Annotated in this window: 55 protein-coding genes (2 of these 55 only partly in view); 28 read left to right on the top strand and 27 right to left on the bottom strand. The window is 71.9% G+C overall.

Annotation, left to right across the window (positions count from 1 at the left end):
- Nucleotides 1–401, bottom strand: partial view of a beta-propeller domain-containing protein gene (locus KZQ38_RS22155; protein WP_219444113.1) — the beginning only. Its footprint begins 1,474 nt before the window's first position; 401 of the gene's 1,875 nt are visible here — the first part of the coding sequence; its start codon is at nucleotides 399–401; its stop codon lies off the left edge, out of view.
- A 116-nt stretch (nucleotides 402–517) separates the two neighbouring features.
- Here KZQ38_RS22155 and KZQ38_RS22160 point away from each other — a divergent pair, with 116 nt between their 5' ends.
- The 6 genes from KZQ38_RS22160 (at nucleotide 518) to KZQ38_RS22185 (ending at nucleotide 6,891) form a co-directional block, all read left to right on the top strand.
- Nucleotides 518–886: an FKBP-type peptidyl-prolyl cis-trans isomerase gene (locus tag KZQ38_RS22160; protein ID WP_219444115.1), complete on the top strand. Its 369-nt coding sequence runs from the start codon at nucleotides 518–520 to the stop codon at nucleotides 884–886.
- A gap of 104 nt (nucleotides 887–990) precedes the next feature.
- On the top strand, nucleotides 991–1,548 hold the full coding sequence (locus KZQ38_RS22165; protein WP_308258525.1) for a YbaB/EbfC family nucleoid-associated protein: 558 nt from the start codon (nucleotides 991–993) through the stop codon (nucleotides 1,546–1,548).
- A 19-nt stretch (nucleotides 1,549–1,567) separates the two neighbouring features.
- Entirely contained in the window at nucleotides 1,568–1,870 is a 303-nt protein-coding gene (locus tag KZQ38_RS22170; protein ID WP_219444117.1) for a type VII secretion target, read from the top strand.
- Entirely contained in the window at nucleotides 1,870–5,604 is a 3,735-nt protein-coding gene (locus KZQ38_RS22175; RefSeq protein WP_219444118.1) for a WXG100 family type VII secretion target, read from the top strand. The genes KZQ38_RS22170 and KZQ38_RS22175 overlap by 1 nt, the downstream gene beginning before the upstream one ends.
- A 3-nt stretch (nucleotides 5,605–5,607) precedes the next feature.
- Nucleotides 5,608–5,961, top strand: coding sequence for a toxin-antitoxin system YwqK family antitoxin (locus tag KZQ38_RS22180; RefSeq protein ID WP_219444120.1), 354 nt, complete (start codon nucleotides 5,608–5,610; stop codon nucleotides 5,959–5,961).
- Nucleotides 5,962–6,072: 111 nt separating this feature from the next.
- Entirely contained in the window at nucleotides 6,073–6,891 is an 819-nt protein-coding gene (locus KZQ38_RS22185) for a hypothetical protein (RefSeq protein WP_219444122.1), read from the top strand.
- On the opposite strand, the gene KZQ38_RS22190 is transcribed toward KZQ38_RS22185, so the two are convergent.
- Nucleotides 6,878–8,047 (bottom strand): glycosyltransferase 87 family protein, encoded by a 1,170-nt coding sequence (locus tag KZQ38_RS22190; RefSeq protein WP_219444123.1) that lies wholly within the window; start codon nucleotides 8,045–8,047, stop codon nucleotides 6,878–6,880. The genes KZQ38_RS22185 and KZQ38_RS22190 overlap by 14 nt on opposite strands.
- A 192-nt stretch (nucleotides 8,048–8,239) precedes the next feature.
- On the opposite strand from KZQ38_RS22190, the gene KZQ38_RS22195 reads away from it, so the two are divergent.
- Together KZQ38_RS22195 and KZQ38_RS22200 are read left to right on the top strand one after the other, a co-directional pair.
- Nucleotides 8,240–8,824 (top strand): DNA-binding protein, encoded by a 585-nt coding sequence (locus tag KZQ38_RS22195; RefSeq protein WP_219444125.1) that lies wholly within the window; start codon nucleotides 8,240–8,242, stop codon nucleotides 8,822–8,824.
- Nucleotides 8,825–8,842: 18 nt separating this feature from the next.
- Complete coding sequence (locus KZQ38_RS22200; protein WP_219444127.1) at nucleotides 8,843–9,499, top strand: RES family NAD+ phosphorylase; 657 nt, start codon at nucleotides 8,843–8,845, stop codon at nucleotides 9,497–9,499.
- Nucleotides 9,500–9,503: 4 nt separating this feature from the next.
- Here KZQ38_RS22200 and KZQ38_RS22205 read toward each other — a convergent pair whose 3' ends face one another.
- The 5 genes from KZQ38_RS22205 to KZQ38_RS22225 all read right to left on the bottom strand — a co-directional run bounded on the left by KZQ38_RS22205 (nucleotide 9,504) and on the right by KZQ38_RS22225 (nucleotide 14,645).
- Nucleotides 9,504–10,046: a GNAT family N-acetyltransferase gene (locus KZQ38_RS22205; protein WP_219444129.1), complete on the bottom strand. Its 543-nt coding sequence runs from the start codon at nucleotides 10,044–10,046 to the stop codon at nucleotides 9,504–9,506.
- A 74-nt stretch (nucleotides 10,047–10,120) separates the two neighbouring features.
- The gene (locus KZQ38_RS22210; RefSeq protein ID WP_308258526.1) at nucleotides 10,121–10,765 is read right to left on the bottom strand and encodes a hypothetical protein; all 645 of its coding nucleotides are present in this window, start codon (nucleotides 10,763–10,765) and stop codon (nucleotides 10,121–10,123) included.
- A 41-nt stretch (nucleotides 10,766–10,806) separates the two neighbouring features.
- Nucleotides 10,807–11,520 (bottom strand): Crp/Fnr family transcriptional regulator, encoded by a 714-nt coding sequence (locus KZQ38_RS22215; RefSeq protein WP_219444133.1) that lies wholly within the window; start codon nucleotides 11,518–11,520, stop codon nucleotides 10,807–10,809.
- Between the two features lie 99 nt (nucleotides 11,521–11,619).
- Nucleotides 11,620–13,518, bottom strand: coding sequence for a S9 family peptidase (locus KZQ38_RS22220; protein WP_219444135.1), 1,899 nt, complete (start codon nucleotides 13,516–13,518; stop codon nucleotides 11,620–11,622).
- A gap of 131 nt (nucleotides 13,519–13,649) precedes the next feature.
- Nucleotides 13,650–14,645: a TerC family protein gene (locus tag KZQ38_RS22225; RefSeq protein WP_219444137.1), complete on the bottom strand. Its 996-nt coding sequence runs from the start codon at nucleotides 14,643–14,645 to the stop codon at nucleotides 13,650–13,652.
- 302 nt (nucleotides 14,646–14,947) lie between these two features.
- On the opposite strand from KZQ38_RS22225, the gene KZQ38_RS22230 reads away from it, so the two are divergent.
- Together KZQ38_RS22230 and KZQ38_RS22235 are read left to right on the top strand one after the other, a co-directional pair.
- Complete coding sequence (locus tag KZQ38_RS22230) at nucleotides 14,948–17,764, top strand: alpha/beta fold hydrolase (protein ID WP_219444139.1); 2,817 nt, start codon at nucleotides 14,948–14,950, stop codon at nucleotides 17,762–17,764.
- A complete protein-coding gene (locus KZQ38_RS22235; RefSeq protein WP_219444141.1) occupies nucleotides 17,761–18,699 on the top strand; it encodes an ABC transporter permease in 939 nt (312 codons plus the stop codon). Before KZQ38_RS22230 ends, KZQ38_RS22235 begins: the two co-directional genes overlap by 4 nt.
- Before the next feature lie 48 nt (nucleotides 18,700–18,747).
- Here KZQ38_RS22235 and uvrB read toward each other — a convergent pair whose 3' ends face one another.
- Together uvrB and KZQ38_RS22245 are read right to left on the bottom strand one after the other, a co-directional pair.
- On the bottom strand, nucleotides 18,748–20,934 hold the full coding sequence (uvrB, locus tag KZQ38_RS22240; RefSeq protein WP_257901964.1) for an excinuclease ABC subunit UvrB: 2,187 nt from the start codon (nucleotides 20,932–20,934) through the stop codon (nucleotides 18,748–18,750).
- Nucleotides 20,935–20,952: 18 nt separating this feature from the next.
- Nucleotides 20,953–22,113, bottom strand: coding sequence for a DUF5685 family protein (locus KZQ38_RS22245; RefSeq protein ID WP_219444143.1), 1,161 nt, complete (start codon nucleotides 22,111–22,113; stop codon nucleotides 20,953–20,955).
- 110 nt (nucleotides 22,114–22,223) lie between these two features.
- Between KZQ38_RS22245 and KZQ38_RS22250 the strand changes: the two genes are divergently transcribed.
- Nucleotides 22,224–22,778 (top strand): ribonuclease FAU-1 family protein, encoded by a 555-nt coding sequence (locus KZQ38_RS22250; RefSeq protein ID WP_219444649.1) that lies wholly within the window; start codon nucleotides 22,224–22,226, stop codon nucleotides 22,776–22,778.
- An 83-nt stretch (nucleotides 22,779–22,861) separates the two neighbouring features.
- Nucleotides 22,862–23,380: a ribonuclease FAU-1 family protein gene (locus KZQ38_RS22255; protein ID WP_219444145.1), complete on the top strand. Its 519-nt coding sequence runs from the start codon at nucleotides 22,862–22,864 to the stop codon at nucleotides 23,378–23,380.
- Here KZQ38_RS22255 and coaE read toward each other — a convergent pair.
- From coaE to rpsA, 3 genes are all read right to left on the bottom strand, one after another.
- Nucleotides 23,356–24,528: a dephospho-CoA kinase gene (gene coaE, locus KZQ38_RS22260; RefSeq protein ID WP_219444146.1), complete on the bottom strand. Its 1,173-nt coding sequence runs from the start codon at nucleotides 24,526–24,528 to the stop codon at nucleotides 23,356–23,358. The genes KZQ38_RS22255 and coaE overlap by 25 nt on opposite strands.
- A gap of 246 nt (nucleotides 24,529–24,774) precedes the next feature.
- Nucleotides 24,775–25,389: a hypothetical protein gene (locus KZQ38_RS22265; RefSeq protein ID WP_219444147.1), complete on the bottom strand. Its 615-nt coding sequence runs from the start codon at nucleotides 25,387–25,389 to the stop codon at nucleotides 24,775–24,777.
- A gap of 165 nt (nucleotides 25,390–25,554) precedes the next feature.
- Nucleotides 25,555–27,045, bottom strand: a complete 1,491-nt coding sequence (rpsA, locus tag KZQ38_RS22270) for a 30S ribosomal protein S1 (RefSeq protein WP_219444148.1) — start codon at nucleotides 27,043–27,045, stop codon at nucleotides 25,555–25,557.
- Between the two features lie 204 nt (nucleotides 27,046–27,249).
- On the opposite strand from rpsA, the gene KZQ38_RS22275 reads away from it, so the two are divergent.
- The 5 genes from KZQ38_RS22275 (at nucleotide 27,250) to KZQ38_RS22295 (ending at nucleotide 32,527) form a co-directional block, all read left to right on the top strand.
- A complete protein-coding gene (locus KZQ38_RS22275; protein WP_219444149.1) occupies nucleotides 27,250–28,080 on the top strand; it encodes a class I SAM-dependent methyltransferase in 831 nt (276 codons plus the stop codon).
- A 9-nt stretch (nucleotides 28,081–28,089) separates the two neighbouring features.
- Nucleotides 28,090–29,019 carry a GNAT family N-acetyltransferase gene (locus KZQ38_RS22280; RefSeq protein WP_219444150.1) on the top strand — a complete coding sequence of 310 codons (930 nt, stop codon included), beginning with the start codon at nucleotides 28,090–28,092 and terminating at the stop codon, nucleotides 29,017–29,019.
- Nucleotides 29,020–29,133: 114 nt separating this feature from the next.
- Nucleotides 29,134–30,048 (top strand): P-loop NTPase family protein, encoded by a 915-nt coding sequence (locus KZQ38_RS22285; protein ID WP_219444151.1) that lies wholly within the window; start codon nucleotides 29,134–29,136, stop codon nucleotides 30,046–30,048.
- Entirely contained in the window at nucleotides 30,045–31,940 is a 1,896-nt protein-coding gene (locus KZQ38_RS22290) for a YhgE/Pip domain-containing protein (RefSeq protein WP_219444153.1), read from the top strand. Before KZQ38_RS22285 ends, KZQ38_RS22290 begins: the two co-directional genes overlap by 4 nt.
- Nucleotides 31,937–32,527, top strand: coding sequence for a TetR/AcrR family transcriptional regulator (locus KZQ38_RS22295; protein ID WP_219444155.1), 591 nt, complete (start codon nucleotides 31,937–31,939; stop codon nucleotides 32,525–32,527). Before KZQ38_RS22290 ends, KZQ38_RS22295 begins: the two co-directional genes overlap by 4 nt.
- Before the next feature lie 16 nt (nucleotides 32,528–32,543).
- On the opposite strand, the gene KZQ38_RS22300 is transcribed toward KZQ38_RS22295, so the two are convergent.
- The 3 genes from KZQ38_RS22300 to KZQ38_RS22310 form a co-directional block, all read right to left on the bottom strand.
- Entirely contained in the window at nucleotides 32,544–33,152 is a 609-nt protein-coding gene (locus KZQ38_RS22300) for a Rossmann-fold NAD(P)-binding domain-containing protein (RefSeq protein ID WP_219444156.1), read from the bottom strand.
- On the bottom strand, nucleotides 33,149–33,745 hold the full coding sequence (locus KZQ38_RS22305; RefSeq protein ID WP_219444157.1) for a P-loop NTPase family protein: 597 nt from the start codon (nucleotides 33,743–33,745) through the stop codon (nucleotides 33,149–33,151). Before KZQ38_RS22305 ends, KZQ38_RS22300 begins: the two co-directional genes overlap by 4 nt.
- 119 nt (nucleotides 33,746–33,864) lie before the next feature.
- Nucleotides 33,865–34,464 (bottom strand): TetR/AcrR family transcriptional regulator, encoded by a 600-nt coding sequence (locus tag KZQ38_RS22310; protein WP_219444158.1) that lies wholly within the window; start codon nucleotides 34,462–34,464, stop codon nucleotides 33,865–33,867.
- A gap of 59 nt (nucleotides 34,465–34,523) precedes the next feature.
- Here KZQ38_RS22310 and KZQ38_RS22315 point away from each other — a divergent pair, with 59 nt between their 5' ends.
- Nucleotides 34,524–34,997 (top strand): DUF1453 domain-containing protein, encoded by a 474-nt coding sequence (locus tag KZQ38_RS22315; protein ID WP_219444159.1) that lies wholly within the window; start codon nucleotides 34,524–34,526, stop codon nucleotides 34,995–34,997.
- A gap of 51 nt (nucleotides 34,998–35,048) precedes the next feature.
- On the opposite strand, the gene KZQ38_RS22320 is transcribed toward KZQ38_RS22315, so the two are convergent.
- From KZQ38_RS22320 to polA, 3 genes are all read right to left on the bottom strand, one after another.
- Nucleotides 35,049–35,300, bottom strand: a complete 252-nt coding sequence (locus tag KZQ38_RS22320; protein WP_219444160.1) for a hypothetical protein — start codon at nucleotides 35,298–35,300, stop codon at nucleotides 35,049–35,051.
- A gap of 20 nt (nucleotides 35,301–35,320) precedes the next feature.
- Nucleotides 35,321–35,767: a hypothetical protein gene (locus KZQ38_RS22325; protein ID WP_219444161.1), complete on the bottom strand. Its 447-nt coding sequence runs from the start codon at nucleotides 35,765–35,767 to the stop codon at nucleotides 35,321–35,323.
- Nucleotides 35,768–36,173: 406 nt separating this feature from the next.
- Nucleotides 36,174–38,849: a DNA polymerase I gene (gene polA, locus KZQ38_RS22330; protein ID WP_219444163.1), complete on the bottom strand. Its 2,676-nt coding sequence runs from the start codon at nucleotides 38,847–38,849 to the stop codon at nucleotides 36,174–36,176.
- A gap of 84 nt (nucleotides 38,850–38,933) precedes the next feature.
- On the opposite strand from polA, the gene KZQ38_RS22335 reads away from it, so the two are divergent.
- Both KZQ38_RS22335 and KZQ38_RS22340 read left to right on the top strand, forming a co-directional pair.
- A complete protein-coding gene (locus KZQ38_RS22335; protein ID WP_219444164.1) occupies nucleotides 38,934–39,365 on the top strand; it encodes a hotdog fold thioesterase in 432 nt (143 codons plus the stop codon).
- Nucleotides 39,366–39,367: 2 nt separating this feature from the next.
- Complete coding sequence (locus tag KZQ38_RS22340; RefSeq protein WP_219444166.1) at nucleotides 39,368–39,919, top strand: DUF4352 domain-containing protein; 552 nt, start codon at nucleotides 39,368–39,370, stop codon at nucleotides 39,917–39,919.
- 4 nt (nucleotides 39,920–39,923) lie between these two features.
- Here KZQ38_RS22340 and KZQ38_RS22345 read toward each other — a convergent pair whose 3' ends face one another.
- Nucleotides 39,924–40,370 carry a MarR family winged helix-turn-helix transcriptional regulator gene (locus KZQ38_RS22345; protein WP_219444168.1) on the bottom strand — a complete coding sequence of 149 codons (447 nt, stop codon included), beginning with the start codon at nucleotides 40,368–40,370 and terminating at the stop codon, nucleotides 39,924–39,926.
- 60 nt (nucleotides 40,371–40,430) lie between these two features.
- On the opposite strand from KZQ38_RS22345, the gene KZQ38_RS22350 reads away from it, so the two are divergent.
- Nucleotides 40,431–40,799: a VOC family protein gene (locus KZQ38_RS22350; protein ID WP_219444170.1), complete on the top strand. Its 369-nt coding sequence runs from the start codon at nucleotides 40,431–40,433 to the stop codon at nucleotides 40,797–40,799.
- Nucleotides 40,800–40,851: 52 nt separating this feature from the next.
- Here KZQ38_RS22350 and KZQ38_RS22355 read toward each other — a convergent pair whose 3' ends face one another.
- The 7 genes from KZQ38_RS22355 to KZQ38_RS22385 form a co-directional block, all read right to left on the bottom strand.
- Entirely contained in the window at nucleotides 40,852–41,556 is a 705-nt protein-coding gene (locus KZQ38_RS22355) for an ABC transporter ATP-binding protein (RefSeq protein ID WP_219444171.1), read from the bottom strand.
- The gene (locus KZQ38_RS22360) at nucleotides 41,546–42,286 is read right to left on the bottom strand and encodes an ABC transporter ATP-binding protein (RefSeq protein ID WP_219444651.1); all 741 of its coding nucleotides are present in this window, start codon (nucleotides 42,284–42,286) and stop codon (nucleotides 41,546–41,548) included. Before KZQ38_RS22360 ends, KZQ38_RS22355 begins: the two co-directional genes overlap by 11 nt.
- A gap of 32 nt (nucleotides 42,287–42,318) precedes the next feature.
- On the bottom strand, nucleotides 42,319–43,461 hold the full coding sequence (locus KZQ38_RS22365) for a branched-chain amino acid ABC transporter permease (protein ID WP_219444172.1): 1,143 nt from the start codon (nucleotides 43,459–43,461) through the stop codon (nucleotides 42,319–42,321).
- Complete coding sequence (locus KZQ38_RS22370) at nucleotides 43,458–44,420, bottom strand: branched-chain amino acid ABC transporter permease (RefSeq protein WP_219444173.1); 963 nt, start codon at nucleotides 44,418–44,420, stop codon at nucleotides 43,458–43,460. The genes KZQ38_RS22365 and KZQ38_RS22370 overlap by 4 nt, the downstream gene beginning before the upstream one ends.
- A gap of 132 nt (nucleotides 44,421–44,552) precedes the next feature.
- Entirely contained in the window at nucleotides 44,553–45,725 is a 1,173-nt protein-coding gene (locus KZQ38_RS22375) for a branched-chain amino acid ABC transporter substrate-binding protein (RefSeq protein WP_308258527.1), read from the bottom strand.
- Nucleotides 45,726–46,021: 296 nt separating this feature from the next.
- A complete protein-coding gene (locus tag KZQ38_RS22380) occupies nucleotides 46,022–46,633 on the bottom strand; it encodes an ANTAR domain-containing response regulator (protein ID WP_219444175.1) in 612 nt (203 codons plus the stop codon).
- Nucleotides 46,634–47,019: 386 nt separating this feature from the next.
- Nucleotides 47,020–47,991 carry a hypothetical protein gene (locus KZQ38_RS22385; RefSeq protein ID WP_219444176.1) on the bottom strand — a complete coding sequence of 324 codons (972 nt, stop codon included), beginning with the start codon at nucleotides 47,989–47,991 and terminating at the stop codon, nucleotides 47,020–47,022.
- 714 nt (nucleotides 47,992–48,705) lie between these two features.
- Between KZQ38_RS22385 and KZQ38_RS22390 the strand changes: the two genes are divergently transcribed.
- The 7 genes from KZQ38_RS22390 to KZQ38_RS22420 all read left to right on the top strand — a co-directional run bounded on the left by KZQ38_RS22390 (nucleotide 48,706) and on the right by KZQ38_RS22420 (nucleotide 56,133).
- On the top strand, nucleotides 48,706–50,292 hold the full coding sequence (locus KZQ38_RS22390) for a thiamine pyrophosphate-binding protein (RefSeq protein WP_219444177.1): 1,587 nt from the start codon (nucleotides 48,706–48,708) through the stop codon (nucleotides 50,290–50,292).
- Entirely contained in the window at nucleotides 50,289–50,795 is a 507-nt protein-coding gene (locus tag KZQ38_RS22395; RefSeq protein WP_219444179.1) for a DinB family protein, read from the top strand. The genes KZQ38_RS22390 and KZQ38_RS22395 overlap by 4 nt, the downstream gene beginning before the upstream one ends.
- 217 nt (nucleotides 50,796–51,012) lie before the next feature.
- Nucleotides 51,013–52,512 (top strand): aldehyde dehydrogenase family protein, encoded by a 1,500-nt coding sequence (locus KZQ38_RS22400; RefSeq protein WP_219444181.1) that lies wholly within the window; start codon nucleotides 51,013–51,015, stop codon nucleotides 52,510–52,512.
- On the top strand, nucleotides 52,509–53,594 hold the full coding sequence (locus KZQ38_RS22405; RefSeq protein ID WP_219444183.1) for a CaiB/BaiF CoA transferase family protein: 1,086 nt from the start codon (nucleotides 52,509–52,511) through the stop codon (nucleotides 53,592–53,594). The genes KZQ38_RS22400 and KZQ38_RS22405 overlap by 4 nt, the downstream gene beginning before the upstream one ends.
- 3 nt (nucleotides 53,595–53,597) lie before the next feature.
- Entirely contained in the window at nucleotides 53,598–54,755 is a 1,158-nt protein-coding gene (locus KZQ38_RS22410; RefSeq protein WP_219444185.1) for an acyl-CoA dehydrogenase family protein, read from the top strand.
- Between the two features lie 87 nt (nucleotides 54,756–54,842).
- On the top strand, nucleotides 54,843–55,649 hold the full coding sequence (locus KZQ38_RS22415) for a S1 family peptidase (protein ID WP_219444186.1): 807 nt from the start codon (nucleotides 54,843–54,845) through the stop codon (nucleotides 55,647–55,649).
- Between the two features lie 55 nt (nucleotides 55,650–55,704).
- Complete coding sequence (locus tag KZQ38_RS22420) at nucleotides 55,705–56,133, top strand: CoA-binding protein (protein ID WP_219444188.1); 429 nt, start codon at nucleotides 55,705–55,707, stop codon at nucleotides 56,131–56,133.
- Here KZQ38_RS22420 and KZQ38_RS22425 read toward each other — a convergent pair.
- A protein-coding gene (locus tag KZQ38_RS22425) for a RidA family protein (protein WP_219444190.1) crosses the window boundary here: on the bottom strand, nucleotides 56,108–56,317 show its 3' portion. It continues 174 nt past the right edge of the window; the window shows 210 of its 384 coding nt (coding positions 175–384); its start codon lies off the right edge, out of view — the gene reads right to left on this strand; the stop codon is at nucleotides 56,108–56,110. The two genes, KZQ38_RS22420 and KZQ38_RS22425, sit on opposite strands and share 26 nt — an antisense overlap.

The following is a 56,317-nucleotide window of genomic DNA, read 5'->3' on the forward strand; positions in this document are numbered from 1 at the left end:
GCGACGTCCACGACCCGCAGCCTGCCGTCGGCGACCGTGACGACGCGTTTGCCGTCGGTTTTCACCAGGTCCGGTTCGTCGACACCGGCTTCCCGCACGTTGGTCGTCGAGTGCTCCGGCTTGGCCGCGTCCGGTTGGGCGGCGGCACGCCCTTCGACGCTCAGCGACTGCTGCACCGCCCCGCCTAAGCCGTACGGGCCGACGTGCGGTGCGATCGCCGCACGCAGCTCGGTGAGCGCCGTGTCGCACGTGTCGTAGGCCACGAGATCGACCGGCACGTCGCGGCCCGGCGGTCGGTCGTGTGCGACCGGGTCGTCCGGCATGGCGGCGACCACGCCCGCCGCGACCAGCGCCGCGCCGCCGAGCAGCGCCACCCGCCTACCCCACGTCCATCGCGTCATGCCAACAGGACGGAGCACACCCGGCGACGCGTTGCACCGCCCCGCCGGGCGGCTCGTCGAGTGGCGGCGTGGTTGACTCGGCGCGGACTGATCCCGATTGCACGAGGAGACCGCTCATGACCAAGCCCGTGGTCGAACCGCACGACGGTCCGGCGCCCGCGGACCTGCTGGTCGAGGACATCACCGTGGGAGACGGCCCGGAAGCCGTTCCCGGCCAGCTGGTGCACGTGCACTACGTCGGCGTTTCGCACTCCACCGGCGAGCAGTTCGACGCCTCGTGGGACCGCGGCGAGGCGTTCTCGTTCCCGCTCGGCGGCGGCCGGGTCATCGCCGGCTGGGACCGCGGCGTCGCGGGCATGAAGGTCGGTGGGCGGCGCAAGCTCGTCATCCCGCCGCACCTCGGCTACGGCGACCGCGGCGCGGGCGGCGTGATCAAGCCCGGTGAGACGCTGGTGTTCGTGGTGGACCTGCTGGGCGTGGGCTGAGCCCGCGCGGGCCGGTTCCGGCGCTGCTCCGTTCGGAGCATTTGGCGTGGTGCCGGAACCGGCCCGTTCACTCCTGCGTCATCCTGGAGCGAAGCACCGGCAGCGTGATCGAGGGGGAAGCCACCGTGCCCGAGGACATCGGCGCGTCCGAGCGGATGCTCGACCAGTGGCAGGCGGGCATCGAGCGCAAGGCCGAGCGCTACCAGCGGATGGCGGAGCACGTCCAGGGCCTGTCCATCACCGAGACGTCCAAGGACGGCCTGGTGCGGCTCACCATCGGCTCCAACGGCATCCTCACGCGCCTGGAGATCGCCGAGCAGGCGGGCGGCAAGCGGATGGCCGAGGTCTCGGCCGAGGTGATGCGCACGTTGCAGCGCGCGCAGTCCCGCATCCCCGAACTGCTCCAGCAGGCCATGGCGGAGACCATCGGCACCGGCGACGAGACCGCGAACGTGCTGTTGCACGAGGCGAAGAAGCACTTCCCCGCGCCGCCGCAGGACGACGTGCCGCCGCCGGTGAACCGCGAACTGGACTTCGGCCTCGACGACGACGGCCACCGGGAGCAGACCCGCCGCCCGCAGGCGCCGCCGACCCGCCGCCCGCCCGCGTCGCGCGGGCCGGACGACGACGACGATTTCGGCGGCAGGTCGTTCCTGTCGTGAACCGGGGGGAGAGCACGCCATGACGGGGTTCGAGATCGTCGCGGGCACTTTGGACGGCCACGGCAAGCAGTTGAACGACCTGAGCACCCGCATCCAGGCCGCCGTCGACGCCGCGAAGACGGTGTCCATGCCGACCGATGCGTACGGGATCATCTGCCAGCCGTTCCGGATGATGCTCGACCCCGTCGAGCAGTGGGGGTTGGACGCGTTGCAGGGCGCCGTCGAGGCGATGGAGTCCGCGGGCAAAGCCGTGAAGGACACCGTCACCCAGTACCAGGAGATGGAAGACTCCATCCGCGACAGCTTCCGGTCGGGTGAGTGATGGCGGGCGAGAACCCGTTGGTGGCCGCGCCGCCGGCCGAGCCGGGTGGTTTCTTCAACGCCGGCACGGGTGACAACGGCTGGGCGACGGGCATTTCCATCGCCGAGTCCGCGATGGACACGTTCAACGGCATCAAGGACGGCAACTGGGTCGAGGCCGGACTGGGGATGGTCGGGCTGGCCGCGGACGCGGCGGCCATGGCGATCGACCCGTTCGGCACCCTGCTGTCCTCGGCGGCGTCGTTCCTCATGGAGCACATGCAGCCGTTGAAGGACATGCTCGACTGGCTCGCCGGGAACCCGCCCGTGATCGAGTCGTACTCCACGACGTGGAACAACGTCGGCACCGAGCTGGGGAAGGTCGCGGAGGACTACCGGGCCGCGGTCGCGTCGGGCACCGCCGGGTGGGAGGGCGCGGCGGCGGCGCGGTACCTGACGAACTCCCAGGTGCACGGGGACGCGTTGACGGGCGCGGCGTCGGCGGCGTCGACCGTCGGCACCGTGGTGGGCCTGATGGGGATGGTCGTCGCGTTCGTCCGCGAGATGGTGCGCGACCTGATCGCCGACCTCGTCGGCAAGCTCATCGCGTGGGTGCTGGAGGCGGCGTTCACCCTCGGGTTCGGCACGCCGGTGATCGTGGCGCAGGCGGTGACCGCGATCTCCAAGTGGGCCGCCAAGATCGCGAAGATCATCAAGGACCTGCTGAGCACCATCAAGAAGGTCTCGCCGATGCTGAAGCGTCTGGTCGAGGTCTTCGAGAAGATCGCGAAGGTGGTCGGGAAGCTCGCCGGCAAGGCCACCGGGCTGGACGTGCTGGACCCGAAGAACATCAAGAAGGGCGGGTTCCTCCAGACCGGGAAGGCCGACGTGGACGCCCCTTCGGGCTCGACGCGGGGTTCCTCGTCCTCGCCGGACGGCTCGTCGCCGGACGGATCTTCGCCGGACGGGTCTTCGCCGGATCGGTCCTCCCCCAACGGTTCGTCGCCGACGGGGTCGTCGCCGACGGGGTCGTCTCCTGACGGGTCGCCGCCGCGTGGTCCCCGTCCCGGTGACGGGACGACCACCACGGCGAGCACGCCGACCGACACGCGCCCCGGTGATCCGGGTGTGCCCGGCCCGGCGAGCACCCACCCGGGACGGCCGCACCCGGACGGCGACATGCCGCGCGGGCTGGGCGAGACGCGTGGCGGACCGGGTGGCGCGCCCCGCACGCCGCGGCCCGGCAACCCCGACGTGGCGCCTCCGGGGACCTACCCGCCGCGGGGCAACCCGAACGTCGTTCCGCCCGGTGGGCACACGCCCGGCGGCAACCCGTCTGGTGGGCACATGCCCGCGGGCGAGACGCGTGGCGGGCCGGGCGGCAACACACCGGGCGGCAACACACCGGGTGGCAACACGCCGGTCGGCGAGACCCGCGGCGGGCCGGGCGGGAACACGCCTCCCGGCGGCTACTCGTCCCCGGGCGGTTCGCCGACGCCCCCGAACCGGGTCGACCACACCCAGACCTCCACGGCCGCCGCCCCGAACGCGCCCGCGCGTCCGGACACGCCGCACTCCGCCGGTCCCCCACCGGCCCCGGGCACTCCCGGCGCACACCAGGGAAACCCCGCCGCGAGCTACGGGAACAGCGGTCCCGGTGGGACTCCGGGTCAGCAGGGCGCGCCGGGCGGCAACCCCGGTGGCACGCGTCCCGGTGGTGGTTGGACCGGCACTCCCGGCAGCCGGGGCGACCTCGGTTCCGGCGTGCCCGCGCCACGCACGCCGGGGACGCCGCACACCAGCACGTCCAACGCCGGTCCGAACACCCCGCCGCCGGGCCGGCCCCACAACGGGCCCGGCAGCGGACCGCACCCGTCCTACGCCGGGCCGCCGCACCCCGGCCCCGGCCACGCCAACCCGGTGCACCCCGGCCCCGGCCACACCGCGCCGGGCCACACCGGGCCGGGACGCACACCGGGCCACACCGGGCCGGGGCAGCAGCACGGTCCACAGGGGCCGGTCGGCTCGCGGCCGGACAACGCCCGCCCCCGCGGGGAAACGGGTCCCGCCGGGCACCCGTACGACCCCGCGCCGAACGGCAGGCACCACAAGCCGGACGACCCGCACCACGGGCCGGACAACGGCGCCCCGCACCACAGGTCCGACACCGACCCCGCGCACACCGACCCCGCGCACACCGACCCCGCACACACCGACAAGGCCGACACCGACCGGCCCGACACCGACGCGCCGCACCACGGGCCGGACGGGGAACGGCCCGACATCGACCAGGCGCACGCGCGGCACGGTGAGTCCACGCCCGCCGGGATCTCGCACCACCGCGGCGATCCCGACATGGGCGACCTGCCGCACCGCGTGCCCCACGACCCGCGCTACTTCACCGCCGACGTGCACATCACGCCGGACGGTCGCGCACGCATCGGCAACCACACCTACTCCCCCGAGGAGTACGGGGACCTGTTGCGCCGCAACGGTTGGGACGGCAAGACGCCCATCCGGCTCATCGGCTGCGACGCCGCGAGCAACGACTTCGCCGACCGCCTCTCCCGGCACACCGGCGCGGACGTCCTCGCACCCACCAAACCCGCGTGGACCGACAGCAACGGCCGCGTCTACACCAGCGACGCCGAGGTCGGCCCCGACGGCACGCGCCAACCCCGGATCCCGCCGAACGGCGAGTGGCAGACCCACCACCCCGACGGCACCCACACCAGGACCGGTGACGACGGGTTCGCGCCCGGCACCGAACCCGACGACAAGCACGACCTCGACCCCACCGACGCCCGCGACCGCGCGTCCGACGACCCCGCCGAGGAGCACAAGGCGCCCTCGGCGAGCGAGCGCGTGCCGGAGCAGCCGCACTTCCCGGACCCGGTGGACCCCGGGCCCGCGCCGGACGTGCGCGACCCGGACTTCGAGCCGGACAAGGCACGCGGCTCGGTGGTGGAGGAGATCGACGAGAGCCGCGTGACGCGTCGGGACGGCCTCATCGAGACCGTGGACGGCAAGCCGGTCAAGGACTACGTGGACGAGCTGGCCCGGCAGCGGGCCCGGCACCACGCGGACAACCTGGAACCGGACGACGGCCCGTGCGCGGCGGTGGCGATCGACCGGCGGACCGGGCTCGTCACGGAGGGCGTCAACGGCCAGCCGGACGACCTGATCCGGCCCGAGAACCTGCACCCGCTGCTGCGCGACAACTACCGCGGCATCGCGGACTGGCAGCACCCGGTGATGAAGGCCGAGGAGGTCCCGTTCACCAAGCCGGTGCTGGGCCCGGACGGCAAGGCCATCAAGGTCACCGACGCCGACGGCAACGTCGTCCGCGACCACCGCAACCAGCCGGTGCTGGTGCAGGAACCCGTGGTGTTCGAGGGACGCGCGCACTACGACGAGCCGCTGCGGCACGCGGAGGTCAAGGCCGTCAACGAACTGCTGTGGGAGCGCCAGCGCCGGCACGAGGAGGACTGGCGCGCGACGCACGGCCCGGACTCGACGCCGCCGCCGCTGGACCGGGAAGCGTTGCGGGACATGCGGTTCGACCCGCGCTGGACGGAGGAGACCCGCCGGCGCGACGGCACGGTGAACCACGAGGTCGGCGGGGAGGCCCCCGCGTGCGCCAACTGCAACACCGTGCTGAAGGACGTGCCCAGCTACACTGGGCGCGAGCACTTCATCCCCTACGACTACCGCAACCGGTCGGGGGACCACTTCACCCCACCAGCGACGGAATGACGGATGCGAATCGACCGCCGCGAGACATACCGGGACGAGTCCATGCGCGTCGTCCACGACGGCGAGCTGTTCACCGGCGAGCTGGAGACCAAGGACGCCGACGGCAACCTGATCGCGCTCGGGAACTACTACGAGGGCGTGCAGCACGGCCTCCAGGAGCAGTGGTTCCCCAACGGCCGGAAGAAGGCCGAGGGCGTGGTCGACTTCGGGGTGGCCGTCCACGAGTGGCGGCGCTGGTACCCCGACGGCACGCCGGCGCAGGTCCGCACGTTCGACGCGGCCGGCCGCCAGCTCCACATCACCCGCTGGGACAAGGACGGCACGCTCGTCGAGGACAAGGACCTCACCACGAGCTGACCCCGCCGGCGGCCGGTGCACGGCGGGGTCGGCGAACCGGCCGACGGCCCACCCGGGTGGCCGTTAAGATCGGCTCACTCGCCAGGGGGGAGCCGAAGGGGTGTCACGCGCATGAGCCAGCCAGCCACGCCGCTCACCGAGCAGGAGCAGCAGCAGCTCGTCCGGCGGATCGGGCGGGCGATGCTGCCGGCGCTCCCCCCGGACTGGCAGCGGGTGCGGGCCGAGTACCGGGCGGCGGGCAGGCACATCGAGGTGGACCTCGCGTTCACCGCGGCGGACGGCCAGTGGCGGCCGGTGCGACCGCCCATGGAGGTCGTCGCGCTGTTCGGGCAGTTGCGCGCGGGTATGCACACGGCGGACCGCGGCACGTGGTTGAGCGCGGTCTACGAGATCGAGGCGCCCAGCTCGTTCGCGGTGGACTTCAACGCCGAGGACGAGCCGCGCTGGCGCAACGCGCCGCCGGCGATCGGGTTCCAGGACGAGCTGCGGACGTTCCCGCGCCCCGACGACCGCGTCCCGGACTGGCTGCGCCGCCGTGCCGGGCTGCCGCCGCCGGTGGAGGCGGGTGGGCTGCGCACCGCGCACGTGTACGACGGGCGTGACGAGGCGGGCCGCCCGGTGGTGCGGCGGCAGCAGGTGGACCCGCGGCTGCGGGACGCGTTGCTCGCCTACCTGGAGGCGGCGCCGGTGGTGCTGGCCGCGCGGCACCTGGACGTGGACGAGTTCGTGCCGGCCGACCAGGACGTGCCGCTGAACTTCCGCACCGACGGCGCGTGGGTCTGGGCCGGCGCGGTGCCGCACTACCTGCGCAAGCACGGCCTGCCGCCGGAGCCGGACCTGGTCCGCCACATCGTGGACCGCGACTTCCGGGTCTCCGAGGTGGACGAGGCGACCCGGGAGCGGGCGGTCGCGCACATCACCGGTTCCTGACGGGCCGGGCCGCGAGCCACGCCCACCAGGCGAGGACCGCCAGGCCGCACCACACGTAGGCGTTGCCGACGACCTGCTGCCACCACGCCCAGTCGCGTTCGACGTCGTTGTCCCGGGGGAACAGCCAGTGCGGCCCCACGGCGAACACGAGCACGACGAGGGCGGCGGCGGCGCGTTGCCACGCCGTGGTCCAACGGGCCGCGCCGAGCAGCACCACGCCGGGCCCGATCCAGATCCAGTGGTGGCCCCACGACACGGGTGAGACGAGTAGCCCCGCGACGGCCACCGCGAGGAACGCCGTGAGGTCGTCGCCGACGCGGGCCGCCACGTACCAGGCGAGGGCGACCACCACCAGGCACAGCAGCACCCACACCGCGACCTGCGCGCCGTCGGTCAGCCCGAGCCGGGCGAGCGTGCCGCGCAGCGACTGGTTGCTCGCGTAGGTGAGCCTGCCGACGCGGGCGGGGTCGAGCAGGGCGTGGAACCAGAACCGCTGCGCGTCGGCCGGCATGACGGCGAACCCGAGTGCGCCGAACGCGGCGAACGAGGCGATGGCCGTGAGCACGGGCCGCCACTCGCGGCGCGCCACCCAGTACAGCGCGAACACGGCGGGTGTCAGCTTGATGGCCGCCGCGAGGCCGACGAGCGCGCCACGCGGCACCCACCGGCGCGGCAGCAGGCAGTCGACGACCACCAGCACGCCGAGGATGAGGTTGACCTGCCCGAACCACAGCGTTTCGCGCATCGGGTCGAACACCGACACCACGGCCGCCACGCCGAGCCCCCACCGCAACGCGTGCTCGCCGCGGCCGTGCACGCGGACGGCGGCGACCCAGCAGATCACCGACAGCGCGAGCACGTTGACGGCGGCGATGCCGATGATGGCCGCCGGCAGCGGCAGCAGGGCCACCAGGGCGAACAGCAGCACGGCCACCGGCGGGTAGGTGAACGGCAGGTCGGGGCCGCCGACGGGTATCGCGAACCCGTCCGCGTACACGGGGAACCCGTGCAGCCACGCCTCACCGCCCGCGCGGTACACGCGCAGGTCGAGCGACCAGCCGAGGGGTCGCAGCGCGACGTGGACGACGTTCGCCGTCATCGCGAGCGCCCACAGCACCACCACCAGCCGTGTGCGCGTGTCCAGCCGAAACGTCACCCGATTTTCCCCTAACCACACCCGACCAGGTGCGACGTGGCATCGTAACGAGACACCCGGATGAGGCGCAGGTCACCGTGCCCCACCTCGAATGTTTACCTAGAGTGGTGAACTGTGCGCACAGAGTCGGGAGACTGGGACGATCGGGGCATCTCCGCGCACAAAGGCGCACGCTCGGGATACCCTGTGCGCATGAGTCCGGCGCTGGAGGCGGTTTTGGCGAAGGCAGGTCTGCAGGTCACCCCCGACGAGTTCCTCGAACTCGTCGCCGACGCCGCCAAGCGACTGGCCCCACCGCACCCCGACCCGGCCGGCTACTTCACGCCCGACCAGCGGGACGCGCTCACCGACGTCGGCCTGGACCTGGGACCGCACCGGCTGTCCGACGACCAGCCACGCGCGCGCACCGTCGTGGCGCACGCCGTGCTGCGCGACTCGGCGGTGACCGTCGCCGAGGCGGCCCGCCGGCTCGGCGTGGACACCAGCCGCGTCCGGCACCGGCTGGGCGTCGGCAGGCTGGTGGGCTGGAAGGACCGCGGCTCGTGGCGGCTGCCCGCGTGGCAGTTCGCGGGCAGCGGCGTGCTGCCCGGCCTGGAGGCGGTGCTGGCGGCCGTGCCGAAGGACCAGCCGGCGCTGGTGGTGGCGGGCTTCATGACCACGCGGCAGGAGGACCTGCTGGTGGAGGGCACGCCGATGTCGCCGCGGGACTGGCTGCTCGCGGGCGGCGACCCGAAGCGGGTGGCGGACCTCGCCGCCGGGCTCGGCACGCCGGCGTAGTCGAGGCACGCGCCGCACATGTCCCGGCTACCCCAGCCGCCGCCCCCTGCCGTGCTCCAGGCGAACCTGCGCCGCACCGAGGACGTGGTGGCCGTGCACCGCGCGACCAGGCTGGTGCGCATCTTCACCGCCAAGGGCCTGCACCCGCAGCGCTGGAACAGCTTCCGCTACACCGGGCCGCTGCCGCACGCCCGCTTCGACACCCAGCCGCCGACGCCGGACGGCTCGCCCGCGCACGCGCACGACCAGGGCGTGCTGTACTTCGGGCTGACCGTGCGGACCAGCGTCGCCGAGGTCTACCAGCAGACGTCGGTGGTGGACCGGCGCACCCGCAGCCCGTTCCTGGTGGTGCTGCGCCCGCGCCGCACGCTGCGGCTGCTCGACCTCGCGGGCCTGTGGCCGACGCGGGTCGGCGCGTCGCAGGAGATCAGCGCCGGTCCCAAGCGCCTCACCCAGCAGTGGGCGCGGGCGATCCGCGCCGCCTACCCCGAGCTGGACGGCCTCTGGTACCGGTCGTCCATGGACGGCGGCGACCCGGCCGTGTGCCTGTGGGACCCGCCGGGCGGCAGCGGCCTGCCCGCCGCGCCGGACGTGCTGCTGCCGCTGGAGCACCCCGGCCTGGACCTGCCGCTGGCCCGCGTGTGCGAGGAGCTGAACTACACGCTGCTCGGCTGAGCCGTCACCGCCGCCGGGGCGCGGGCAGGAACCGGCCGTAGCGGACCTCGGGCAGCTCCTGCCGCTCCAGCTCGTAGTGGTGCACGAGGCCGTCGTGCCGCCACCCGTGCGCCTCGTAGAACCGGCGGCTGGGCGCGTTGTCCTGGAACACCCACAGCACCGCGTACCGGAAGCCCTGCTCCAGCAGGTGCCGCACGCCGGCCTCGTGCACGCGGTGCCCCGCGCCGGTGCCCCGGTACCGCGGGTCGGCGTAGATCGCGACCAGCTCGCCGGTGTGCAGGTCCGGGTGGGCGTCGTCGGGTTCGCGCACCGCGTCCACCGCGCAGTAGGCCCCGATCCGGCCGTCCTCGTCCTCCGCGACGAACACGCGGCTGGGCACGGGCAGCTCCAGCACCCGCGACCAGGCGGGCAGCCTGCTCTCCGGGAGCATCCGGTCCAGCACCGGGTCGTCCACGATGCCCCGGTAGGCGTGCTGCCACGCGTCGACGTTGATCCGGGCGATCGCCGGCGCGTCGTCGGGCCGACCGGCCCGCACGGTCCACTGCATCCGCGAAGCGTGCCGCACCGGGTGTCCGGTCCGCCGGCTTTCCCGCGAACTGGGGCGTTGCCCGGCGGCGGTGTTCACCCGACCCGGCGCAGACCGCCGCGCCGCACGTCGCCGGGTGTGCGGGGCGCGTCGCCGCGTGGTTCGCCCGCGCACACGTAGCCCGAGTAGCCGGCGCCCTTCACGGAGAACCGCGTCGGCCGGAACCGGGTCGGGTCCAGCGCGTGGAACCGGGTCAGCACCACGTCCTCGTAGAGCCGCCCGGAGATCACCAGCGCCAGGTCGCCGTCGCCGTCCGCGAGCGCCCGCCGCGCGACCCGCGAGTCCAGCAGCCGGCAGGTGACGATCGGGGCCTGCCCGACCAGCCCGAAGCGGCCCGCGGTGAGCGTGCCGCCGTGCATGGCCAGCCGCAGCCGCATGGGCGTGCCCGCGGCACGCAGGTCGCGCAGCGCGCCCGCGATGCCCTCGGTGAAGTGCGCGACGACCCACGCGGTGTCGGTGTCGGCGGGCAGCACCGCCAGCTCGCCGTCGCCCCGCTCCTGGCGGTACCACTGGGCGCGGTCGAGCCCGGCGTGGTCGGCGGCGGTGTCCAGCACCTCGCCCAGTCTCGTCTGGGCCAGCGCCTGGTCCAGCGCGTCCAGCTTGCTGTAGCCCTCGACGTCCACGGCCACCACCAGCCGGTAGACCAGGCCGTCGAGCGGTGTTGCGGTATCCGGCTTCACGACCACAGGATCGACCCGGCGGCGGCGGACAAGTAGCGGTATCACCGGGTTTCCGACCAGTCGTACGCGATGCTGCTCAGCACCGCCCGGTCGACGACGGTGATGGTCCGGTAGCCCATGCGGATCACGCCGCGGTCGCGCAGGGACCGCAGCTCCTTGCGGGCGGTGTCCTCCTCCGCGCCGACCAGCGCGCCGAGTTCGCGCTGGGTCAGCCCGAGGTCGACGGTCACGCCGCCCGGCACGGGGCGGCCGTAGCCGTCGGCCAGCTCGTCCAGGACGCGTGCCAGCCGCACGTACGCCGGGTAGCCGGTGAAGTCGGTGCGGCGCTTGTCGGCCCACCGCAGCGTCTGCATGATCATCCGGGTGAGGGCGAGGTTCGCCTCCGGGTACCGGTTGAGGTAGTCCCGGAACCGCGCCGCCGGGATCACCCGCGCGTGCGAGTCGCCGCAGACGGTGACCGTCGCCGAGCGCGGTTCGCCGCTCAGCGCCGCCATCTCGCCGACCACGTCGCCGCCGACCTTGACGCCGAGCAACGCCACCCGGCCGTTGTCCAGCGTCACGGTCGCCTTCACCACGGCGCGCACCAGCAGCACCACGTGGTCGGAGTCCTCCGACTCGCGCAGCATCACCTCGCCCCGCCGGAACGCCCTGGGCACGCCCAGTTCCAGCAGCGCGGCCTGCGCCGCGGGCGGCAGCATCTCCAGGAACGTCCCCGCCGGCCACGAGCCGGCGCGTGGGGTGGGAATCACGGTCATGCCGGACCTCCTCGCGCGACCAGTGTCCCGCGCGGGGGAAGCGCGATCAGCCCCTCCCCCGCGGGAAACCCGATCGGGCAACCCGGTCCGGCCGCCGCGTCAGGACAGGCGCCTGCCCCACCACTCCAGCACGGCGTCGAACCGCTGCTTGCGGTGCCGCGGCCGGCCGGAGCGGGTCAGCTCGTGGCCCTCGCCGGGGAACAGCAGCATCTCCGCCTCGACGCCGTTGCGCCGCAACGCCACGAACATCCGCTGCGCCTGCTCCACCGGGCAGCGCCAGTCGTGCTCGGAGTGCACCACCATGAACGGGATGGACACCTTCTCCGCGTAGGTCAGCGGCGACATGGCCCGCTGCGCCTCCAGGCTGGGCCCGCAGTAGGCGTCGGCGAAGAACCAGCCGATGTCGGACGACCCGGTGAACGAGTCCCACGCGTTGACCGCGCGCTCGCTCCACGCCGCCCGGAACCGCTCGCCGTGGTGCGCGGCGAGCCACGACGTCATGAACCCGCCGTAGGAGCCGCCCATCACGCCCACCCGGTCGGCGTCCAGGTCGGGCCGCTCCAGCGCGACGTCCAGCACGGACAGCACGTCGTCCACGTCCACCGTGCCGAACGCGCCGATGACGGCCTGGCCGTGCGACTGGCCGTAGCCGGCGGAGCCGCGCGGGTTGGGCAGCACGACCGCGTAACCGGCGCGGGCGTACACCTGCGCCTCGTCGAAGAAGCCCCACCCGTGGTACATGAACGGGCCGCCGTGCACGGCCAGCACCACCGGGTGCGGGCCCTCGCCCTCGGGCAGCACCAGCCAGCCGTGCACCGGGTAGCCGTCGGACGCGGAGCCGGTCAGCTCGACCGCGGGCCGCAGCGGCACCGGAGCGCCGAACGAGGTCAGCACGTCGCCGCCGACCCGGACCACCTCGCCGGTGTTGTCGGCCCACGACACGACCGCCACGACGACGTCGCCGTCGGCCGCGAACGACTTCACCTCGGCGCGTTCGCCCGCCAGCACCTCCAGCGACGACAGGCCCAGCTCGAAGCCGTCCAGCGGGACCCGGCGCAGCTCGACCGCGCCCCGGTTGCGCACCGCGACCAGGACGTCGTCGCCGACCACGACGGGCGGGCCGGCGAGCTTCTCGCAGTCGACCGTCTCGACCTCGGTGAGGCGGGTGAGCGTGCCGCCGGTGTACCGCCACAGGCTGGCGTTGCGGGCGATGCTGTGCACGCCGTTGGACTCGGTGCCGTAGAAGACGACGCCGCCGGGCACCGCCACCGGGTACGACGCCTGGCCGCGGCTCTGCACCAGCAGCTCGGGCTCGCCGCCGGACGCGGGCACCGTGTAGAGGTCCGTGTGCAGCGTCTCCACCACGCCCAGGTCGCGCTGGGCGACGAACACCAGCGCGGCGCCGTCGTGGGACCAGGTGGGCTCGGAGACGTCGAACGCGCCGTCGGTCAGCTCGACGGGCTGCTCGCCGTCGAGGCCGACGGTGAACAGCCGCGTGTTGCGGTCGCCGGTGAAGCCGACGTCGTCGATCCGGTAGTCCAGCCGCTGGATGTGCCGGGGCGCCTCGGCCTCCGGCTTCGGCGCCTCGCCGCCGTCCTCGGCGGGCCTGCCGTAGCGGCCGGCGTCGGGGACGCGGGCGGTGAACGCGAGGCGCGTGGAGTCCGGGGACCAGGCCGGCGCGCCGACGCCCAGCGGCAGGTCGGTGAGGCGGCGCGCGTCGCCGCCCGCCGCGGGCAGCACGTGCAGCTGCGCCGGGCTGCCCGCCTCGGCGGAGCGGAGGAACGCGACCCACTTCCCGTCGGGCGAGATGAGGGGGTTGAGGTCGCGTTCCGCCCACGTCCAGCGCCGGGCGCCACCGCCGTCCAGGGGCACGGCGTAGAGGCCGCCCCGGTAGGCGTTCGCGGTGAGGTCCGGCGTCGAGGCGTTGACCAGGACGAGGTCACCGCGGACCGACACGGAGCCGAGGAGGTTCAGCGACTGCAAGTCATCGGGGCGCACGAGCCAGCACGTTACCCCAAATGTCGTTAGCAAGGCTCACGACAATTTTTGACCGCTCACAGAATCACCGAACCAATCGCGACGCAGCGCCACCGCTCGATCACCCGCCGAATGTCAATCGCGAGGAATCGTCACTTGGCAACCGTCTTCGCCGCGCTCGGGTCGCGCTTCACCTTGATCAGCGACGCCACCGTGGTAATCGCCAGCACACCCACGATCACCGACAGCGACAACTCGATGCCGATGACCGGCACCGGCAGCGGCTCACCGCCGTTCAGGAACGGCAGCGAGTTCTGGTGCAACGCCTCCAGGATCAGCTTCACGCCGATGAAGCCGAGGATGACCGACAAACCGATCGACAGGTACACCAGCTTGTTCAGCAGGCCGCCCAGCAGGAAGTAGAGCTGGCGCAGGCCCATCAACGCGAACGCGTTGGCGGTGAACACCAGGAACGGTTCCTTGGTCAAGCCGAAGATCGCGGGGATCGAGTCCAGCGCGAACAGCAGGTCCGTGGTGCCGATGGCGACCATGACGATGAACATCGGCGTCACGAACCGCTTGCCGTCGATCTTCACGAACGACCTGGCGTCGTGGTACCGGTCGGTCACCGGGAACACCCGCCGCACGAACCGCAGCGCCGCGTTCTCCTGGAAGTCCTCTTCGTCCTCCTCGTGGTTCGTGCGCGCCAGCTTGTAGCCGGTGTAGATGAGGAACGCGCCGAACAGGTAGAACACCCAGCTGAACTTCGCGATGACCGCCGCGCCGACCGCGATGAAGACACCGCGCATGATCAACGCCATCACGATGCCCACCAGCAGCACCTTGTGCTGGTGGATCGCGGGCACCTTGAAGGTGGTCATGATGATGAGGAAGATGAACAGGTTGTCGACGCTGAGCGAGTACTCCGTGATGTACCCGGCGAAGAACTCACCGGCGGACGTGCCGCCCGCGAAGTACCAGATGCCCAGGCCGAACGCGATCGCCACCGCGATGTAGAACGTCACCCACCGGCCGGCTTCGCCGATGGTCACCTCGTGCGGTTTGCGGTCGACTATGAACAGGTCGATCGCCAGCAGCACCAACAGCCCAGCGATCGTCGCGATCCACAACCACGCGGGAACAGCCATCGAAACACCTCCGGTACATCGCGCGCACGCCAATGCCCGGAGGTCTCCTCCATCGGTCCGACACGAACCGACCGGCGGCACCGGGACCCCGCCGTTGGGTTCCGTGCTGACGACACCGCCGCTTCAGGGAGTACTCCCCTCCACACGCGTCCAGTCTCACGCATGATTGCGGCTTCGCGCCAGCCCTGGTGATCAGACCCACCCGTGCGGGTGCGCCCCCCGCTGAGAACCGGCGACCGCGGCGACGCGGTGTTCTCAGCAATTCCGGGCCGGTCGGCCTCCGGACGCCTAAGGTCGTCAGGGTGGCCCCCTCCTCCCGCCCGCGCGGCAGGTGGTCGCTCCTCGCGCTGGTCCTGGTAGTCGCCCTGGTGGGCGTCTTCCTGGTCTGGGCGCGCCAGGACGACGACCCACCCGCCGTCGGCAACCGCGACGCGCTGATAGACGTGCCCGAGAGTCCGGGCAGCGACCGGACGATCCAGCTCGACACGACCCTCTACCTGCCCGAGCGGACGCCCGCGCCGGCCGTCCTGCTGCCGCACGGCTTCGGCGGCAGCAAGGACAGCGTCGCGGGCCAGGCCACCGAACTGGCCCAGCGCGGGTTCGTCGTGCTGGCCTACTCGGCACGCGGGTTCGGCCGCAGCGGCGGCCAGATCGCGTTGAACTCGCTGGACCACGAGGTCCGCGACGCGCAGAAGCTGCTGGACTGGCTCGCCACCCGCGAGGAGGTGACCACGGACGCGGCGGGCGACCCGCGCGTCGGCGTCACGGGCGGCTCGTACGGCGGCGCGCTCGCGTTGTCCCTGGCGGGCGTGGACCGGCGGGTGGACACCATCGCGCCGGTGATGACCTACAACGACCTCGCGCAGGCGCTGCTGCCGAACTCCGGGCGCGTCGACGCCGTGGACACCTCCTCCGCATCGCCCGGCGCGTTCGCCGAGGACGGCGTGTTCAAGCGGTCGTGGGCCGGCCTGCTGTTCGCCGCGGGCGGCGACCTCGCCGACCCGGCGCAGGAGGCGCAGGAACCCGGCCGGCGGCCGGCGGAGACGACCGCGCCCGCGACGCGGCCCGCGGGCGGCGCGCCGCCGGGCGCGGGCGCGTGCGGCCGGTTCCAGGCCGACGTGTGCGCCGCGTACACCGAGGTCGCCACGACCGGGCGGGCGAGCAGGCAGACCCTGGAGGTGCTGCGCCGGGCGTCGCCGGTCGCGGTCACCAACCGGATCAAGCAGCCCACGCTGCTCGTCCAGGGCGAGCAGGACACCCTGTTCGGCCTGGACCAGGCCGACGCCAACGCACGCCAGATCGCCGCGAACGGCGCGCAGGTGAAGGTCGTCTGGTACGCGGGCGGCCACGACGGCGGCTCGCCCGGACCCGAGCTGCGCGCCAAGATCGCCGACTGGATGGCGTTCCACCTCGACGGCAAGGGCGCGGACCCGGGCGTCTCCTTCGAGTACGCGGTGACGGGCGCGTTCCGCAGCAGCGGCGCGCCGTCGTTGCGCACCGTGGTCGCGCCGCACTACCCCGGCCTGCCCGGCGCGGAGCCCATCGACCGGCGGGCCGTGCCGCTGACCGGCGCGGAGCAGACCGTGCTCAACCCGCCCGGCGGCAACCCGGCGGCGGTGAGCAACCTGCCCGGCCTCGGCTCGGCGGTCGCGCGGTCGGGTTCGCTGGCCACGCGGCTGGCGGTGGACGTGCCCGGCCAGGCCGCGGTGTTCAGCAGCGAGCCGTTCACCTCGCAGGTGCTGCTCACCGGCGCGTCCGCGGTGAAGCTGCGGGTCGCGGCGGTGCCCGGCCGACCGGTGCCCGCCGGCGGCGCGGTGCTGTTCGTGAAGCTGTACGACGCGGACGCCAACGGGGTGCGGACGCTGCCCGGTTCCGCGGTCGCGCCGGTGCGCGTGCGCGACCTGCCCGCCGACGGCACGCCGGTCGAGGTGACCGTGACGCTGCCCGGCGCGGTGCGGCCGGTGGAGAGCGACCACCGGCTGCAACTGGTCGTGTCCACCACGGACCAGGCGTACGCGAACGCCACCGAGCCCGCCGCGTACCGGGTGTCGCTGGCGTCGGCCGACCTGTCGGTGCCGGTGGTGCCGGGGGCGAACGCGACCAGCGACGTGCCCACGGGCGCGCTGTGGGGCATCGCGATCGTGCTGCTGGCGTGCGCGATCGCGGCCGTCGTGGCGTGGTTCCGCCGCCGGCTGACCGCCGACGTCGACCCGGAGCTGACCGGCGTGCCGCTGGTGATCTCCGGGCTGACCAAGTCCTACCCCGGCGGGCTGACCGCCGTGCGCGACCTGTCGTTCCGCGTGGAGCACGGCCAGGTGCTGGGCCTGCTCGGCCCGAACGGCGCGGGCAAGACGACCACGCTGCGGATGCTGATGGGCCTGATCCAGCCGAGCGAGGGCGAGATCCGGGTGTTCGGGCACCGGGTGGTGTCCGGCGCGCCGGTGCTGTCGCGCATCGGGTCGTTCGTGGAGGGCTCGGGTTTCCTGCCGCACCTGTCGGGCATCGCGAACCTGGAGCTGTACTGGGCGGCCACCGGGCGGCCCGCGGAGCAGGCGCACTTCGCGGAGGCGCTGGAGATCGCCGGGCTCGGCGACGCGGTGCACCGCCGCGTCCGCACCTACAGCCAGGGCATGCGGCAGCGGCTGGCGATCGCGCAGGCCATGCTGGGCCTGCCGGACCTGCTGGTGCTCGACGAGCCGACCAACGGGCTCGACCCGCCCCAGATCCACCAGATGCGCGACGTGCTGCGGCGGTACGCGGCGGCCGGGCGCACGGTGCTGGTGTCCTCCCACCTGCTCGCCGAGGTCGAGCAGACGTGCAGCCACGTCGTGGTGATGCACAAGGGCACCCTGGTCGCGGCCGGTCCGGTCGAGGAGATCGCGACGGGCGGCGGCGAGGCCAGCTTCCGGGTCGACCGGCCCGAGGAGGCGGCCGAGGTGCTGCGCGGCCTGGCGGGCGTGCGCGACGTGTCGGTGGACGGCGAGCACGTGCACGCCGGGCTCAACGGCACGCCGCGCGCCGAGGCCCTGCAAGCCCTGGTGGCGGCCGGGGTGGCGGTGGACCAGGCCGGTCCGCGCCGCCGGTTGGAAGACGCGTTCCTGGAGTTGGTGGGCGAATGAACAGCACGGGCGACACCGGTGGCGTGCACACCGACCCGGCCGCGGGCGCGGACCTGGCCGACGCCGCCGAGCACGAGGCGTCGACCGTCGCGCCGGACGGGTCGAAGGTCGGCTACCGCGCCGGCCGCACGCTGCCGGTCCGGGTGGAGCTGGTCCGCCAGCTCCGCCGCCGGCGCACCCAGCTCGTGCTGGGCTTCCTGGTGCTGCTGCCGTTCATCCTGGTGGTGGCGTTCGAGCTGGGGCAGGCGTCGCCGAACCGGCGGGCCGGCGGCTTCGTCGACCTGGCCACCGCGAGCGGCGTGAACTTCGTGATCCTCACGTTGTTCGTGAGCGGCAGCTTCCTGCTCCCGATGATCGTGGCGTTGTTCTTCGGCGACACCATCGCGTCCGAGGCGTCGTGGTCGAGCTTGAAGTACCTGCTGGCCGCGCCCGTGCCGCGGCACCGGCTGCTGCGGCAGAAGGCGGTCGCGTCCGGGCTGCTCGCGGTGTTCGCGCTGGTGCTGCTGCCCGCGGTGGCGCTGGGCGTCGGCGTGCTCTGGTACGGGGCGGGCGAGGCGGTCAGCCCGACCGGCGAGGCCGCGTCGTTCGGCTCCGGCGTGTACGGGCTGGCGTTGGCCGTCTGCTACATCTCGGTGCACCTGTTCTGGGTGGCCGGGCTCGCGTTGTTCCTGTCGGTGTCCACCGACGCGCCGCTGGGCGCGGTGGGCGGCGCGGTGCTCGCGTCGATCCTGTCGCAGATCCTGGACCAGATCACGGCCCTGGAAAACCTGCGCGACTACCTGCCGTCGCACTACGCGCTGGCGTGGGTGGACCTGCTGTCGTCCGACGTGGACTGGTCGCAGATGGCGAAGGGCGTGTTCTCGGCGCTCGCCTACGGCGCGTTCTTCACGCTGCTCGCGGCACGCCGGTTCGCCCGCAAGGACATCACGAGCTGACGGCCGCGGCTCACCGGGAGCACCCGCTCCCGGTGAGCCCGCGCCGGCCTACTTGACGCCGGCGGCGTCCATGCCGCGCAGCTCCTTCTTCAGGTCCTGGATCTCGTCGCGCAGCCGGGCCGCCAGCTCGAACTGGAGTTCCCGCGCCGCGTTCATCATCTGGTCGGTGAGCTGCTGCACGAGGTCCGCCAGCTCGGACCGGGCCATGGTCCCGGTGGCGCGGTCGGCCAGCACGCCGGAGCTGCGACCGCTCGCGCCGGGGTCGCCGGTCGGCTTCTTGCCGCGCGAGGCGTTGCGGCCGGAGCCGCCCGGTTCCAGGGTGTCCTCGGCCTCCGCGTACACCTGCTCCAGGATGTCGGTGATCTTCTTGCGCAGCGGCTGCGGGTCGAGGCCGCGCTCCTCGTTGTAGGCGATCTGCTTGGCCCGCCTGCGGTTGGTCTCGTCGATCGCGTGCCGCATCGAGTCGGTGATCCGGTCGGCGTACATGTGGACCTCGCCGGACACGTTGCGCGCCGCGCGGCCGATGGTCTGGATCAACGACGTGCCGGACCGGAGGAAGCCCTCCTTGTCGGCGTCCAGGATGGACACCAGCGACACCTCGGGCAGGTCCAGGCCCTCGCGCAGCAGGTTGATGCCGATCAGCACGTCGAACTCGCCCAGCCGGAGCTGCCGCAGCAGCTCGACCCGCCGCAGCGTGTCGACCTCGGAGTGCAGGTAGCGGACCCGGATGCCCAGCTCCAGCAGGTAGTCGGTGAGGTCCTCGGCCATCTTCTTGGTCAGCGTGGTGACCAGCACGCGCTCGTCGCGCTCGGCCCGCACGCGGATCTCGTGCACCAGGTCGTCGATCTGGCCCTCGGTGGGCTTGACCACGACCTCCGGGTCCACCAGGCCGGTGGGCCGGATGACCTGCTCCACGAACTCGCCGCCCGCCTGGCCCATCTCGTACGGGCCGGGCGTCGCCGACAGGTACACCGTCTGCCCGATCCGGTCGGCGAACTCCTCCCACGTCAGCGGCCGGTTGTCCAGGGCGCTGGGCAGGCGGAAGCCGTGCTCCACGAGGTTGCGCTTGCGTGACGCGTCGCCCTCGTACATGCCGCCGATCTGCGGCACGGTCACGTGCGACTCGTCGATCACCAGCAGGAAGTCGTCCGGGAAGTAGTCGATCAGGGTCGCGGGCGCGGTGCCCGCGCCGCGGTCGTCGATGTGCCGCGAGTAGTTCTCGATGCCCGAGCAGAACCCGACCTGGCGCATCATCTCGATGTCGTAGGTGGTGCGCATCCGCAACCGCTGCGCCTCCAGCAGCTTGCCCTGCCGCTCCAGCCGCGCGAGCTGGTCGGCCAGCTCCGCCTCGATGCCCCGGATCGCCTTCTCCATCCGCTCCGGGCCCGCCACGTAGTGCGTCGCCGGGAAGATGCGCAGCTCGTCCACCTCCTTCACCACGTCACCGGTGAGCGGGTGGAGGTAGTAGAGCTTGTCGATCTCGTCGCCGAAGAACTCGACGCGCACCGCCAGCTCCTCGTACGCCGGGATGATCTCCACGGTGTCGCCGCGCACCCGGAACGTGCCGCGGTTGAACGCCACGTCGTTGCGCGCGTACTGCACGTCGACCAGGGCGCGCAGCAGCAGGTCGCGCTCGATCTCCCCGCCGACCTCCAGGTGGATCGACCGGTCCAGGTAGGACTGCGGCGTGCCCAGGCCGTAGATGCACGAGACGGACGCCACCACGATGACGTCCCGCCGGGTCAGCAGGCTCATGGTGGCCGAGTGGCGCAGCCGCTCCACGTCCTCGTTGATCGAGGAGTCCTTCTCGATGTAGGTGTCGGTCTGCGGGATGTACGCCTCGGGCTGGTAGTAGTCGTAGTAGCTCACGAAGTATTCGACGGCGTTCTCCGGGAAGAACTCCTTCAGCTCGTTCGCGAGCTGCGCGGCCAGCGTCTTGTTGGGCGCCATCACCAGCGTGGGTCGTTGCAGCTTCTCCACCAGCCAGGCCGTCGTGGCCGACTTGCCGGTGCCGGTCGCGCCGAGCAGCACGACGTCCTTCTCGCCACCGCGCACGCGCCGCTCCAGCTCGGCGATCGCGGCCGGCTGGTCACCCGCGGGCTGGTACTCGCTGACCACGCGGAACTGCCCGTCGGTGCGGGGGATGTCGCCGACGGGGCGGTGCGCCGAGTGCGCCTTGACCGGGATCTCGGTTGGGAAAGCCACGGTGACGACGGTACGCCCCGGGTACGACATTTTCCGGAACGGGCCAGGTCAACCGCAGTCGCAGCAGTCACAGCACCCGTCGCCGCGACCACCGCCGCCACCCCGGCCGGAGCCGCAGCAGTCACAGCAGTCACAGCTGTCGGAGCAGTCGCACGAGGAACGCCACTCACCGCTGCACGGGCCCGGGTACGGGTCGCGGCAGCAGAACTGGCAGGTGCCGCACTGGTAGAAGAACGCGAGGCAGCCCAGCAGCGGCCCGCGCCGGGTCGGCGGGTGCGTCAGCCGGGGCCAGGCCCACAGCCCCGAGCCCGGGCCGGGCCCCTTGCCGCGCCGGTCCCACCGGGTCGGCCGCGGCTCCTCGCCGTGCTCGGCGAACGCCCGCCGCACCGCCTCGCGGACCTCGTGCACGAGCAGCGCGTGCACCAGCCGGTCGTCCGCGAACTCGACCTCCCGCAACGCCAGTTCCACGCCCAGCGCCGCGTCGTCGCACAACCGCCGCGCCTCCGCCATCGACGTGCCGGTGGCGGCCAGCGGGTTCCACGCGCCGGCGGCCCGGTCCTCCGCGAAGTCCTCCACGGCGTCCACGAGGTGCGCCAGCCGCCCGAACAGCCGCCCCACCTCGCGCAGCGGCTCGACGTTGCCCGGTCGCCCGGCGAGCACCGCCGTCCGCGCCACCGCCTCACCACTGGCCGTCTCCGTCGGCTCGGTCACCGCGAGCACGGACGAGCCCGGGACCACCGCCGCCTCGACCTCCGCCTGCCGCCGCACCGCCGTCACCAGCACGCCCGTGTCGAAGCCCAGGTCGCCGCCGGTCTCCCCGGCCTGCCGGGCCCACCGCCGCGCCACCTGCCTGCCGAGGCCGCGCACCGGGGCGTGGCTGAACGCGCCGTCCCGGTCGTCCACGTGGTCGCCGACCTTCGCCGACGCGAGCACGAGCGACACGGTCGCCGCCAACCGGGCTCCCGCGCCCACCGCGACGTCCGCGCCCTTCATGCCACGCAACGCGCACGGCCCCGCGGCACGCCGCGAGGGCGCCGTCTGGGCCTCCACCAGGGCGGAGATCACCAGCCCGTCGTAGTTCGTCACCACCCGCGCCAACTGGCCGTGGTCGTCGCGCAACGCCAGGCACAGCCCGCAGAGGTGGGCGAGCCACGATTCACGCAGGTCCACGCTCAATCGGTGGCCGCACGGGCGGAGGATGCCGAACATGGCGGAAGAGTAAGGGATCGTCATACTTACGGGTGACAGTTTCGAGTGTTCGGCGGGTACCGGTGCCTATGGTGCGCATCGTGACGCCGAGCGCGGCAGGGATCGACCAGATGCACATCCACCCGCCGAAGATCGAGTATTTCGACCTGGACGCCAAGTGCAACACCGACCCCAAGGGCCACCTGCGGGGCGTCGAGGAGTTCCGGCTGACCCGCGCCGGCCTGTACATGGCCAGGCCCGTGCCGGGTCACCCGCAGCTCGCGCACTTCGAGTCGTGGCTGCTGCCCGCCCACGGCCTGCGCGTCACCCGCCAGTCGTGGCACCCGGGGCACGAGCGCGACTACGACCTCTACGTGGACGTGGTGGAGATCAGCTCCAGCGGTTCGGTGTGGAAGACGGTGGACCTCTACCTGGACCTCATCGTGCGCACCGGGCGCAGCGTCACCGTGCTGGACACGGACGAACTGCTGGCGGCCCTCGAACGGGGGCTCATCCAGCCGGAGCGCGCGCAGTGGGCGTTGGAAACGACCTACCGCGCCGTGTCCGGCATTTCCGCGCACGGGCACGACGCGGTCCGTTGGCTGGCGTCCCAGGGCACCGTCACGACCTGGCGACGGGGCCAGGACCCGCCGGTCAACCGCCATCCGAGGCCGTTCACCGGATAGAGACCTGTACACCCACAGACCGTGATGTAACAAATCGACCCGCAGAGTTACGGACTGCACACCAACGGCTACCCTCGGGTCGCGTGGGAGCGGTCATCACACCTCAACTGGTCGACGTGGTCGACACCGTCAGCGCGGTACGCAACTACTCCTCGGGCACTTCCCGGCGGCTCACGACGTGCCGGGTGGAGCACTGGGGGCTGCGCATGGAGTGCCCCACGCCGGAGGACCCGTTCTCCGATTCCGAGGTCACGTGGCTGCTGCCGGACCTCGGCCTGCGACTCACCCACCACCGCCCCCGGTCGAGGCACGCGCGCAGCGGGCCGAGCGTGCTCACCGCCGTCCGGGTGCAGCGCGACGTGCGGTCGTGGCGCACCACGGACCTGCTGCTCGGCCTGGCGGTGCCGGGCGGGACCACGGCGCGCATCGTCCGCTCGGAGGAGTTCGCCGCCGCCGTCGCGGGCCGCGTCCTCAACCCGGGTGACGCCGACCAGGCGCTGCGCACCGTGCACCGGACCCTGGAGGAGATCAGCCTGCACCGCCACGACCTGGCCGCCTGGCTGACCCACCGCGGCATCTACGACGCCTGGCCGTCCCTGTAGAACGCCGCCATCCGCCCCACAGCGGCAGCCATCCACGGCTCCTTGGCGTCACCGTAGGCGAACCCCTCCGCGTCGCCCGCGTGGGCGCGTGACAGCCGCAGCTTGACCTCCTCGTACTCGCGGCGGGCCGCCTCGTCGACCCGCAGCCAGTCCCGGAACCGCAACGCCCAGTCCCACCCGGGCCCGCCTTCCACGCGGAGGTGCAGGTTGACCCGGCGAGCCGGGTCCGTGCCCGCGTGCAACCGCTTGCCCCAGTCCGCCGGGTCGCCGTACTTGACGGTGTCGTGGCCGACCCCCAACGCCGGGAACCCGGCCGCCGCGAGCGCTTCGGCCAGTTCGTCCGCCTCCTCCAGCGACGACACGCCCAACTGGAAGTCGAGCACGTCCTTCGCCGCCAGCCCCGGCACGGCCGTGGACCCGATGTGCTCGACCCGCCGCTGCCCGGCGGCGAACGCGATCCGCCGCCCGATCCGTTCCGCCTGCGCGGGCCAAGTCGGGTCGTACGGCACGACCTTCGGCGGTCCACCGGCATAACGCCGCAACCGCACGTTGGCCTCGTACGGCGTCAACCGCTCCGCCCACAGCTCGTCGACCCGCGCCAACAGCTGGTCGGGCGCACCCGAGTTGTCCAACCAGACATCAGCCACCGCCCGCCGGGCGACGTCATCAGCCTGCTTGGCCATCCGGTTGCGCGCGTCCTCCTCCCCCAAGCCACGCAGCACGAGCCGTTCCAACCGCACGGACTCGGGCGCGTGCACGATCAGCACGAGGTGGTACATCGGCGCCAACCCGTTCTCCACGAGCAACGGCACATCGTGGACGACAACGGCATCATCCGCAGCCGACTCGACCAACTCAGCCGTACGAGCAGCGATCTTGGGATGGGTGATCCCGTTCAACACCGCCCGAGCCCCGTCATCACTGAACACGAGGGCAGCAAGCGCACCACGGTCCAGAGCACCGGACGACGGGTCGAGCACCCCGTCACCAAACGCGGAAACGATCTCCGCCAACCCAGGAGTCCCCGGCGCGACCACCTCCCGCGCCAACCGATCGGCATCGACCACAACAGCCCCGAGATCAGCAAGCCGCTTGGCCACAGTCGACTTACCGGACCCAATGCCCCCCGAGAGGCCCACACGCAACATGCATCAAGTCCACCACAAACACCCACCCCGCTGCGTGTCATCCCCGTATGGCCTGCGCGCCAGCGAACCGCGCTTCGCCAGGGAGGGCAAGCACGCTCTTCGCTTGCCCTCCCTGGCGAAGGGTGGTTGTCTTGACCAGGCCATACGGGGATGACACGCAGCCCGCTCTTCGTCATCCTTGGCGGTCTGCCAAGCGGCGAGCGTCGCTCTTAAACCCCGCTCTCGAACCCCCGCGCGAAGCCTTCTTCAGGACCCTTCAACCGGCGTCATGCTCTGCACCGCCAACGCCGTGAGGAACGCGGTCATCCGGTCGTCCGGGGCGTACCCGACCTTGGCACGGGCGACGAACGTCGTCTTGCCCAGCACCCCGACCAACAACCGCTCCCCCGCGGTGCTGATCAACACGCCCTTCTGCCGCCCGACGTCGACCTCCGCCGCCGTCGCGCCTTCCTGCTTCTCCGCCTCCACGCCGGCCGAGACCCTCTCCCGCGCGGACGCCTCGTCGCCGTACTTCGCCAACCCGACGATCAGCGGCGCGGCCGTGAACGACTGGTTCTCCCCCACGTCGTAGTAGCAGTCGACCTTCGCGGTACGCGCGATGGAGGGCTCCGGCACCCCGATGATCGTGGTCACCTGGCCGGGCACCGCACGCCCGAGGTGCTTGCCGACGACCTCCACCGGCACGATCAACTCGCAGTCCTCGGGCAGGTCCCGATCAACCATGACCGGTGTCCGGACAACCGTCGTGGACGTCAGGATGGTGGGGATCGCGGGCGCTTGCAGCGCGGGCTTGGGCGCGGACGCGCAGCCTCCCAGCACCACGGCCACCACGGCCGCCGAAACCGTTGCGCCACCGAGCATCCGCACACCCATAGGGGTACCGACTTTAGCGCATTCCAACCACGTTGGACCGGCTCTCTCACAGCCACTCAGCACTCGGCCACTCAGCCGGCACGGCCCCGCCCCAAGGCAAAGGCCCCGCACCCGTTTCCCGGGTACGGGGCCTCAGCCCTTCACTTACTCAGCTCACGCGCCACCGGAGAGCTTCTCGCGGAGCGCCGCGAGCTGCTCGTCACTGGCGAGCGTGCCGCCGGCCTGGGCCGGGGCGCCGCTGGACGCGGCCGCCGGGGCGTCGCCGCCGGAGGAGTAGTTGGTCTCCCCCGCCGCCTCTTCCTCGGCCGCCGCCGCCTTCGCGACCTGCTTCATGTGGGCCTCGTAGCGCGTGTGGGCCTCGGCGTACTGCCGCTCCCACTCCTCGCGCTGCTTGTCGAAGCCTTCCTGCCACTCCTGGGTCTCCGGGTCGAAGCCCTCGGGGTAGATGTAGTTGCCCTGGTCGTCGTACTCGGCGGCCATGCCGTACTGGGTCGGGTCGAACTCGGAGTCGACCGTGAAGCCCTCGTTGGCCTGCTTGAGCGACAGCGAGATCCGCCGGCGGTCGAGGTCGATGTCGATGACCTTGACCATGACGTCGTCGCCGACCTGGACGACCTGCTCCGGGATCTCCACGTGGCGCTCGGCCAGCTCGGAGATGTGGACCAGGCCCTCGATGCCCTCGTCCACGCGGACGAACGCACCGAACGGAACCAGCTTGGTGACCTTGCCCGGCACGATCTGGCCGATCGCGTGGGTCCGGGCGAACTGGCGCCACGGGTCTTCCTGGGTCGCCTTCAGGGACAGCGAGACGCGCTCGCGCTCCATGTCGACGTCCAGGACCTCGACCGTGACCTCCTGGCCGACCTCGACGACCTCGGACGGGTGGTCGATGTGCTTCCAGGACAGCTCGGAGACGTGCACCAGGCCGTCCACGCCACCCAGGTCCACGAAGGCGCCGAAGTTGACGATGGAGGACACGACGCCCTTGCGGACCTGGCCCTTCTGGAGCTGGTTGAGGAACTCGCTGCGCACCTCGGACTGGGTCTGCTCCAGCCAGGCGCGGCGGGACAGGACCACGTTGTTGCGGTTCTTGTCCAGCTCGATGATCTTCGCTTCCAGCTCACGGCCGACGTACGGCTGGAGGTCGCGCACGCGCCGCATCTCGACCAGCGAGGCGGGGAGGAAGCCGCGGAGGCCGATGTCGAGGATCAGGCCGCCCTTGACGACCTCGATGACCGTGCCGCGGACCGGCTCGTCCTTCTCCTTGAGGGCCTCGATGGTGCCCCAGGCGCGCTCGTACTGGGCGCGCTTCTTGGAGAGGATCAGCCGACCTTCCTTGTCCTCCTTCTGGAGAACCAGGGCCTCGACCTCGTCACCGACCTTGACGACCTCGTTCGGGTCGACGTCGTGCTTGATCGACAACTCGCGCGAGGGGATGACGCCCTCGGTCTTGTAGCCGATGTCGAGCAGGACCTCGTCCCGGTCGACCTTGACGATGGTGCCCTCGACGATATCGCCATCGTTGAAGTACTTGATGGTCTTGTCGATGGCGGCGAGGAAGTCCTCCTCCGTCCCGATATCGTTGATAGCGATCTGCTGCTTCGGCGCGGTGGCAGCCGGGACAGTGGTGGTGTCGGTGGACATTAGGTAGGTGGCTCCGGTACGGATTGGGGTTGTCTGGCCTATGGGTGCAACGCTGCGCGGGAGGCAAGGCTTCCCCCGACGACCGATCCCTTGGCGTGCACACCGATCATGGGCAGCGCGAACCCACTACGCGGGCGGTATCGTACGCGGCCCGGCGACCGCCGGGCAAACCGGTCCGCCCCGCGTTAACCCTGAAGGAGCAGTGTGTCCGACCAGCACGCGAGCGCGGAACGCGCGCTCGGCACCACCGGGATCGCCCAGCGGGACGCGGACGCGGCGGAGTCCAGGGCGGCGAACCGGGTGTGGTGGGACGCGGACGCCGACGACTACCACGCCGAGCACGGGGGGTTCCTCGGCGCGGCGGACTTCGTGTGGTGCCCGGAGGGGGTCCGGGAGGAGGACGTCCGGTTCCTCGGCGCCGTCGAGGGCCGCCGGGTGCTGGAGGTCGGGTGTGGTTCGGCGCCCTGTTCCCGCTGGTTGCGGGCTCGCGGCGCGGAGCCGGTCGCACTCGACATCTCCGCCGGGATGCTCCGGCACGCGGTCGCGGGCAACGCGGCGACGGGCCTGGCCGTGCCGCTGGTGCAGGCCAGCGCCGACCAGCTCCCGTTCGCCGACGGGAGCTTCGACGCGGCGTGCTCGGCGTTCGGCGGGGTGCCGTTCGTGGCGGACGTGGGCGAGGTGTTCCGGGAGGTGGCCCGGGTGCTCCGGCCCGGCGCGCCGTGGGTTTTCTCCGTGACTCACCCGATCAGGTGGATTTTTCCCGACGATCCGGGGCCGAACGGACTCACCGTGACCCAGTCGTACTTCGACCGGACTCCGTACGTGGAGGTCGATGACACCGGTCGGGCGACGTACGTGGAGCACCACCGGACGCTGGGCGACTACGTGCGGGCGCTGGTGGCCGCGGGGTTCGAGTTGCTGGACGTGGTGGAGCCGGAGTGGCCCGCCGGGCACACCCGGACGTGGGGCCAGTGGAGCCCGCTGCGGGGCCGGCTGTTCCCCGGCACCGCGATTCTGCGGACGCGCAGGCCGTAACCTGCCCGCATGACCGTCAGTCGGGGGCTGGTGGAGGCGCAGAGCGCGCGTTTCGCGGGTGTGGACCCGCTGCTGCCCGCGGTGGTGCCGCCGCCGGACGGCGACGTGATCACCGCGGCGCTGCCGGACGGGACGCGTGTCGCGGGCGTGGTGCGGCGGCAGGTGCACGACCGGATGTCGGCGGCGCGGCTGTGGTCGGCGACCGAGGTGTGGGAGCTGACGCCGCTGCTGGGCGGCGCGGGCGCGGCCGGGATGGACGCGCTGCTGCGCGCGTGGCGGCGGTGGCTGGACCGGGCGGGTCCCGCGGAGAGCGATTCGGCGTGCGTGCTGACCTGGCCGAGCCGGGACGTGGCGGCCGGGCGGGCGCTGCTGGACCACGGCCTGGTGCCGCTGTCGGTGATCGCCGTGCGGACCGGGTCGCCGGTGGCGGCGGCCGGCCCCGGCGCGTTCGCGATCCGCCGCGCCACGCCCGCCGACCTGGACGCCGTGCTGGCGCTCGCGCTGCTGGAGCTGCGTTACTCGGCCATGGTCGGCTCCACGGTCGACCGGCCGGAGGCGGCGGCGCTCAAGCGGCGGGCGCTGGCGGAGCGGCTGGCCGCGGGCGGTCCGGCGTGGCTGGCCGAGCGGGACGGGATCGCGGTGGCGCTGGCGGAGTGCGCGCTGGTCACGTCCGAGCCCGGGAACTGGACGTCGACGCGGCTGCCGCCGGGCCGCTGGGGCTACGTGAACTGCGTCTCGGTGCTGCCGGGCGCGCGTGGCGCGGGCATCGGGCAGCAGCTCATGGCCCATGCGCACCGCGAGCTGCACCGGCTGGGCACGGTCGGCACCTACCTCTACTACAACCCGCCGAACCCGCTTTCCTCGGTGTTCTGGCCGCGACAGGGCTATCGTCCACTGTGGACCGCGTGGGAGGTCCGCCCCGCCGGGGCCCTGCGGTAGCGGCACGCCGTGCGCGGCGCGCCCCGCCGCGGATCACAACACCTCCGGTTGCGGGTCGGCCGCCCCTACGCCACTATTTGGACTGACCAGTCAGTTCAAAGAGGGGGTTCCGCCGTGGAGATCCACGCCCAGCGCGTCGGCGTCGCCGGGCCGCACGGCCCGCTGCTCAAGCCGACCAGCCTGCGCGTGCCGCCGGGCGAACTGCTCGTCGTGGCGGGCCCGCCCGACACGGGGCAGACCGCCCTCGGCCTGGTGTTGTCCGGGCGGCTGCGCCCCAGCTCCGGCGAGGTCACGCCGAGCGCGGGCGAGCTGCGCGAGCACGTCGTGCTGGTGGACTCGCCCGGCGTGAACGAGCCCGAGGGGTCGCTGTCGCTGGGCGCCGTGGTCGGCGAGGAGCTGGCTATGAACGGGCAGCGCAGCGGGCGCAAGGCCGTGGCCGACTGGCTGGTGGACCGCGGCGCGGACGAGCACCTCAACACCCGCTACGAGTACGTGCCCGCCGACGTGCGGTGCGCGGTCATGCTGGAGCTGGCCGCCGAGCGGCCCGGTGCGCGGGTGCTCGTCGTGGACACGCCCGACCGCTACCACGACGACCCCGCCGAGTGGCTGCGGCTCGCCGGTGAGCGGGTCACGCCGGACCTCTCCGTGGTCGTCCTCTGCACCACCACGTCCGCCGAGCTGCTGGGCGTGCCGGTGGCGCGGATCGGCACGGACAACTCCGCTCCCGCCGAGCCGGACCACGCGCCCAAGCACGCCCGGCCGGCGGAGGCAACGCAGCCCGCGTTCGCCCCGGTGTCGGGTGTCTTCGACGCCACCAGCCCGCACGCTCCGCCCACCGGGCGACCCACCCCACCGGAGGCCACCCCACCGGAGGCCACCCCACCGGAGGCCACCCCGCAGACCTCGCCGGCGCCACCCACCGGCGCCTCCCCGGCGAGGCCGACCGACCAGCCCACCGCGAAGACCGACCCGCCGAAGCCGGACACCCCACCGGGCCCGGACAACCACTCCCCCGAGGAGCCCGCGTGACCGCCCTGCGCATGGCGTTCAACGAACTGCGCCGCATCACCTCCGGGAAGCTGCCCAAGCTCGCCGTCCTGGCCCTGTGCCTGGTCCCGCTGCTGTACGCCGCCCTGTACCTGTACGCGAACAAGGACCCGTACGCGAACCTCGGCCAGGTGCCCGCGGCCCTCGTGGTGGAGGACAAGGGCGCGACCGCGAGCGACGGCACCACCAAGAACGCGGGCCAGGAGGTCGCCGACGAGCTGCTGTCCGGGCGGAAGTTCGACTGGCACCGGGTGAACGCCCGGGACGCGGAGGACGGCGTCCGCAACGGCACCTACACGTTCGCGCTGACCCTGCCGGAGGACTTCTCCGCGGCGCTGCTCTCGCCCAGCGAGTTCAAGCCCCGCCAGGGCGTCATCACGCTGACCACCAACGACGCGAACAACTACCTCGGCTCCACCATCGCGAACCAGGTGGTGACGGAGGTGCGGCGCTCGGTGTCGGTGAAGGTCGGCGCGCAGGCGGCGGACAAGCTGCTGCTGGGCTTCTCCACCATCCACGAGAAGACGGCGGAGGCCGCGGACGGCGCGACGAAGCTCGCCGCCGGCCAGCAGGACGCGCTCGACGGCGCGCAGAAGCTGGCGGACGGCGCGGCGCCGCTCGCCGACGGCGCGGCGCAGGTGTCGGACGGCCTGCGCCAGCTCCGCGACCAGACCAAGGACCTGCCGGCGAAGTCGCAGCAGCTCGCGGACGGGGCGCGGCAGGTCGCCGACGGCAACGAGGCGCTCGCCCGGACCGCGGAGGGGTACGCGGGCAAGGCGCAGACCCTGGCCAACCGGCTCGACCAGTTCAACACCGACGTCGCGAACCGGCTGCGGGCCGCGGGCATCCCCGAGGAGGACGTGCAGCGCGTGATGCAGGGCCTCGGCGACGCGCGCGCCCCGCTCGACGACGCCAACAGCAAGGTGCAGGGCGCCACCGCGCAGCTCCGGACGCTGGCGAACGGCGCGCGGCAGGTCGCCGACGGCAACGCCCAGCTCGCCGGGTCCACGCCGGCGCTGGCCGACGCGATCACCCGCCTGAACGACGGCGCGAAGCAGGTCGCGGACGGCAGCGCCCAGCTCCGCGACGGCGCGGTGGCACTGCGGGACGGCGAGAAGCAGCTCGTGGACGGCTCGAACCAGTTGCGGGACGGCCTCAACGAGGGCCTCCAGCAGATACCCAACCCCGACGACCCGACCCGCGAGTCGACCGCGGGCACCATCGGCGACCCGGTGAACGTGCACGGCGTCAGCCAGACGGAGGCGGGCAGCTACGGCGCGGGCCTGGCGCCGTTCTTCCTCGGCCTGGCCACCTGGATCGGCGCGTTCGTGCTGTTCCTGCTGCTCAAGCCGCTGTCGCGCCGCGGGCTCGCGGCCGGGCAGAACGCGTTGCGGGTGGCGTTGGGCGGCTGGCTGCCCGGTGTGCTGCTGGGCGTGGCGCAGGTGGTGATCATGTTCGCCGTGGTGACGCTGGTGGTCGGCATCCACCCCACGCACACGTGGGGCTCGCTCGGCTTCCTGCTGCTCATGTCGGCGACGTTCGTGGCGCTCCTGCACGCGTTGAACGCGCTGCTCGGCGCGGTCGGCAAGTTCATCGGCCTGGTGCTGCTGATCCTCCAGCTGGTCAGCGCGGGCGGCACGTTCCCGTGGCAGACCATCCCCCACCCGCTCTACCCGCTGCACTTCGGGTTGCCGATGGGATACGCGGTCGACGGCCTGCGGCACCTGATGTACGGCGGCCCGCTGGGCAGCGTGGGCAAGGACGCGTTGATCCTGGCCGCCTACCTCGTCGGCTCCCTTGCCTTGTCGACGTTCGCCGCGTACAAGCAGCGGGTGTGGACCCCGTCTCGCCTCAAGCCCGAGTTGGTGCTGTGACCGCCGCGCGCGCCGGCCGCACGGCCTCCTCCAAGCAGAAGCTGTTCGACGCCGCGCTCAAGCTGGTCGGCGAGCGCGGCGCGGCGAGCGTCACGGTGGACGAGATCGCCGCCGAGGCCGGTGTCGCGAAGGGCACCGTCTACTACAACTTCGCCAGCAAGGACGCCCTCGTCGACGCCCTGCTGCGGCACGGCGTGGAGCTGCTGGCCACGCGGTTGCGGGAGGCCGAGCGCGAGGCGGACACCGAGCGGGCGCTGGAGTCCCTGGTGGACGGGGTGCTCGGGTTCTTCGGCGAGTACCCGGCGTTCGGCCAGCTCCTGGTGAGCGAGCTGTGGCGGACGCCGGGCCAGTGGCACGGCACGCTCAGCCTGCTGCGTGACGACATCGTGTCCATCCTGCGCGGCCAGATGCAGCGGCTGTCCGCCGAGGGCGGGCTGCCCGAGGGCGTGCAGGTGGGCACCGCGTCGGCGGCGTTGTTCGGCACGCTGCTGGTGGTCGCCCTGGACTGGCAGGTGTTCCAGCCGGAGCGGACGCTCGCCGAGGTGCGCGAGGCGGTGCTCCTCCTGGTGCGCGGCCTCCGGCCCTGACCCGGCCCCCGGAACCTCAGAACCGCGCCGCCCACGTGTCGACGTCGCCCACCTGGTGCACGGACGGCGCCTTGCCCTCCACCGCCCGCCGCACCGCCGCCAGCACCCCCACCGACGCCTCCTCGTGGCTGAGCCAGCGGGTGCCCCGGCCGTGCCGCACGATGCCGAGCACCACCTGCTGGGTCGGGTGGCCGGGCAGCACCGGGTCGGGCAGGCCGTGCCGGGAGCTGATGCCGCTGCTGTCGTGCACCTCCACGACGGGCGCGTCGGGCGCGAGCAGCGGCGCGACCGCGCGCAGCACCGGTTCGCGGTAACTGGGGTGCACCCAGGCCACCAGCAGGTCGGCGGGCGCGGCGAGCACCTCGCGCACGCGTTCGGCCAGCTCGTCGGGACGCGCCCAGTCGGCACGCACCCACCGGCCGCCCTCGGCCGCGGCCTGCGAGTCCGCCTCGGTCCGCGACTGCGGCACCTGCCCCGGCCGACCGAGCGCCGCGCGGGCGGCCGTGCCCGCGCGCGGCGGTCTGCGGGAGGGCAGGACGACCTGCCAGCCCTGCGCGAGCAGTTCGTCCGCGCACCCCTTCAGCATCCCGGTGCCACCCAGCACCAGCGCCGTCCGCCCGCTCATCGCACCGACTCCTCGCCCCGCTCCGCCGCGCGCCGGAGGGGCCCGGCACGCCACTGGTCGACCTCACGCTGCCCGCGCAGCCGGACCACCGCCACCCGGGCGCCGTGCTCGCCCGCCAGGACCGCCGCGATCCGCCGGCGGGTGTGGTCGTGGGAACGCCACGCCCACCGCAACAGATGTTCCCGGTCCGTGAAGACCGTGTGGAGGGGTGGCTCGACGTTGCCATTCCACAGTTCCTGCCGACGCACGCGGCGGAGCACGGTGCGCACCACCACCCGGCGCAACGCGGTGCGCCGCGGGTGGTCCAGCCAGACCAGCGTGTCGGCGTGCGCCAGCAGCAGCGGTCGGACCGCCGTGTACTGCCACTCGGTGGCCCACGTCGCGCGCCGGACCAGGTCCCGGACGTCGGCCTCGAACTCGGGGCGCGGCGTCCACCGTGGACCGTGGAACAACGAGTCCATCTCCACATAGGACAGGCCGAGCACGGCCGCGACGCTCCTGGCCATCGTGGACTTGCCCGCGCCGGAGGTGCCCGCGACCAGCACCCGCCGCGGCGGGTGCGGCAACTCGTCGGTAGGTCCTAACAGCGGCACCGGGCAAGGCTACCGTCGTGCCGCAAGCCCCTCGCCGGGCTTTCCGCCGACCATCACCCGATCGTGCGTGGCAGGCCGAAACCGCTGGTAGCGACATTGTCGGTAGGCGATTTTCGTCCTCAGTGGACGGCTCGTGGAAGAGTGTCCAGGTGCCGGCCCAGCACGGCGCGCATGACGTCGGGCGTGATCAGGTCCGGTTGGAGCACGGCGTCCACGGCCAGCCCGTCGAGCAGCGCGGCCAGCCGCTCGGCCTCCACGGCGACCTCCGCCGCGCCGACGCCCTCCAGCACCCGGCGCGCGATCGCGCGGATGCCCTCGTGCAGCCGCCGCGCCGCCGGGGCGAGCGCCGGGCGGGTGCGTGCGGCGTTGGTGAACTCCAGCCACACCACCGCCTCGTCGTGCCGGTCCGGGTCGAGCGGCAGGAGTTCGCCGAGGAGGTCTTCGACGGCGGCGCGGCGGTCCGCCGCGGCGGTCGCCGCGTAGACCTGGTTGACGCGGGCCATCAGGCGGCGCTCCACGCGGGCGATCAGCTCGTCGAGCGCGAAGGTGAGCAGTTCGTCGTGGTTGGTGAAGTAGTGCCGCACGGAGCCGATGGCCAGGTCGGCGGCTTCGGCGACGTTGCGCAGCGACGCCTGCTCCAGGCCCTGGGCGCGGACGACCCGGAACACCGCCTCGGCGACGGCACGGCGGCGGGCGTCGGCATCCACGAGTTTCGGCACGTTCGTAGCATACCCGTGCTAAGTTATTTGGCACAGTCATGCTACAAAGGGGGAAGCTCGTGCTGGTCTGGGTGTTGGTCGCGGCAGCCGTGATCGCGGTGGTGGTGAAGCGCTTCGTCGGGGAGCCGTTGAACGCGCGCGACCTGTTCGTGCCGCCGGTCGTCCTGCTGGGGATCGGCGTCTACTCGGTGACCAAGGTGCCGCTCACCGCGACGGACGTGCTGTGGCTGGTCGGCGGCGCCGTCGTCGGGTTCGGGTTCGGCGCGCTGCGCGGCAGCACGACCCGGCTGTTCACGCGGGACGGCGTGCTGTGGCAGCGGTACACGCCGTGGACGCTGGTGGTGTGGGTCGTCTCGCTGGCCGCCAACTTCGGCGTCGGCTACCTGGCCACCACCGGCGGCGCGCACGCCGACACCCGGCCGATGACGTTGTCCGTCGGCGTCGGCCTGCTCGGCGAACTGGTCCCGGTGGGGTTGCGCGCGCTCCGCTCCGGCGTGCCGTTCGCACCGGAACCACGCCGCCCGCGGCGGTGACGCGGCTCGATCAGGGGGCGCCGCGTGCGAAGACCGACGCCCCGGCCGACCTCACGACTGCCGGGTGACCGTGATCGTCCGGGCGGGCCGGTCGGACTTCACCACCTGCCCGACCACCTCGATCGCGGAGTTCTGCGACTTGACGGGTATCTCGACCCAGTGGCCGCCGCCACCGGCGTACTCCACCTCGACCTTCCAGCCGACCTCGGCACGCCGGCGCAGTCGAGCCTCCCTGGCGAGCTTGACCGCGTACGCCACCGCGACCACCACACCCGTCGCGGAGCTGATACCGCCACCGATCACCGCAGAAGCCAAAGATGACATCACCGACCAGCCGCCAATCCGACGTTTGCCGCGCTCGACAGCACGGAGAAGCAGAACAGAATTATCGACGCGTTCACCACGGCGGAGGGCTCGGAGAACGGGACCTGGATGTAGGCCAACGAGTTGAACATGCAGCACAAAATCCCGCAGAACCCGGCGAAAGCCCGGAACACCCGGCCGCTGCCGGGAAACGGCACGAAGAACAGCTCGCCCAGCGCGGCGGCCGATATCGCCGCGGAGGAGATCAGCAGCTCACCCTTCGCCAGGGACTTCTCGATGGCCAACCCCTCGGGGGACATCAGCGCCTTGAGCCCGTCCACGAACAACGGCAGGATCCCGATCAGCACGCCGAACAGGACCCACCAGGTCAGCTTGTGGACCACCACCTGCCGCCTGGAATCAGGCCCGCGCCGCTCGGGGATGACAACCGTCCCGCCGATGCTCAACCCGACCCCCCACCTTCGCGATCTGAGAAAACAATCGGCGGCCCGGTGTTCTGCGCCACCAATCCTTCGCACACAACAGATCGACATCGTCCATCGTACGTTACGGCCACGCGGAGCCACCACGCACGTTCACTCGAACGGCCGAGAAACAAGTCCGCTGTTGTGTGACCTGCGCAGCCGCTCGACCGCACTACCGCGGCAGCGGATCGAGAATCGCTCGACAATTCCACGTCAAACAGGTGTTGCCGGGCCGAATAGAATAGGTTTCGCCGGGTATGGAGCCACCGAGTATGACACCACCGGGAGGCCCGCAGCGAACCGCCGCAGACCCCCGGCCACGCCCCGGCGAACCGCCGCGGACCCCCGGCCACACCCGGTACGCTGCCGCGGACCTCCCCGCCGATCCCTAGTGCGCTGCCTCGTCCCAGGAACGCCCGACACCCACGGACACCTCCATGGGCACGCTCAACTCGTAGGCACCGCCCATCTGCTCCCGGACCAGCGCCTCGACCGCCTCGCGCTCCCCCTCGGCGATCTCCAGCACCAATTCGTCGTGCACCTGGAGCAGCATCCGCGACCGCAGCCCCGAATCACGCAACGCGTTGAACACCCCGAGCATGGCCACCTTGATGATGTCCGCCGCCGAACCCTGGATCGGCGCGTTCAACGCCATCCGCTCCGCCATCTCCCGCCGCTGCCGGTTGTCGCTCGTCAGGTCCGGCAGGTAACGGCGGCGGCCGAGGATGGTCTCGGTGTAACCCTTCTTCCGGGCGTCCTCCACGATCGCGTGCAGGTAGTCCCGCACGCCACCGAACCGCGCGAAGTACGCCTCCATCTGATCCCGCGCCTCGTCGGCGGAAATGCGCAACTGCTGCGCCAGGCCGTACACCGACAACCCGTACGCCAAGCCGTACGACATCGCCTTCACGCGGCGGCGCTGCTCGGCCGTCACCTCCGACGTCGGCACGGAGAACGCCCGCGACGCCACGAACGTGTGCAGGTCCTCGCCCGACCGGAACGCCTCGATCAGGCCCGCGTCCTCCGACAGGTGCGCCATGATGCGCATCTCGATCTGGCTGTAGTCCGCCGTCATCAGCTCCGCGTAACCGGGGCCGACCACGAACGCCTCGCGGATGCGCCTGCCCTCCTCGGTGCGGATCGGGATGTTCTGGAGGTTGGGGTCCGTGGACGACAGCCGACCGGTCGCCGCGATCGTCTGGTGGAACTTGGTGTGGATGCGCCCGTCGTCGGCGACCGACTTCAGCAGTCCGTCCACCGTCGACTTGAGCCGCGTGACGTCCCGGTGCGCCAGCAGGTGCTGGAGGAACGGGTGCGCGGTCTGCTCGAACAGGTTCTGGAGCGCGTCCGCGTCCGTCGTGTAGCCGGTCTTGGTCTTCTTGGTCTTCGGCATGTTCAACTCGTCGAACAACACCGCCTGGAGCTGCTTGGGCGAGCCGAGGTTGATCTCCTTGCCGATCACCGCGTACGCGTCCTGCGCCGCCTGCTTCACGCCCGCCGCGAAATGCGCCTCCAACGCCGCGAGGTGCTCGGAGTCGATGGCGATGCCGACCGACTCCACCTCGTCCAGCACGTGCATCAGCGGCAGTTCGAGGTCGCCGAGCAGGGTCCCCTGGTCGGTCGCCACGAGCTGCGCGTCCAGGGCGTCCGCGAGTTCGGCCACGGCGTAGGCGCGCACGATGGCGTTGCGCGCGGTCTTCTCCCGCTCCTCGTCCTCGTCGGCGAGCAGGGAGAGCTGGCCGTCGTCCGGCTCCTCCGCCCGCAGCTCGCGCTGGAGGTAGCGCAGGGCGAGGTCGTCCAGCGCGAAGCTGCGCTGACCGGGCCGGACCAGGTACGCGGCGAGCGCGGTGTCGCTGGTCAGGCCGCGCAGCACCCAGCCGCGGGCGCGGATCGCGCGCAGCGGCGTCTTGAGGTCGTGGCCCGCCTTCGCGACGGTGTCGTCCGCCAGCCACGCGGCCAGCGCGTTCTCGTCCTGCTCGGTGAGCGCCGCGACGTCGACGTAGCCGCCCTCGTCACCGGCGAACGCGATGCCCTCCAGGTCGACCGACGTGGCGGCGAGCCGGAACGACAGGCCGACCCGCGTCCCGCGTGCGTGCGCGTCCAGCCACGCCGCCAGCCCACCGGGCGCGATCGGACCGCCGGACACCTCGAAGCCCTCCTCGGCCTCGGGCTCCGCGGTCGCCAGCGTCGCGAACAGCCGGTCGCGCAGGACCCGGAACTCCAGCTCGTCGAACAGCCGGTGCACCGCGTCGCGGTCCCACGCCCGCGCCTCCAGGTCCGCCGGCCCGATCGGCAGGTCCACGTCCCGGACCAGCTCCGTGAGCTGCCGGTTCAGCATGATGCTCGGCAGGTTCGCCCGGAGCGCGTCGCCCGCCCGGCCCGGCACCTCGTCCACGTGGTCGATCAGCCCGTTCAGCGAGCCGAACTGGTTCAGCAGCTTCACGATCGTCTTCGGGCCGACACCGGGCGTGTTCGGCAGGTTGTCCGACGAGTCGCCGCGCACCGCCGCGTAGTCCGCGTACAGCTCCGGGGTCACGCCCTGCTTCTCCAGCACCAGCTCCGGGGTGTACCGGGCCATCTCGGAGACGCCCTTCACCGGGTAGAGGACGGTGACCCGGTCGTTGACCAGTTGCAGGGCGTCGCGGTCGCCGGTGCAGATCAGGACTTCGAAGCCGAGGGCCGTCGCCTGCGTGGTGAGCGTCGCGATGACGTCGTCGGCCTCGTAGTTCTCCTTCTCCAGGGTGGGGATGTTGAGCGTGCCCAGCACGTCCTGGATGAGGCTGACCTGGCCGCGGAACTCGTCGGGCGTCGCGCTGCGGCCCGCCTTGTACTCCGCGTACGCCTCCGTGCGGAACGTCTTGCGCGAGACGTCGAACGCCACCGCGACGTGCGTCGGCTGCTCGTCGCGGAGCAGGTTGATGAGCATCGACGTGAAGCCGTAGACCGCGTTCGTGGTCTGCCCCGTGCCGGTCTGGAAGTTCTCCTTGGGCAGCGCGAAGAACGCCCGGTAGGCCATCGAGTGGCCGTCGACCAGCAGCAGGCGGGAGGCTTCTGAAGTGCTCACGGGGCGAGTCTAGGGTGAGGGACTGACAGTCACGCACCGAGACAGCAACGCACCGAGACAGCAACGCACCGAGTGGAGCCGCGTGTGAGCCTGAACTCCGACGACGCGGGGAACGTCCCCGGTGCCGCCCCGGACGCCGCGCACGAGCAGTTGACCGAGAAGATGGGCATCGAGATCACCCGGTGGGACGCCGACCGGCTGGTCGGCACGATGCCGGTCAAGGGGAACCGCCAGCCGTACGGCCTGCTGCACGGCGGCGCGAACGCGGTGCTCGCGGAAACGCTGGGCTCCGTCGCCGCCGCCATGCACGCCGCACCCGAGCGGGTCGCCGTCGGGTTGGAGCTGTCGTGCACCCACCACCGCGGGGTCACGGACGGTGTCGTGACCGGCGTGTGCACGCCTGTCCACCGTGGGCGGTCCACGGCCACGTACGAGATCGTGATCACCGACGAGCAGGGTCGCCGCAGTTGCACGGCGCGACTCACGTGCTTCTTGCGGGAAGCCCCTATGGTCTAGTCATGCGGCTGGCGGGAGCGGCGTGGGTTGCGGTGGCGGTGGGCGTGCTCGGCGGGTGCGCCGGCCCGGAGGCGACCTCGGCCCCGCCACCGTCCACCGTGACGACCTACCCGGTGCCCGCCGAGGCGGTGCGGCCCGACGAGAAGGCGCTGCACCTGCCGACCACCGCGGACGGCGACACGGCGTTCACCCTGCTCGGGATGACCACGGGCATGACGACCCTGATCGGCAGCCACGCCGAGTTCCAGGCCAAGGGCCAGTTCGCCCGGGTCCGGCTGAGCGTGGTCAACAACGGGCGGAGCAGCGTGTTGTTCAACGCTCGTCGGCACGTGCTGGTGGACGACCAGAAGCACGAGTACGCGGTCGACACCGAGGCGATGACCATCAAGCGGCAGCCGGAGTCGTTCGACCTCGGCGCGAACGTGCGGGTGGAGTACGACGTCTACTACGACCTGCCCGCGACGGCCAAGCCGATGGCGTTGCGGGTGTACGGCGGACCGACGTTGACCGATCTCAAGGACGAGTCCGGCACGGAGATCCGGCTGGCCCAGTGAGGGGTCAGGAGCGGCGCTCGCGCAGGGAGCGGACCATGCTCCGCAGGAGCCGGGACGCCTCCGACCGCTCGGCCCCGGTCATCCCGGACAGCATCCGGACCTCGACGGACCGGACCGCCGCGGTCGCCTCCGCCAGGCTCCGCCTGCCGAGCGGCGTGAGCCGCGCGGGGAGGGCCTTCCCGACGGGCGCCTCCGCCGGCCTGGTCACGTAGCCGTCCCGTTCGAGGGACTGGAGCAGCACGTTCATCGTCTGCCGGGTCACGAACGCGCCCCGCGCGAGTTCGGAGTTCGACAAGCCCGGCCGCTGGGCCAGCAGTTCGAGGCAGGCGTAGTGCGTCACGCTCATCCCGAGTGGCCGCAGCACCTCCTCCATGGCCGCCCGCAGGGCGCTCGACGCCTCTTTCAGGAGGTAACCCAGCGACGTGCCCAGGTCCACACCGTCTTGACCCATGTCAGCATCCTGACATACGTTGGCCCGTGTCAGGAACCTGACACAGGGAGGACCACCGCCATGCCCGCCACCGGCCCCGACTTCATCTCGCTCCAGGCACGCGACCTCGACGCCTCGCAGGCGTTCTACGAGCGGTACCTCGGCCTCGTCCGCTCGCGAACCGGGCCGCCGCACGCCGTCGTCTTCGAGACGGAGCCGATCGCGTTCGCGCTCCGCGACGTCGTTCCCGGCACCGATCTCGACTCCGCGGCCCAGCCGGGCATCGGGGCCGCGATCTGGTTCCACGCCACGGACGTGCAGGCCGTTCACGACGCCCTCGTGGCCGACGGCCACACCATCGTCTCCGCCCCGGTCGACGGGCCCTTCGGCCGGACGTTCACCTTCGCCGACCCCGACGGCTACCGGATCACCCTCCACGACCGCGCGTGACGGGCACCGCCACGCCGAGGCCCGCCCCCGCGCGGGGGCGGGCCGTCCGGCGTCAGTGGCCGCCGAGGTAGGCGGCACGCACCTGCGGGTCGTCCAGCAGTTCCGGGCCCGGTGCGGACTTCACCACGCGCCCCGTCTCCAGGACGTAGGCGCGGTCCGACAGCTTCAGGGCCTGCTGGGCGTTCTGCTCCACCAGGAGGACGGTGGTGCCCCGCCGGTTGATCTCCTTGATGATGTCGAAGATCTGGGCGATCAGCATGGGCGCCAGGCCCATCGACGGCTCGTCCAGCAACAGCACCTTCGGCTTGGTCATCAGCGCCCGGCCGATCGCGACCATCTGCTGCTCGCCGCCGGACATGGTGCCGCCGAACTGGCTCTTGCGCTCCGCCAGGCGGGGGAAGAGTTCGTAGACCTCCGCCAGGTCCGCCGAGAGGTCGTCCTTGCGGGTGTACGCACCCATCAGGAGGTTCTCCTGGACGGTCATGCCCGGGAAGACGCCGCGGCCCTCCGGGGACTGGCCGATGCCCAGCTGCACGCGCTTGTGCCCGGCCAGCCTGGAGATGTCCTGACCGTCGAACACGATGCTGCCCGACGAGAGCGGGCGCAGGCCGGAAACCGTTTTGAGGGTGGTGGTCTTGCCCGCGCCGTTCGCGCCGATCAGCGAGACGATCTCGCCCTCGTTCACCTCCAGGCTGATGCCCTTGATGGCGGCGATCTTCCCGTAGTGGACGTGGATGTCCTTGATCTCAAGAAGCATCTTCGGACACCCCCAGGTACGCCTCGATGACCTTCGGGTCGTTCTGCACCTCGTGCGGCAGCCCTTCTGCGATCAGCTGGCCGAAGTCGAGCACCGCCACGCGGTCGCTGACGCCCATGACCAGGCTCATGTCGTGCTCGATCAGCAGCACCGTCCGCCCGCTGTCGCGGATCTTGCGGATGAGCTGCTGGAGCGCCTCCTTCTCCGCCGGGTTCATGCCGGCGGCCGGCTCGTCCAGCAGGAGGAGCTTCGGGTCCGTCGCGAGGGCTCGGGCGATCTCCAGGCGGCGCTGGTCGCCGTACGGCAGGTTCTTCGCCGTTTCCGTCATCCGGGCGGAGATGCCGACGAAGGCGAGCAGCTCCCGCGCCAGCTCGCGTCCGCGCTTCTCCTCCTTGCGGTGCCACGGGAGGTTGAGCGTCGCGCCGATCGCACCGGTCTTGTGGTGGGCGTCCGCGCCCACCATGACGTTCTCCAGCGCCGACATGTTGTGGAACAGCCGGATGTTCTGGAACGTGCGCGCGATGCCCTTCTTGGTGATCCGGAACCGCTTGGTCCCGCTGATCCGCTCGCCGTTGAACAACACCTGCCCCTCGGTGGGCTGGTAGACGCCGGTGACGACGTTGAAGACCGTGGTCTTGCCCGCGCCGTTCGGCCCGATCAGGGCGAAGATCTCGCCCTCGCCGATGGCGAACTTCGCCTCTCGCAAGGCAACCACGCCGCCGAAGCGCATGGTCACGCTGTCCAGCTCCAGGACGGGAGTGCTCACTTGGCCGCCTCCGTCGTCGACACGTCCGCGTCGGGACCCGGCACCTCGGCGCCCATGGTGCCCATTCCGCCTGTCCCCTCGTGCAACTCGGCCTTGCGCCGGCGCGACGGCAGCAGGCCCTCCGGCCGCAACGCCATCATCAGCACCAGCACGCCGCCGAAGACCAGGATCCGGAAGTCCGCGAACTCGCGGAACCGCTCCGGCAGCCAGCCGATCAGGAACGCGCCCAGGATCACGCCCGGCAGGTTGCCCGAACCACCCAGCACCACCGCGGCGAGGATCGTCGCGGACAGGATGAACGGGAACGTGTTGGGCTCGATGAACACGGCCTTGCCGGCGTAGATGCCGCCCGCGAGACCGCCGATCATGGCGCCGATGGCGAACGCCAGCAGCTTGAACTTGAACGTCGGCACGCCCATCAGCTCGGCCGCGTCCTCGTCCTCCCGGATCGCGGCCCACGCGCGGCCGACCCGGCTCTTCTGCAACCGCACCGAGAAGATGATGACGAGCACGATCGCGGCGACGATCAGGTAGTAGTACGGCGCGGGGTCGAGCACGAACTTCATGCCGAACACGGGCGGCGGGTGCGGGATGCCGGTGATGCCGCGCGCGCCGCCGATCTCGTCGGTGTTGTTCGCGGTGATGCGGACGATCTCGCCGAAGCCGAGCGTCACGATCGCCAGGTAGTCGCCGCGCAGCCGCAGCGTCGGCGCGCCCAGGATGACGCCCGAGACGGCCGCCAGGATGATGCCGAACGCGACCGTCGCCCAGTAGGTCCAGCCGTACTGGGTGCCGTAGTAGGCGACCGAGTAGCCGCCGATCGCGAAGAACGCCACGAACCCGAGGTCGAGCAGACCGGCTTGGCCCACCACGACGTTGAGGCCGACGGCCAGCAGGATGTAGGTGCCGATCGGGTACACCAGCACGGTCGTCCAGTCCGAGCCGGGCGACATGAACGTCCCGATCGCGGGCGCGGGCAGGATCAGCGCGCCGACCACCAGGGCGATGTAGACCAGGTACCGCTGCCAGATCTTCGCGTGCTCCCACCAGTCGCGGGCCACGTCGATCCCGTGCCCGACGGCACGCAGGCCGCGCGGCTTCGCGGGGGTTTGTTCCCTCGTCACTTCGTCGCCTTTCATGCCCGTGCCTTCTGGAGCGATTCGCCGAGGATGCCCGTCGGGCGGAACATCAGGACGACCACCAGGACGGTGAACGCGATGACGTCCTTCCACTGGGAACCGAGGAAGATCGCGCCCCAGTTCTCGATGAGACCGAGCACCACACCGCCCATCAGCGCGCCGCGCAGGTTGCCGATGCCGCCGAGCACGGCCGCCGTGAACGCCTTGATGCCGAGGACGAAGCCGATCATGTACCCGGTGTTCTCGATCTCCATGACGTAGAGGGCGCCGGCCACACCGGCCATGGCGCCGCCGAGCATGAACGTCACCCGCACGATGTTGTCGATGCTCACGCCCATCAGGACGGCGGCCTCGGGGTCCTGGGCGGTGGCCCGGATGCCGCGGCCGATGCGCGTCTTGTTCACCAGGCGGTCCAGGGCCACCATCACGACCACCGCGGCGACGACCACGATGACCTGGTCGAGCCGGACGGCGACGTTGCCGACCTCGAACACGGTGTCGCGGGCCACGAACCGCGGCGCCGACGCCTGGTTGCGGCCCGGCTTGTCGATCAGCCAGTCGATGACGACGAGGGCGAACAGCTCCTGGAGGAACAGCGACGCGCCGATCGCCGAGATCAGCGCCGCGAGCCTGGTGGCGCCGCGCTTGCGCAACGGCCGGTAGGCCACGGCTTCCAGGACGACGGCGGACGCGCCGGACACCACCGCCGACACGACTATGAGCAGGACCAGCACTCCCACCAGGGCGATCCCGGTGAACGGAGCGGACGGCGCGATCGCGAGCAGCACCGTCAGGGACGCGAAGGTGCCGATCATGAAGATCTCGGAGTGCGCGAAGTTGATCAGGCGCAGCACGCCGTAGACCATCGTGTAGCCCAGGGCGATCAGCGCGTAGATCGAGCCGTTCACCAGCCCACCCACCGTGCTGGGTAGGAACTGGTTGGCGAAATCATCAAGCATGACAGGTATGCCTCACGAGACGGGGCGGGGAGAACTACTCGCCATAGGGGTGGAGAGCGGGGGCCGCCGCGCCGACCGCGACGACCACCCGCTCCCCAGCACAGCCTTTACCTGGTGGAACCGCCTCGGGGATCAGCCCTCCAGCTTGGCGTCGGCCGACGGGCCGAGCAGCTTGAGGACACCACCCTTGACCTGGTACACGAAGATGGAGTTGTTCTCCGGCTCGCCGTTCGCCTTGAACTTGATCGGCTTGGAGATGCCGGTGAAGCTGACCGAGGTGAGGAAGTTGTTGATGTCCTCGGAGGTCGTCTTCCCGTCCTGCACGGCCTTGATGAACGCGGTGGCCGCGTCGTAGCCCTCGGTGGAGTAGATGGCCGGGTCGGAACCCGCGCTCTTCTTGTAGTTGTCGAAGAACTTCTTCGACTCACCGGTGGCCTCGGCCGACGGGATGTTGCACGGGCAGGCGATGACGGCGCCCTCGGCCGCCTGCTCACCGGCGCCGGAGACGAGCTGCGCGTCGAGCGAGCCGTCGCCGGAGGCGAACAGCGTCTTCACGTCGTTGTCGCGGAGCTGCTTGAGCAGCCGGCCGCCCTGCGCGTAGTAGCCGCCGAAGAAGATCACGTCCGGGTTGGCGGACTTGACCTTGGTCACCGTGGAGGAGTAGTCGGACGCGTCCTTCGAGAACTTGTCGGTCTCGACCTGGACGCCCTTCTCCGTGAACTTCTTGGCGACCGCCTCGGCCAGGCCGACGCTGTACTCCTGGTCGTCGGACAGGACGAACGCCTTCTTCGGCGCCTTGGCCTTCACCAGGAAGTCGGCGACGTCCGGGCCCTGGTCGTTGTCGTTGGCGACCACGCGGTGCCAGTACTTCCACCCGTTGCTCGCGAGACCGGAGTTGGTCGCGGAGGGCGAGATGTTCGGGATCTTGCTCTCCTCCAGGGTCCCGCCGATGGCCTTGGACTCGCCGGAGAAGGCCGGGCCGATCAGCGCGACGATCTTGTCGCTGCCGATCGCCTTGGTGATCAGCGACGTGGCCTGGTCGGACTTGCCCTGGCTGTCGTACTTGATCAGGTCGATCTTGACCTTGGGGTTCGTGGCGTTGTACTCGTCGATCGCCATCTTCGCGCCGTTGTAGGGCGGGATCACGATCGCGGAGTTCTCGCCGGTGAGGTCCCCCATGAACCCGATCTTGACGGTCGCGGCGTCCCCACCACCCGAGTCGCCACCACCGCCGGCGCAAGCCGCGAGCGCCAGCGACGAAGCCGCCGCCAGCGCCAGAACTCGGCCGAGTCGTGCTCCTGACACCGGAATACCTCCCATGACCAACCAGCCCGCCGGGTAGGCGGCGCCCTCGCACGAGGGCTTGGGTTAGGGCAGGAACGTAGCTTCAGTTGTGTTCCGTGAACAGGTGGTCTTACTGCTCTGTGTCCACATCGTGACGGTAGTCACCGGCAAATCCGGGCGCGTTAACAGTCTTAAATGCAGGTCAAATCGCCGCAGGTCACACGGCCAATGCGAACAGTAACCAACAATGGGCGTGCGTGGGCGTCAATGGACGTGCGACGGTGCGTGAGGGGGTGTCCGATAACCGAACAGCGGGCTCAGCCGAAGTTTTCGATGACCGCTTCGGCGACGGCCTTCATGGTGGTGCGCCGGTCCATGGCGGTGCGCTGGACCCAGCGGAAAGCCTCGGGCTCGGACAGACCCTGCTTGCTCATCAGCAAACCCTTGGCCCGTTCCACGACCTTCCGCGTCTCCAGGCGCTCGGTCAGCCCGGCGACCTCGTTCTCCAGGGCCTGGAGTTCGGCGAACCGGCTCATCGCCAGCTCGATCGCGGGCACCAGGTCGCGCTTCGCGAACGGCTTCACCAGGTAGGCCATGGCACCCGCGTCCCGCGCCCGCTCGACCAGCTCGCGCTGGCTGAAGGCGGTGAGGATGACCACCGGCGCGATCCGCTTGGCCGCGATCGCGCCCGCCGCCTCGATGCCGTCCACCTTGGGCATCTTCACGTCCATGATCACCAGGTCGGGCCGCAGCTGTTCGGCCAGCGTGACCGCCTCGTCGCCGTCGGCGGCCTGGCCGGCCACCTCGTAGCCCTCTTCGCGCAGCATCTCCACGAGGTCGAGGCGGATGAGGGCCTCGTCCTCGGCGACCAGGACGCGACGGGGCGCGCCCTGGTCCGCGGACCGGGCCTCGGCAGCCTGCTGGGTCACCGGGGTCCTCCTGACGGTCGTCACTGGCGCGGCGCGACAACGCCGGGCGAAAGAGCAGTCTACCGACGTGGCCCGGCGGCACCGGGTGGTCGGGCCGTGATCGCGGCCACCGCTGCCCGGCCGCTGCCGCCGAACACCACACCGCTGACCACCCCGTGCCGCCGAACGCCACCGACCCCGGGCACCGCCGACCGCCGCACCCCCGCCTCCCGGTGCGACCGAACCGCCCCACCGCCGACCACTCGGCACGCGTGCACCCCAGCCGGCCGCCGCCGACCGAACGCCGCACTCCGGTCCGAACACCCCGGCTCGCGCCCGTCGACCACCCCGTCCGAACTCCCCGCTCGCGCCCGTCGACCGCCCGGTCCGAACTCCCCCGGCCGGCGCTAGCCGACCGGCCGGGTGGGCGGCTCCCACCAGCCGGTCACGCCCTCCGGCCACTCCACCGCGCCGAGCGCGTCCTCGTGGTCGGGGTTCGGCGGGTCGACCTCGCGCAGGTAGAGGTCCCGCCAGCCGGTGGTCAACCCCAGCCCGCCACCGGGGCTGGGCGTCTCCCGAACCTCCGGGATGCCGAAGACGGGGTGCAGCAACCAGTCCGCGATGGTCGGCACACCCAGGCTCGCGGGCCACTCCAGCCACCACTGGTCGCCCTGCGGCAACGACCTCAACCACGGCGCGTTCGTGAACAGGCCGTAGCGGCGCAGCACGGCGCTGCCCAGCCCGGTGGGCCGGGGGTGCTCGGCGAGGTGCGCGCGCTCGGCAGCGGTCAGCGGGCCGTCGATGAAGTCGTCGGCCAGGCCGCGGCCCCGGAGGAGGTTGCGGACGTACTTCATGCCGACGTCCCACGCGGCGTCGTCCACGCCCGCGAGCACGACGCGCGCGGTGGCGTCGAGGTCGAGCAGGCGGAGTTCCGCGGCGCGCGGGTGGCGGACGACCCGGAGCCCCGCGACGCCGGCCACCCACCGGTCCTCGTGGCGGGGCAGCAACTCGTAGAGGAGGGGGCCGAGGGCGTGCTCGGCGAGGTGCAGCCGCGGGGCGTCGGAAGGTTCGACGGAGCGGAACACGTGTGCCGGGCGGAGCATCGAGGCGGGCGGCTTGAGCTGGAGGTGCGCCGAGGCGTCCGTGGCGCTCTGGAGGATGACGCACTCCAGCGCGCGCTGGTCGTCGGAAGGCGGGTCGGGGAGGAACAGGCCGCGCACGTCGGCCTCCCCGTTGAGCGCGTCGACAACCCGCTCACGCCGATCGTCCGGCAGGTCGTGCAACAGGTGCTTCACCACCGGCGCCGCCTGGGACAGGTTCTCGCCCGTGCAGGCGCGGCGCAGGTCGGTCAACCGTTCGGTCAACGACGAACGTGCCACAGCAGTCCTCGCTCCCGCCGCCCGGCTCGGCGCACAAGGACGCGTACACGCGTCACACGAATGAGTGGTCTGGGTTGATTGTGGTCAGGGGTGCCTACACCCTGCGGCGGATCACGCCACCCGTTGCCGGGGAGTGGCTCCAGCCTCGCGTCTGCCCACACACGCTCGCGAACGAGGCTACCAGCGACGAACAACAACTCCCAGCACCCACCCGCAGCACGAGCCGGACCACACCCGGCCGGTTCGGACGGGCCGCCCACCGCTCGGAACCGGACCGGAGTGGTCCGCTGTAGACGCGCGGCAGCAGGACAAGGGGCTGCGGGCAGCAGGACACGGGCTGCGGCTGCGGGCTGCGGCTGCGGCTGCGGCTGCGGCTGCGGCTGCGGGCCGGAAACTTTCAGGAAGCCTGCCTGATAGTTCATGCGGGCCGAAACTTTCAGGGAGCCTGCCTGATAGTTTCGGTAGATAGAACTTTCAGGCAGGCTCCCTGAAAGTTTGGCGCAACGGTGGCCTCACGAGCCGACGGACCGCTCCGCCCGCCCCTCGTCGCCTGTCGCGCCGCGCCTCCGCCCAACGCAGGCGACTCGCACTCACCGCCTGGCACTCGCCACCCGACACCCGCGGCGCAGCGCCCGGCAGCTCACCACCCACCCTCACCGACCGGGAGCGGCGGGCTCGTTGCCCCGAGCGTCGGTTGTCCATAGCTTCAACCACATGGTCAACGGCGCGGAGCGGTTGGTGGAGGTGTTGGGCGCGCACGGCGTCGAAGTCGTGTTCGGCCTGCCGGGCGTGCACAACCTGCCGGTCTGGGAGGCGTTGCGGTCGTCGTCGATCCGGCTCATCGGCGTCCGCCACGAGCAAACCGCCGTCTACGCGGCCGACGGCTACGCACGCGCCACCGGGAAGCTCGGCGTCGCCCTCGTCACGACGGGTCCGGGCGCCGCCAACTGCCTCGCCGCGACCGGGGAGGCCAGGGCCTCCGGCTCGCCGGTGCTGGTGGTGGCCACCGACATCCCCTCCACGCTGCGCCGCCCCGGCGAGTACCGCGGCGTGCTGCACGAAACCCGCGACCAGCGTGCGATGTTCCTCCCCGTCGTGAAGGCCGGGTGGACGCTGCGGGACGCCGACGCGCTCGGCACCTACGCCGACAGCGCCGCCCTGCTCGCCACCACCGCACCGCACGGCCCGGTGTACCTCGGCGTGCCGACCGACTTCCTCACCGCCGAGGTCGGCCCGTGGACGAAGATCCCGACCAGCCCCCTGGTGGTACCGGAACTGGGCGCGGCGGTGGCGGCTGTCGGGCGGGCCTCGGATCCGTTGATCTGGGTGGGCGGCGGAGCGCAGCGGGCCGGGGCGGGGGCCGCCGTGGCGGCTCTGGCGGACAAGCTGGACGCCCCTGTGGTCACCACCTACGGCGGGCGCGGGGCGGTTGACCACGTGAACGTCGTGCACGGACCCGTGCACCTGCCGGAAGTCGGGGCGCTGTGGGACGAGGCGGACCTGGTGATCGGGTTCGGCAGCGACTTCGACGGCATGATGACCCAGAACTGGCACCAGCCGCAGCCACGCGCGTTGCTCAGCGTGAACGTCGACGTGGTCCGCAACTACGTGCCGGACGTCGCGGTGCGCGGTGACGCCCGCCTGGTCGCCGAAGCCCTCGTCCGCACACTGCCCGCACGGCCCCGGCGGGGCACGGCGGAGCGGGTCGCCGCGTTGAACGCCGCGGTCCGGGCGGCGGTGGTGGCGGACGAACCGCGCGTGCTGCCGCTGCTCGACGCGCTGGAGGACCACCGCGTGGTGGCGGACATGTGCGTGGCCGGGTACTGGGTCGGCGGGTTCGGCCGGGTGACCCGCCCGCGCGGGCTGGCGTACCCGGTGGGCTGGGGCACGCTGGGCTTCGCGTTCCCCGCCGCGCTCGGTGCGGCGCTGGCGGGACGCGTGGTGGTGGTGTGCGGCGACGGCGGTTTCCTGTACGCGTGCGGCGATCTGGCGACGGCACGGCAGGAGGGCTTGCCGGTGACCGTGGTGCTGGTGGACGACGGCGGGTACGGGATGTTGCGCTACGACCAGGAGAACTCGGGTCGACCGGCGCACGGGGTGGACCTGCACACGCCGGATTTCGTCGCGCTGGCGCGGAGTTTCGGCGTCCCGGCGTCCGAAGTGGACGGTTTCGGGGCGGGGTTCGCCGAGCGGCTGGCCGAGTGCGTCGCGCAGGACGGCCCCAACGTGCTGGTGGTGCGCGCCGAGCTGAAGCCCCCGGTCAACACCTCGCCCCGTTGGTACCGTAAGGTTCGAACATGAGTTCGAACCGAGAGTGGCCGAGCGCGGCGGCGGACGACGAGCTTCGGCTGTTGACGGACTTCCTGACCTTCCTGCGGCTCACCGCGGTCGGCAAGGTCGAGGGGCTGAGCCGGGAACTCGCCTCGGCCGCCCCCATCCCCACGTCACCGGTGGTGAGCGCGCTGGGCGTCCTCAAGCACCTCACGGCCGTGGAGCGCTGGTGGCTGTCCATCGAGGTCGGCGGTGCGGAACTGCCGTCGCTGTGGGGCGCGGACGCGGATTCGTCGTGGGAGCTGCACGACGAGGACGACGTGGCGTCGGTGATCGCCGACTACCGGGCCGAGTGGGAGCTGTCCGCGCAGGCGTTGACCGGTCTCGCGCCGGGAGACCGGACGCGTGGCGACCACCAGGGCAACGGCCGCACCGTGCGGTGGGTCCTCGCGCACGTGGTGCAGGAGACCGCCCGGCACGTCGGGCACCTGGACTTCCTGCGCGAACTGGCCGACGGCGAGAAGGGCGAGTAGGCACGCGGCGCCGGAACCCCGTTGCCGCAACGGTTCGCGCCCCGAGCGCCGCGCGCGAACCAGGCCGCGGACGCCGGAGCCGGGACGGCGGGCGCGGTCAGGACGGCGAGCCCGCATTCGGCCGGCAGGCGCGGGAACCACACCACCGGTACCGGCTCCGAGGTTCCACCCCGCGGGGGCTTGGCACTCCTCCCCACGCGGACCAGGCTTGGGTGCCATGACCTACGTGTCCACGAATCCGGCCGACCTCAACGACGTCGTCGCGCACGTCGAACTCGTCGGGGCGGAGGAGTTCGCCGAGGCGGCTCGGGTCGCACGGCACGCGCAGCCGGCGTGGGCGTCGGTGCCCGCGCCGGTGCGGGGGCAGGTGATCGCCAACATCGGACGCCTGGTGGAGGCCAACGCCGAGGCGCTGGCCCGGGTCGTCACCCGCGAGATCGGCAAACCACTCGCCGAGGCACGTGGCGAGGTGCGGGAAATCGTGGACACCTGCACGTTCTTCGCGGGCGAGGGCCGTCGGCTCTACGGCCAAACCGTGCCGTCGGAGATGCCGGACAAGCAGCTGTTCACCTTCCGCGAGCCGGTGGGCGTGACAGCCTTCATCACGGCGGGCAACTTCCCGGTGGCCGTGCCGTCGTGGTACGTCGTGCCCGCGCTGCTGTGCGGCAACGCGGTGGTGTGGAAACCCGCTGAGTACGCGACAGCGTCGGCACAGGCGTTCCACGCCCTCTGCCTCGCCGCCGGGGTCCCCGCCGACGTGCTGAACCTGGTGCACGCGGAGGGCTCCGAGACGTTCCGCGGCCTGGAACTGGCGCTGGAGCGGGGTTTGGTGGGCAAGGTCGGGTTCACCGGCTCGTCGGCGGTGGGCGCGTTGATCGGCGAGCTGTGCGGTCGGCACCTCCAGTCGCCCTGCCTGGAGCTGGGCGGCAAGAACCCCATGGTGGTGACCGAGGACGCCGACCTGGACCTGGCCGTGCGCGGCGCGTTGTTCTCCGGTTTCGGCACCGCCGGGCAGCGGTGCACCTCGCTCGGCACGGCGATCGTGCACGAGTCGGTGCACGACGAGTTCCTGCGCCGCTTCACGGCGGCCACCGAAGCGGCGGTGGTGGGCGACCCGTTCCGCGACGTGCTGTACGGGCCGGTGCTGGACGGGAAGTTCGCCGTGGCGTACGAGAAGTACCTCGGCTGGATCGCCGACCACCACACCACGCACGGCTCGACCGGCCTCGGCCGGATCACGGCGGCCAACCCGCGCCGGGGTTTCCTCGGCGACCCCGACGGCGGCCTGTTCTACCACCCGGTGATCGTGTCCGGGTTGCGGCCGGACGACGCGTTGTTCCGGCACGAGACGTTCGGCCCGGTCGTCGGCGTCATGCCGTACCGGACCCTGGACGAGGCGGTGGAACTGGCCAACCTGCCCGGTTACGGGCTGTCCAGCGCGATCTACACCACCGACCCGGCGAAGGTGTTCGCGTTCCGCGCGGGCGTCGGCGCGGGCATGGTGAGCGTGAACAACTCGACGTCCGGCGCGGAGGCGCACCTGCCGTTCGGCGGGAACGGCAAGTCCGGCAACGGTTCCCGCCAGTCCGGGGTGTGGGTGCTCGACCAGTTCACCCGCTGGCAGTCGGTGAACTGGGACTACTCGGGCTCCCTCCAGAAGGCGCAGCTCGACACGCGGTCCGTGACGGCGGACCTGTCGTTCCGGCTGGGCGGATGAGCACGCCCGGCAAAGCCCTGGACGGCGTCGTGATCGCCGACTTCGGCCGGGTGCTGGCCGCGCCGTACGCCACGATGGTCCTCGCCGACCTGGGCGCCGAGGTGGTCAAGGTCGAGCACCCGAGGGGCGACGAGACCCGCGCGTGGGGACCGCCGCACGCGCACGGCCAGGCCACCTACTTCCTGTCCGTCAACCGGAACAAGCGGTCCCGGGTGATCGACCTGGCCACGGCGGCGGGTCGGGCGGAGGCCCGCGCGCTGGTGCTCGGCGCGGACGTGGTGGTGGAGAACTTCCGGCCGGGCACGATGCGCCGGTTCGGCCTGGACTACCCGTCACTCAAGGACGTCCACAAAGGACTGGTGTACTGCTCGGTCACCGGCTTCGGCTCCGGTGCGGGCGCCGCGTTGCCCGGTTACGACCTGCTGGTGCAGGCCGTGGGCGGGTTGATGAGCGTCACCGGCACCGCGGAGCCGACCAAGGTCGGCGTGGCGCTGGTCGACGTGCTGACCGGGATGCACGCCGCGGTGGGCGTCCTGGCCGCGCTGCGGCACCGCGACCGCACCGGCGAGGGCCAACTGGTCGAGGTGGACCTGCTGTCCGTGCTGCTGTCGAGCATGGTCAACCAGAGCGCGGGTTACGTGCTGACCGGCGAGGTACCCCGGTTCATGGGCAACCGGCACCCGTCGATCGCGCCCTACGAGGTGTTCCCCACCGCGGACGGCCCGCTGGTGCTGGCGGTGGGCAACGACCGGCAGTTCGAACGGCTGTGCGGTGCGCTGGGCGTCCCGCCGGAGGACCGCTTCGCCACCAACGGGCAACGCGTGGCGAACGCGGCGGCGCTCGCCGCGATCCTCACCACGCGGCTGCGCACCCGCACGGCCGCCGAGTGGTTCGCCGTCCTGACGCCGCTCGGCGTACCGTGCGGACCGGTGAACGACCTGGCGGGCGCGTTCGAGCTGGCCGAGTCGCTGGGCCTGGACCCGACGGTGGACGTGCGCGGCGTGCGCCTGGTCGCGAACCCGATCCGCCTGTCCGCCACCCCGGCCGCCTACCGGCTGCCGCCGCCGAACCTGGAGCCCTGACCCGTGGACCCGTTGGAACTGCTGGACATCCCGTCGACCCTCGGCGACGAGGAGCGCGACATCCGGTCGACCGTGGCGCGATACCTGGCCGACCACGTCCGGCCGCACGTGGCGGAGTGGTTCGAGGCGGGCGCGCTGCCCCGGGAGATCGCGCCGGAGCTGGGCAGGCTCGGCGTGCTCGGGATGCACCTGGACGGCTACGGCTGCGCGGGCGCGAGCGCCACCGCGTACGGGTTGGCGTGCCTGGAACTGGAGGCGGTGGACAGCGGTGTCCGCAGCTTCGTGTCCGTGCAGGGCTCGCTGTCGATGTTCTCCATCTGGCGGCATGGCTCGGAGGAGCAGAAGCTCCAGTGGCTGCCGCGCCTCGCGGCGGGCGAGGCGGTGGGCTGCTTCGGCCTGACGGAGCCGGATTTCGGCAGCAACCCGGCGGGTATGCGCACGCGTGCCGAGCGACGTGGCGGCGACTGGGTGCTCAACGGCACCAAGACGTGGATCACCAACGGCAGCTGGGCGGACGTGGCGACGGTGTGGGCGAACACCGAGGAGGGCGTGCGTGGTTTCCTGGTGCCGCGCGGCACGCCCGGCTTCACCGCCCGCGACATCAAGGGCAAGCTCTCCATGCGGGCCTCGGTCACGTCGGAGCTGTCGCTGGAGGACGTGCGGCTGCCCGAGTCCGCCCGGCTGCCCGGCGCGCTCGGGCTCGGCGCGGCGTTGTCGTGCCTGAACGAGGCCCGGTTCGGCATCGTGTTCGGCGCGGTCGGCGCGGCGCTCGACTGCTTCCGGACCGCCGCGGACTACGCGGGCACGCGGGTGCAGTTCGACCGGCCGATCGCCGGTTTCCAGCTCACCCAGCGCAAGTTCGCGGACATGTCGCTGGCGGTGGGCAACGCCATGCTGCTCGCCCTGCACCTGGCGCGGCTCAAGGAGGCGGGCGCGCTGCGGCCCGCGCAGATCAGCGCGGGCAAGCTGAACAACGTGTCGGCGGCCATCGCCGTGGCGCGCGAGGCACGCACCATCCTGGGCGCGAACGGCATCTCGCTGGACTACTCGCCGATGCGGCACGCCAACAACCTGGAGTCCGTGCTGACCTACGAGGGCACGGCCGAGATCCACGCGCTCGCCCTCGGCCACGCGTTGACCGGAATTCCCGCGTACCGGTGAAATCCGACTCCTGGCCGTAGCGTGTCGAACACGCTGCGCCACAGACTGCTGGTTGGATGCCCCGGACTCGCGAGGAGGCTCCAACTGATGGCAAAGCGTTTGCCGGGCGCGGTGCTGGCCGCCCTGCTCACCCTGACCGCGTTCGCGGCGCCCGCGCACGCCCGCGTGGTGGTCGACTTCACCGGGATCGTGGCGTTGAACAACTGCTCGGGCTCGGTCGTGCGGACACCCTCGTCCCGACCGTCGGACAAGGCGCTGGTGCTGACCAACGGCCACTGCGTGAAGCTGATGGCCGACCGGGAGGTGATCGTGGACCAGAGCGCGGCCCGCTCGTTCACGCTGCTCAACCGCGCCGGCAGCGGCTCGCTGGGCACGTTGCGCGCGGACCGGCTGCTGTACGCGACGATGACCGGCACCGACGCCGCGCTGTACCGGCTGACCTCGACCTACGCGCAGGTCGAGGGCATGGGCTCGCAGGCGCTGGAGCTGTCGCCGCAGCACCCGGTCGCGGGCACCGAGATCCGGGTCGTGTCGGGCTACTGGAAGAAGATCTACTCGTGCCGTGCCGAGACGTTCGTGCCGACGCTGCGCGAGGCGCAGTGGACGTGGCTCGACTCGATCCGCTACACGGCGTCCTGCGACACGATCGGCGGCACGTCCGGCTCGCCCGTGGTGGACCTCGCGTCCGGCCAGGTGGTCGGCGTCAACAACACCGGCAACGAGAACGGCGGGCGCTGCACGATGAACAACCCGTGCGAGGTGGACGAGCACGGCACGGTGACCGTCCACCGAGGCATCGGGTACGCGCAGCAGACCTACCAGGCGGTCCCGTGCCTGGTGGCGGGCGGTCGGCTGGACCTGAACGCGCCGGGGTGCGGCCTGCCCAAGCCGTGACGGCCGGGCGCGCGACGGGCGGCCCACCCGTCGCGCGCCGCCGTAGGCTGGCGGTATGAGCGCACCGTGGGGTGACCCCGAGAAGATCCGCCGCGTCCTCGCCGACTGCGACACGTGGGCCGTCGTCGGTCTCGCCGACCACCCGGAACGCGCCGCGCACAGCGTCGCCCGGTTCCTCCAGCAGCACGGCAAGCGCATCGTGCCGGTCCACCCGAACGCCGAGGAGGTGCTCGGCGAGCAGGGCTACGCGACGCTCGCCGACATCCCGTTCCCGGTGGACTGCGTGGACGTGTTCCGCCGCTCCGAGGCCGCCGGCCGGTTCGCCGACGAGGCCGTGGCGATCGGCGCGAAGGCCGTGTGGTTCCAGCTCGACGTGGTCGACGAGGACGCCTACGAGCGCGTCACCGCGGCCGGCCTGGACGTGGTCATGGACCGCTGCCCCGCGATCGAGTGGCCGGCTAACGGGCCCCGCGCCGCGCGGTGACCTCGATCTCGATCCGCATCCGCGGGTCGAACAGGCCGCACACCAGCATGGTCGCGGCCGGCCGGACACCGTCGAACGCGTCGCGCAGCACCGGCCAGCACGGCTCGAAGTCCTTCGCGTCCGGCAGGTAGTAGGTCACCCGCAGCACGTCCGCGAGCGTGCAGTCCGCCTCCGCCAGCGCGGC

The organism is Saccharothrix obliqua, assembly GCF_019375475.1.
GTDB lineage: Bacteria > Actinomycetota > Actinomycetes > Mycobacteriales > Pseudonocardiaceae > Actinosynnema > Actinosynnema obliqua.

Bases quoted from the DNA above. Each gene is read 5' to 3' on its own strand.
- KZQ38_RS22160 (WP_219444115.1), top strand. From the start codon at position 518: ATGACCAAGCCCGTGGTCGAACCGCACGACGGTCCGGCGCCCGCGGAC.
- KZQ38_RS22170 (WP_219444117.1), top strand. From the start codon at position 1,568: ATGACGGGGTTCGAGATCGTCGCGGGCACTTTGGACGGCCACGGCAAG.
- KZQ38_RS22175 (WP_219444118.1), top strand. From the start codon at position 1,870: ATGGCGGGCGAGAACCCGTTGGTGGCCGCGCCGCCGGCCGAGCCGGGT.
- KZQ38_RS22180 (WP_219444120.1), top strand. From the start codon at position 5,608: ATGCGAATCGACCGCCGCGAGACATACCGGGACGAGTCCATGCGCGTC.
- KZQ38_RS22185 (WP_219444122.1), top strand. From the start codon at position 6,073: ATGAGCCAGCCAGCCACGCCGCTCACCGAGCAGGAGCAGCAGCAGCTC.
- KZQ38_RS22195 (WP_219444125.1), top strand. From the start codon at position 8,240: ATGAGTCCGGCGCTGGAGGCGGTTTTGGCGAAGGCAGGTCTGCAGGTC.
- KZQ38_RS22200 (WP_219444127.1), top strand. From the start codon at position 8,843: ATGTCCCGGCTACCCCAGCCGCCGCCCCCTGCCGTGCTCCAGGCGAAC.
- KZQ38_RS22205 (WP_219444129.1), bottom strand. From the start codon at position 10,046: ATGCAGTGGACCGTGCGGGCCGGTCGGCCCGACGACGCGCCGGCGATC.
- KZQ38_RS22215 (WP_219444133.1), bottom strand. From the start codon at position 11,520: ATGACCGTGATTCCCACCCCACGCGCCGGCTCGTGGCCGGCGGGGACG.
- KZQ38_RS22225 (WP_219444137.1), bottom strand. From the start codon at position 14,645: ATGGCTGTTCCCGCGTGGTTGTGGATCGCGACGATCGCTGGGCTGTTG.
- KZQ38_RS22235 (WP_219444141.1), top strand. From the start codon at position 17,761: ATGAACAGCACGGGCGACACCGGTGGCGTGCACACCGACCCGGCCGCG.
- uvrB (WP_257901964.1), bottom strand. From the start codon at position 20,934: ATGTCGTACCCGGGGCGTACCGTCGTCACCGTGGCTTTCCCAACCGAG.
- KZQ38_RS22245 (WP_219444143.1), bottom strand. From the start codon at position 22,113: ATGTTCGGCATCCTCCGCCCGTGCGGCCACCGATTGAGCGTGGACCTG.
- KZQ38_RS22250 (WP_219444649.1), top strand. From the start codon at position 22,224: ATGCACATCCACCCGCCGAAGATCGAGTATTTCGACCTGGACGCCAAG.
- coaE (WP_219444146.1), bottom strand. From the start codon at position 24,528: ATGTTGCGTGTGGGCCTCTCGGGGGGCATTGGGTCCGGTAAGTCGACT.
- KZQ38_RS22265 (WP_219444147.1), bottom strand. From the start codon at position 25,389: ATGCTCGGTGGCGCAACGGTTTCGGCGGCCGTGGTGGCCGTGGTGCTG.
- rpsA (WP_219444148.1), bottom strand. From the start codon at position 27,045: ATGTCCACCGACACCACCACTGTCCCGGCTGCCACCGCGCCGAAGCAG.
- KZQ38_RS22280 (WP_219444150.1), top strand. From the start codon at position 28,090: ATGACCGTCAGTCGGGGGCTGGTGGAGGCGCAGAGCGCGCGTTTCGCG.
- KZQ38_RS22300 (WP_219444156.1), bottom strand. From the start codon at position 33,152: ATGAGCGGGCGGACGGCGCTGGTGCTGGGTGGCACCGGGATGCTGAAG.
- KZQ38_RS22340 (WP_219444166.1), top strand. From the start codon at position 39,368: ATGCGGCTGGCGGGAGCGGCGTGGGTTGCGGTGGCGGTGGGCGTGCTC.
- KZQ38_RS22345 (WP_219444168.1), bottom strand. From the start codon at position 40,370: ATGGGTCAAGACGGTGTGGACCTGGGCACGTCGCTGGGTTACCTCCTG.
- KZQ38_RS22350 (WP_219444170.1), top strand. From the start codon at position 40,431: ATGCCCGCCACCGGCCCCGACTTCATCTCGCTCCAGGCACGCGACCTC.
- KZQ38_RS22355 (WP_219444171.1), bottom strand. From the start codon at position 41,556: ATGCTTCTTGAGATCAAGGACATCCACGTCCACTACGGGAAGATCGCC.
- KZQ38_RS22360 (WP_219444651.1), bottom strand. From the start codon at position 42,286: ATGCGCTTCGGCGGCGTGGTTGCCTTGCGAGAGGCGAAGTTCGCCATC.
- KZQ38_RS22365 (WP_219444172.1), bottom strand. From the start codon at position 43,461: ATGAAAGGCGACGAAGTGACGAGGGAACAAACCCCCGCGAAGCCGCGC.
- KZQ38_RS22370 (WP_219444173.1), bottom strand. From the start codon at position 44,420: ATGCTTGATGATTTCGCCAACCAGTTCCTACCCAGCACGGTGGGTGGG.
- KZQ38_RS22390 (WP_219444177.1), top strand. From the start codon at position 48,706: ATGGTCAACGGCGCGGAGCGGTTGGTGGAGGTGTTGGGCGCGCACGGC.
- KZQ38_RS22395 (WP_219444179.1), top strand. From the start codon at position 50,289: ATGAGTTCGAACCGAGAGTGGCCGAGCGCGGCGGCGGACGACGAGCTT.
- KZQ38_RS22400 (WP_219444181.1), top strand. From the start codon at position 51,013: ATGACCTACGTGTCCACGAATCCGGCCGACCTCAACGACGTCGTCGCG.
- KZQ38_RS22405 (WP_219444183.1), top strand. From the start codon at position 52,509: ATGAGCACGCCCGGCAAAGCCCTGGACGGCGTCGTGATCGCCGACTTC.
- KZQ38_RS22415 (WP_219444186.1), top strand. From the start codon at position 54,843: ATGGCAAAGCGTTTGCCGGGCGCGGTGCTGGCCGCCCTGCTCACCCTG.
- KZQ38_RS22420 (WP_219444188.1), top strand. From the start codon at position 55,705: ATGAGCGCACCGTGGGGTGACCCCGAGAAGATCCGCCGCGTCCTCGCC.